This window comes from Roseovarius sp. MBR-6, from assembly GCF_040547525.1.
Lineage (GTDB): Bacteria > Pseudomonadota > Alphaproteobacteria > Rhodobacterales > Rhodobacteraceae > Roseovarius.
The window spans coordinates 162741-217411 of the sequence record NZ_JBEPPW010000004.1; the positions used below are offsets into that span (position 1 = coordinate 162741).

56 protein-coding genes and 1 riboswitch (2 of these 57 cut by a window edge) are annotated in these 54671 nt (G+C 66.7%); of the genes, 25 read left to right on the forward strand and 31 right to left on the reverse strand.

The window, feature by feature from the left end; all coding sequences use genetic code 11:
* Together ABIE57_RS07375 and pdeM are read left to right on the forward strand one after the other, a co-directional pair.
* Window positions 1-789, forward strand: partial view of an ABC transporter substrate-binding protein gene (locus ABIE57_RS07375; protein ID WP_354538359.1) — the 3' end only. It extends 867 nt beyond the left edge of the window; the window shows 789 of its 1656 coding nt (coding positions 868-1656); its start codon lies off the left edge, out of view; the stop codon is at window positions 787-789.
* Window positions 790-1147: 358 nt separating this feature from the next.
* Window positions 1148-1816, forward strand: a complete 669-nt coding sequence (gene pdeM, locus ABIE57_RS07380; RefSeq protein WP_354538360.1) for a ligase-associated DNA damage response endonuclease PdeM — start codon at window positions 1148-1150, stop codon at window positions 1814-1816.
* 7 nt (window positions 1817-1823) lie between these two features.
* Here the strand turns inward: pdeM and ABIE57_RS07385 are convergent, their stop codons facing one another.
* The 8 genes from ABIE57_RS07385 to ABIE57_RS07420 all read right to left on the reverse strand — a co-directional run bounded on the left by ABIE57_RS07385 (window position 1824) and on the right by ABIE57_RS07420 (window position 10556).
* Entirely contained in the window at window positions 1824-2234 is a 411-nt protein-coding gene (locus ABIE57_RS07385; RefSeq protein ID WP_354538361.1) for a Na+/H+ antiporter subunit G, read from the reverse strand.
* Between the two features lie 9 nt (window positions 2235-2243).
* The gene (locus tag ABIE57_RS07390) at window positions 2244-2513 is read right to left on the reverse strand and encodes a K+/H+ antiporter subunit F (RefSeq protein WP_354538362.1); all 270 of its coding nucleotides are present in this window, start codon (window positions 2511-2513) and stop codon (window positions 2244-2246) included.
* Entirely contained in the window at window positions 2510-3001 is a 492-nt protein-coding gene (locus ABIE57_RS07395; RefSeq protein WP_354538363.1) for a Na+/H+ antiporter subunit E, read from the reverse strand. Before ABIE57_RS07395 ends, ABIE57_RS07390 begins: the two co-directional genes overlap by 4 nt.
* Before the next feature lie 12 nt (window positions 3002-3013).
* Window positions 3014-4534 carry a monovalent cation/H+ antiporter subunit D gene (locus ABIE57_RS07400; protein ID WP_354538364.1) on the reverse strand — a complete coding sequence of 507 codons (1521 nt, stop codon included), beginning with the start codon at window positions 4532-4534 and terminating at the stop codon, window positions 3014-3016.
* Complete coding sequence (locus tag ABIE57_RS07405) at window positions 4531-4884, reverse strand: Na+/H+ antiporter subunit C (protein WP_354538365.1); 354 nt, start codon at window positions 4882-4884, stop codon at window positions 4531-4533. Before ABIE57_RS07405 ends, ABIE57_RS07400 begins: the two co-directional genes overlap by 4 nt.
* Before the next feature lies 1 nt (window position 4885).
* Window positions 4886-7750 carry a monovalent cation/H+ antiporter subunit A gene (locus ABIE57_RS07410; RefSeq protein WP_354538475.1) on the reverse strand — a complete coding sequence of 955 codons (2865 nt, stop codon included), beginning with the start codon at window positions 7748-7750 and terminating at the stop codon, window positions 4886-4888.
* A 145-nt stretch (window positions 7751-7895) separates the two neighbouring features.
* Window positions 7896-8981, reverse strand: coding sequence for a Hint domain-containing protein (locus ABIE57_RS07415; protein WP_354538366.1), 1086 nt, complete (start codon window positions 8979-8981; stop codon window positions 7896-7898).
* Entirely contained in the window at window positions 8982-10556 is a 1575-nt protein-coding gene (locus ABIE57_RS07420; protein ID WP_354538367.1) for a Hint domain-containing protein, read from the reverse strand.
* 296 nt (window positions 10557-10852) lie between these two features.
* On the opposite strand from ABIE57_RS07420, the gene dapE reads away from it, so the two are divergent.
* Both dapE and ABIE57_RS07430 read left to right on the forward strand, forming a co-directional pair.
* Window positions 10853-12004, forward strand: coding sequence for a succinyl-diaminopimelate desuccinylase (dapE, locus tag ABIE57_RS07425; RefSeq protein ID WP_354538368.1), 1152 nt, complete (start codon window positions 10853-10855; stop codon window positions 12002-12004).
* On the forward strand, window positions 12001-12606 hold the full coding sequence (locus tag ABIE57_RS07430) for a TIGR04282 family arsenosugar biosynthesis glycosyltransferase (protein ID WP_354538369.1): 606 nt from the start codon (window positions 12001-12003) through the stop codon (window positions 12604-12606). Before dapE ends, ABIE57_RS07430 begins: the two co-directional genes overlap by 4 nt.
* Before the next feature lie 63 nt (window positions 12607-12669).
* Here ABIE57_RS07430 and ABIE57_RS07435 read toward each other — a convergent pair whose 3' ends face one another.
* The 10 genes from ABIE57_RS07435 to ABIE57_RS07480 form a co-directional block, all read right to left on the reverse strand.
* Entirely contained in the window at window positions 12670-14037 is a 1368-nt protein-coding gene (locus ABIE57_RS07435) for a sigma-54-dependent transcriptional regulator (protein ID WP_354538370.1), read from the reverse strand.
* Window positions 14037-14171 (reverse strand): hypothetical protein, encoded by a 135-nt coding sequence (locus ABIE57_RS07440; RefSeq protein WP_354538371.1) that lies wholly within the window; start codon window positions 14169-14171, stop codon window positions 14037-14039. The genes ABIE57_RS07435 and ABIE57_RS07440 overlap by 1 nt, the downstream gene beginning before the upstream one ends.
* 18 nt (window positions 14172-14189) lie before the next feature.
* On the reverse strand, window positions 14190-15476 hold the full coding sequence (locus ABIE57_RS07445) for a c-type cytochrome (RefSeq protein WP_354538372.1): 1287 nt from the start codon (window positions 15474-15476) through the stop codon (window positions 14190-14192).
* 4 nt (window positions 15477-15480) lie between these two features.
* Window positions 15481-16689 (reverse strand): formate dehydrogenase subunit gamma, encoded by a 1209-nt coding sequence (locus tag ABIE57_RS07450; protein ID WP_354538373.1) that lies wholly within the window; start codon window positions 16687-16689, stop codon window positions 15481-15483.
* A 131-nt stretch (window positions 16690-16820) separates the two neighbouring features.
* Window positions 16821-17417, reverse strand: a complete 597-nt coding sequence (gene fdh3B / locus ABIE57_RS07455) for a formate dehydrogenase FDH3 subunit beta (RefSeq protein WP_210878764.1) — start codon at window positions 17415-17417, stop codon at window positions 16821-16823.
* 12 nt (window positions 17418-17429) lie between these two features.
* Entirely contained in the window at window positions 17430-20315 is a 2886-nt protein-coding gene (locus ABIE57_RS07460) for a formate dehydrogenase subunit alpha (RefSeq protein ID WP_354538374.1), read from the reverse strand.
* Between the two features lie 105 nt (window positions 20316-20420).
* On the reverse strand, window positions 20421-20612 hold the full coding sequence (locus tag ABIE57_RS07465) for a twin-arginine translocation signal domain-containing protein (RefSeq protein WP_354538375.1): 192 nt from the start codon (window positions 20610-20612) through the stop codon (window positions 20421-20423).
* On the reverse strand, window positions 20609-21298 hold the full coding sequence (locus ABIE57_RS07470) for a TorD/DmsD family molecular chaperone (protein WP_354538376.1): 690 nt from the start codon (window positions 21296-21298) through the stop codon (window positions 20609-20611). The genes ABIE57_RS07465 and ABIE57_RS07470 overlap by 4 nt, the downstream gene beginning before the upstream one ends.
* Window positions 21295-21951, reverse strand: a complete 657-nt coding sequence (locus tag ABIE57_RS07475; RefSeq protein WP_354538377.1) for a DUF3306 domain-containing protein — start codon at window positions 21949-21951, stop codon at window positions 21295-21297. The genes ABIE57_RS07470 and ABIE57_RS07475 overlap by 4 nt, the downstream gene beginning before the upstream one ends.
* Window positions 21948-22529: a DUF3305 domain-containing protein gene (locus ABIE57_RS07480; protein WP_354538378.1), complete on the reverse strand. Its 582-nt coding sequence runs from the start codon at window positions 22527-22529 to the stop codon at window positions 21948-21950. Before ABIE57_RS07480 ends, ABIE57_RS07475 begins: the two co-directional genes overlap by 4 nt.
* Window positions 22530-22901: 372 nt before the next feature.
* Between ABIE57_RS07480 and ABIE57_RS07485 the strand changes: the two genes are divergently transcribed.
* Window positions 22902-24857, forward strand: coding sequence for a 4Fe-4S binding protein (locus ABIE57_RS07485; protein ID WP_354538379.1), 1956 nt, complete (start codon window positions 22902-22904; stop codon window positions 24855-24857).
* Here ABIE57_RS07485 and ABIE57_RS07490 read toward each other — a convergent pair.
* The gene (locus tag ABIE57_RS07490; protein ID WP_354538380.1) at window positions 24851-25618 is read right to left on the reverse strand and encodes a c-type cytochrome; all 768 of its coding nucleotides are present in this window, start codon (window positions 25616-25618) and stop codon (window positions 24851-24853) included. The two genes, ABIE57_RS07485 and ABIE57_RS07490, sit on opposite strands and share 7 nt — an antisense overlap.
* Before the next feature lie 63 nt (window positions 25619-25681).
* On the opposite strand from ABIE57_RS07490, the gene ABIE57_RS07495 reads away from it, so the two are divergent.
* Genes ABIE57_RS07495 through ABIE57_RS07510 form a run of 4 tightly spaced genes read left to right on the forward strand, consistent with a single transcriptional unit; the run spans window position 25682 to window position 28131 of the window.
* Window positions 25682-25876, forward strand: a complete 195-nt coding sequence (locus ABIE57_RS07495) for a DUF6494 family protein (protein ID WP_354538381.1) — start codon at window positions 25682-25684, stop codon at window positions 25874-25876.
* A gap of 1 nt (window position 25877) precedes the next feature.
* The gene (gene apbC, locus ABIE57_RS07500) at window positions 25878-26939 is read left to right on the forward strand and encodes an iron-sulfur cluster carrier protein ApbC (RefSeq protein WP_354538382.1); all 1062 of its coding nucleotides are present in this window, start codon (window positions 25878-25880) and stop codon (window positions 26937-26939) included.
* On the forward strand, window positions 26936-27655 hold the full coding sequence (locus ABIE57_RS07505; protein WP_354538383.1) for a biotin/lipoate--protein ligase family protein: 720 nt from the start codon (window positions 26936-26938) through the stop codon (window positions 27653-27655). The genes apbC and ABIE57_RS07505 overlap by 4 nt, the downstream gene beginning before the upstream one ends.
* Window positions 27652-28131: a DUF6505 family protein gene (locus ABIE57_RS07510; protein WP_354538384.1), complete on the forward strand. Its 480-nt coding sequence runs from the start codon at window positions 27652-27654 to the stop codon at window positions 28129-28131. The genes ABIE57_RS07505 and ABIE57_RS07510 overlap by 4 nt, the downstream gene beginning before the upstream one ends.
* 9 nt (window positions 28132-28140) lie before the next feature.
* Here the strand turns inward: ABIE57_RS07510 and tspO are convergent, their stop codons facing one another.
* The 3 genes from tspO to ABIE57_RS07525 are packed head-to-tail and all read right to left on the reverse strand — an operon-like array spanning window position 28141 to window position 31192.
* A complete protein-coding gene (gene tspO, locus ABIE57_RS07515; RefSeq protein WP_354538385.1) occupies window positions 28141-28602 on the reverse strand; it encodes a tryptophan-rich sensory protein TspO in 462 nt (153 codons plus the stop codon).
* Window positions 28599-29648: a 15-cis-phytoene synthase gene (gene crtB, locus ABIE57_RS07520; RefSeq protein WP_354538386.1), complete on the reverse strand. Its 1050-nt coding sequence runs from the start codon at window positions 29646-29648 to the stop codon at window positions 28599-28601. Before crtB ends, tspO begins: the two co-directional genes overlap by 4 nt.
* Window positions 29645-31192, reverse strand: a complete 1548-nt coding sequence (locus tag ABIE57_RS07525; RefSeq protein WP_354538387.1) for a phytoene desaturase — start codon at window positions 31190-31192, stop codon at window positions 29645-29647. Before ABIE57_RS07525 ends, crtB begins: the two co-directional genes overlap by 4 nt.
* A gap of 70 nt (window positions 31193-31262) precedes the next feature.
* Here ABIE57_RS07525 and crtA point away from each other — a divergent pair, with 70 nt between their 5' ends.
* From crtA to bchO, 4 genes are read left to right on the forward strand one after another with little or no spacing between them, the layout of a single operon-like run.
* Window positions 31263-32012, forward strand: a complete 750-nt coding sequence (crtA, locus tag ABIE57_RS07530; protein WP_354538388.1) for a spheroidene monooxygenase — start codon at window positions 31263-31265, stop codon at window positions 32010-32012.
* Window positions 32009-33013 carry a magnesium chelatase ATPase subunit I gene (gene bchI, locus ABIE57_RS07535; RefSeq protein ID WP_354538389.1) on the forward strand — a complete coding sequence of 335 codons (1005 nt, stop codon included), beginning with the start codon at window positions 32009-32011 and terminating at the stop codon, window positions 33011-33013. Before crtA ends, bchI begins: the two co-directional genes overlap by 4 nt.
* Window positions 33010-34674, forward strand: a complete 1665-nt coding sequence (locus ABIE57_RS07540) for a magnesium chelatase subunit D (protein WP_354538390.1) — start codon at window positions 33010-33012, stop codon at window positions 34672-34674. Before bchI ends, ABIE57_RS07540 begins: the two co-directional genes overlap by 4 nt.
* Before the next feature lie 2 nt (window positions 34675-34676).
* A complete protein-coding gene (gene bchO / locus ABIE57_RS07545; RefSeq protein WP_354538391.1) occupies window positions 34677-35537 on the forward strand; it encodes an alpha/beta fold hydrolase BchO in 861 nt (286 codons plus the stop codon).
* A 51-nt stretch (window positions 35538-35588) separates the two neighbouring features.
* On the opposite strand, the gene ABIE57_RS07550 is transcribed toward bchO, so the two are convergent.
* From ABIE57_RS07550 to betI, 5 genes are all read right to left on the reverse strand, one after another.
* Window positions 35589-35825: an HP1242/YdcH family protein gene (locus ABIE57_RS07550; RefSeq protein WP_354538392.1), complete on the reverse strand. Its 237-nt coding sequence runs from the start codon at window positions 35823-35825 to the stop codon at window positions 35589-35591.
* Between the two features lie 108 nt (window positions 35826-35933).
* Entirely contained in the window at window positions 35934-36599 is a 666-nt protein-coding gene (locus tag ABIE57_RS07555; protein ID WP_502950131.1) for a thermonuclease family protein, read from the reverse strand.
* A gap of 84 nt (window positions 36600-36683) precedes the next feature.
* Window positions 36684-38339, reverse strand: coding sequence for a choline dehydrogenase (gene betA, locus ABIE57_RS07560; protein WP_354538394.1), 1656 nt, complete (start codon window positions 38337-38339; stop codon window positions 36684-36686).
* Between the two features lie 58 nt (window positions 38340-38397).
* Complete coding sequence (gene betC, locus ABIE57_RS07565; RefSeq protein WP_354538395.1) at window positions 38398-39906, reverse strand: choline-sulfatase; 1509 nt, start codon at window positions 39904-39906, stop codon at window positions 38398-38400.
* Window positions 39903-40487, reverse strand: coding sequence for a transcriptional regulator BetI (gene betI / locus ABIE57_RS07570; RefSeq protein WP_354538396.1), 585 nt, complete (start codon window positions 40485-40487; stop codon window positions 39903-39905). The genes betC and betI overlap by 4 nt, the downstream gene beginning before the upstream one ends.
* Before the next feature lie 203 nt (window positions 40488-40690).
* On the opposite strand from betI, the gene ABIE57_RS07575 reads away from it, so the two are divergent.
* From ABIE57_RS07575 to choV, 4 genes are all read left to right on the forward strand, one after another.
* The gene (locus tag ABIE57_RS07575; protein ID WP_354538397.1) at window positions 40691-42244 is read left to right on the forward strand and encodes an ABC transporter substrate-binding protein; all 1554 of its coding nucleotides are present in this window, start codon (window positions 40691-40693) and stop codon (window positions 42242-42244) included.
* Between the two features lie 89 nt (window positions 42245-42333).
* Window positions 42334-43260, forward strand: a complete 927-nt coding sequence (choX, locus tag ABIE57_RS07580) for a choline ABC transporter substrate-binding protein (RefSeq protein WP_354538476.1) — start codon at window positions 42334-42336, stop codon at window positions 43258-43260.
* Between the two features lie 55 nt (window positions 43261-43315).
* Window positions 43316-44152 carry a choline ABC transporter permease subunit gene (gene choW / locus ABIE57_RS07585; protein WP_354538398.1) on the forward strand — a complete coding sequence of 279 codons (837 nt, stop codon included), beginning with the start codon at window positions 43316-43318 and terminating at the stop codon, window positions 44150-44152.
* The gene (choV, locus tag ABIE57_RS07590) at window positions 44149-45189 is read left to right on the forward strand and encodes a choline ABC transporter ATP-binding protein (protein WP_354538399.1); all 1041 of its coding nucleotides are present in this window, start codon (window positions 44149-44151) and stop codon (window positions 45187-45189) included. The genes choW and choV overlap by 4 nt, the downstream gene beginning before the upstream one ends.
* Window positions 45190-45203: 14 nt before the next feature.
* On the opposite strand, the gene metZ is transcribed toward choV, so the two are convergent.
* The gene (gene metZ / locus ABIE57_RS07595) at window positions 45204-46376 is read right to left on the reverse strand and encodes an O-succinylhomoserine sulfhydrylase (protein WP_354538400.1); all 1173 of its coding nucleotides are present in this window, start codon (window positions 46374-46376) and stop codon (window positions 45204-45206) included.
* A 58-nt stretch (window positions 46377-46434) separates the two neighbouring features.
* Window positions 46435-46512: riboswitch (SAM riboswitch) on the reverse strand.
* 116 nt (window positions 46513-46628) lie between these two features.
* Between metZ and ABIE57_RS07600 the strand changes: the two genes are divergently transcribed.
* The 5 genes from ABIE57_RS07600 to ABIE57_RS07620 all read left to right on the forward strand — a co-directional run bounded on the left by ABIE57_RS07600 (window position 46629) and on the right by ABIE57_RS07620 (window position 51396).
* Entirely contained in the window at window positions 46629-47522 is an 894-nt protein-coding gene (locus ABIE57_RS07600) for an alpha/beta hydrolase (protein ID WP_354538401.1), read from the forward strand.
* Between the two features lie 27 nt (window positions 47523-47549).
* On the forward strand, window positions 47550-48212 hold the full coding sequence (locus ABIE57_RS07605; RefSeq protein ID WP_354538402.1) for a glutathione S-transferase N-terminal domain-containing protein: 663 nt from the start codon (window positions 47550-47552) through the stop codon (window positions 48210-48212).
* Between the two features lie 76 nt (window positions 48213-48288).
* Window positions 48289-49398 carry a Ppx/GppA phosphatase family protein gene (locus ABIE57_RS07610; protein ID WP_354538403.1) on the forward strand — a complete coding sequence of 370 codons (1110 nt, stop codon included), beginning with the start codon at window positions 48289-48291 and terminating at the stop codon, window positions 49396-49398.
* Window positions 49398-50114 carry an RlmE family RNA methyltransferase gene (locus ABIE57_RS07615; RefSeq protein ID WP_354538404.1) on the forward strand — a complete coding sequence of 239 codons (717 nt, stop codon included), beginning with the start codon at window positions 49398-49400 and terminating at the stop codon, window positions 50112-50114. Before ABIE57_RS07610 ends, ABIE57_RS07615 begins: the two co-directional genes overlap by 1 nt.
* Window positions 50115-50187: 73 nt before the next feature.
* Window positions 50188-51396, forward strand: a complete 1209-nt coding sequence (locus ABIE57_RS07620; RefSeq protein WP_354538405.1) for a pyridoxal-phosphate-dependent aminotransferase family protein — start codon at window positions 50188-50190, stop codon at window positions 51394-51396.
* Here ABIE57_RS07620 and ABIE57_RS07625 read toward each other — a convergent pair.
* Both ABIE57_RS07625 and ABIE57_RS07630 read right to left on the reverse strand, forming a co-directional pair.
* Window positions 51383-51787: a hypothetical protein gene (locus tag ABIE57_RS07625; RefSeq protein WP_354538406.1), complete on the reverse strand. Its 405-nt coding sequence runs from the start codon at window positions 51785-51787 to the stop codon at window positions 51383-51385. The two genes, ABIE57_RS07620 and ABIE57_RS07625, sit on opposite strands and share 14 nt — an antisense overlap.
* A gap of 9 nt (window positions 51788-51796) precedes the next feature.
* The gene (locus ABIE57_RS07630) at window positions 51797-52999 is read right to left on the reverse strand and encodes a pyridoxal phosphate-dependent aminotransferase (RefSeq protein ID WP_354538407.1); all 1203 of its coding nucleotides are present in this window, start codon (window positions 52997-52999) and stop codon (window positions 51797-51799) included.
* 86 nt (window positions 53000-53085) lie between these two features.
* Between ABIE57_RS07630 and ABIE57_RS07635 the strand changes: the two genes are divergently transcribed.
* The 3 genes from ABIE57_RS07635 to ABIE57_RS07645 all read left to right on the forward strand — a co-directional run bounded on the left by ABIE57_RS07635 (window position 53086) and on the right by ABIE57_RS07645 (window position 54335).
* On the forward strand, window positions 53086-53484 hold the full coding sequence (locus ABIE57_RS07635; RefSeq protein ID WP_354538408.1) for a helix-turn-helix domain-containing protein: 399 nt from the start codon (window positions 53086-53088) through the stop codon (window positions 53482-53484).
* Between the two features lie 34 nt (window positions 53485-53518).
* Window positions 53519-53743: a succinate dehydrogenase assembly factor 2 gene (locus ABIE57_RS07640; RefSeq protein ID WP_354538477.1), complete on the forward strand. Its 225-nt coding sequence runs from the start codon at window positions 53519-53521 to the stop codon at window positions 53741-53743.
* A 91-nt stretch (window positions 53744-53834) separates the two neighbouring features.
* On the forward strand, window positions 53835-54335 hold the full coding sequence (locus tag ABIE57_RS07645) for a MarR family winged helix-turn-helix transcriptional regulator (RefSeq protein WP_354538409.1): 501 nt from the start codon (window positions 53835-53837) through the stop codon (window positions 54333-54335).
* A gap of 62 nt (window positions 54336-54397) precedes the next feature.
* On the opposite strand, the gene ABIE57_RS07650 is transcribed toward ABIE57_RS07645, so the two are convergent.
* Window positions 54398-54671, reverse strand: partial view of a hypothetical protein gene (locus tag ABIE57_RS07650; protein ID WP_354538410.1) — the 3' portion only. It continues 227 nt past the right edge of the window; 274 of the gene's 501 nt are visible here — the last part of the coding sequence; the start codon falls outside the window, past its right edge; its stop codon occupies window positions 54398-54400.

Below are 54671 nucleotides of genomic sequence, written 5' to 3' on the forward strand. Positions count from 1 at the left end.
GAGAGCGTCGGCGCCTTCGTTCCGGCGATGGACGCGATCGGCTGGCAGGCGACCGAGACGCCGAGTGCGGCCACCATCGTGTTTCGCGGCATGCAGGGTGACCGGATGGTGGGCACCAACCCCTATGCCCGCCGCAACGTCCGCCGCGCGCTGGCGCTGGCCGTCGACAATACCATCTGTCTGGAACTGGGCCATGACGGGCGCGGCACGGTGGCCGAAAACGACCATGTCAGCCCCCTGCACCCCGCCCATGCCGATCTTGGCCCGTCGCCCTACGACCCCACCGAGGCGCGCCGCCTTGTCACGGAGGCCGGGCTTCTGGGCTTTCGCCACGAGCTTGTCACCGTCGATGACGAATGGCAGCGCAACACCGGCGACGCGGTGGCGGCGCAGTTGCGCGACGCGGGGCTGCGGGTGCAGCGGCGCATCGTGCCGGGGGCCAGTTTCTGGGCCAACTGGCGCGCCTACCCGTTCTCGGGCACGCAATGGAACCACCGACCGCTGGACGTTCAGGCGCTTGGCCTTGCCTATCGCACGGGGGCTGCGTGGAACGAGACCGGCTTCAGCGATGCGGAATTCGACGCGCTTCTGGATCAGGCCACGGGGCTTGTGGACACGGTCGCGCGGCGCGCGGTCATGGCGCGGCTTCAGACCATCCTGCGCGAGGAAGGCGTGATCATCCAGCCCTATTGGCGGGCGCTCTTCAACCATCACAATGGGCGGGTTCTCAACGCCGAGAAGCATCCGGCGCATGAAATCCACCTGCACCGGATCGGATTTGCACCCTAGTGTCCGGTACCCGACACGAGGTGCCCGGTACCGTGGCGAGTGGCCGTTCTTGGCCTGAAGGGGACGTTGGGGGAGCCGCGCATCGGCGGGCCGCGGTGCGGCGATCCAACGTTCGTTTGGCAGCACTTTATCGTGCCAAATCCGAAAAACCTCATGGCATGGCGCTGGTTGCAGCCAAATCGCCGTGCCGGGGGGCGGCCCGGCGATGCGCGGCGGCGCGCCAAGGCGCGCCTCGATTCCGCGCAAGGGGGCTTTGCCGTCAACGTCCCCTTCAGGCCAGTTGCGATCCGCCCCCCCATAACCCCGGCATCATGAGCCGCCTCTTGCCAATCGCCCCGTGACGGGCCACGAAAGGGCCATGGACGGCCATGCATTCACCCTTGCGGGCGCCACGCTCACGGCCCTGCCCTCGGGCGCGCTCTATTGGGAGGCGCGCAATCTTCTATGCGTCTCGGACCTGCATCTCGGCAAGGCGCTGCGCCGCGCGCGCGCCGGAGAGCCGCCCCTGCCCCCCTACGAGACGCGCGACACGCTGACCCGGTTCGAATTTGACCTGCGCCGGACCGGGGCCGCCACGGTGATCTGCCTCGGCGACAGTTTCGACGACACGCAAGCCGCCCGCTCCCTGCCCGAGGCCGAACGGCTCTGGATCGCGAAATTGCAGGCGGGCCGCCGCTGGGTCTGGATCGAGGGCAATCACGATCCCGGCCCGGTGGCCCTTGGCGGCGCGCATCTGGCCGAACTGCCCGAACCGCCGCTGACGTTTCGCCACATCGCAAGGCCGGGGCAATCGGGAGAGATATCCGGGCATTACCACCCCAAGATGCGGCTTGCGCTGCGCGGCCAGTCGATCAGCCGCCCGGCCTTTCTGATCGACAGCGACCGGGTGATCCTGCCCGCCTATGGCACCTATACCGGCGGGCTGAGTTGCGAGGATGCTGCCCTGACCGGCCTCATGCGCGCAGAGGCGCTTGCCGTGCTCACCGGCCACAAGACCCACGTCCTGCCGATGCGCGCGCGCCGTTGAGCGTGGGTCATTCGCCCTTGCGGGCGACCTCGTTCACCGCCGATTCGGGCGTTTCGACAGCGGCGCGCGCGGCGTCACTCTCATAGCTGGCCCAGGGCCGGTCAGAGCCGGTGGGCGGCAGGTCTTCGGGCTTGTGCCCCAGATGCAGATGCACCTTTGCAATGAAATGCCCGGTGATCGGCGCGGTCAGGAACAGAAACAGCGTGATCATCAACTCGTGAAACGAAAACCGCCCCAGCACGAATTCGAAATAGAGCATCGAGGCGATGAGCGCGCCCCCCACCCCCAGCGTCGTCGCCTTGGTCGGCGCATGCAGGCGCATCATCGGATCGGGCAGCTTGATGATCCCGATGGAACCCACGAGACCGAAGATGCCGCTGATCACGAGGCTGGCCGAGATGAGGATATCAACGATCATGGCACGCCCCTATTCGATGATGTCGCCGCGCAGCAGATAGCGCGTGTAGGAGACAGTGGAGATGAAACCGGTCATGGCAATGAGCATCGACGCCTCGAAATAGACCGCCGTCCCCTCAAGGATGCCGAACAGAGCCAGAAGTGCGATGGCGTTGATCACCATCGTATCGAGCGCGAGGATACGGTCGCCCACGGTGGGCGCGTTCACGATCCGGTAGATATTGAGCAAAAGCGCCAGACCGAAACAACCGAAAGCAAAGGTGAGGGCGTATCCGATCATTCGAAAATCTCCATCAGCCGACGCTCGTAGCGCGCCTTGATCTCGTCGCGCACCGCCTCGGGGTCCGGCGCATCGAGGCAATGCACCAGAAGGCTGCGCCCGTCCGCCGACAGATCGCTCGACACCGTGCCCGGTGTCATGGTGATCGTGCCCGCAAGCACGGTGATCGCCTCGGGCGTTTTCAGGTCCAGCGGGATCGTCACCCATGCCGGGCGCGTGTTTGCATTGGCCTTGAAGAGGATGATCATGGCCACCTGCACATTGGCCACGCAGATATCCCACAGCACCAGCAGCACGTATTCCACGATCCGAGGGATCGAGCGCAGGCGCGGCGTGTTGGGCCAGTAAGGTGCCGTAACCAGCGGGATGAGCACGCCCAGGATCGTCCCGAGCAGCAGGTTGCCGGGTGTCACCTTGTTGACCAGCATCTGCCAGACCACGATCAGCAAGAGCGTGAGATAGGGATGGGGCAGGATCTTGTGCATCATCTCGGTTCCTCCCTAGCCCTGACCCAGAACGGCGGCGATATAGACGGCGGGCGCATGAAGCTGCGCCGCCGTCGCGTCCAGATACCGCATCACCGGCCCCGCCAGCGCCGACAGCGCCACGATCCCGCCCAGAAGCGTGAAACAGGCCACCAGCGGCAGGGCGGGCTGCGGCGCGGGGGCCTCGGCACCCTCGACGCTCTCGGTGCTCTCGGTGGTTTTCCAGAACACCACGCTGCCCGCCTGCGCCATCCCGAGGATCGCCACCAGCGAGGTGCCAAGGATCATCGCCCAGATCAGCCAGACCCCGGCCATGTCGCGCGTGGCGTCAAGCACCAGAAGCTTGCCGATGAAGCCCGAGAGCGGCGGCATCCCGGCGGTGGCGATGGCCGCCCCGAACCAGAGCGCGGTGACAATGCCATGCTGCGCCAGACGCGGCCCCGGCACCAGCGCACCCGCCGTGGCCCCGCGCCGCTCGCGCACCAGATCGACCACGAGAAAGAGAAGCGCGCCCGCCAGCGTCGAATGGATGGCGTAATAGAGCGCCGCCGCCGTCGATGCCTCGGTAAAGCCCGAGATGGCGATGAGGAGCGTCCCCATGGAGCCGATGGCGGCAAAGGCCGCCAGCCGCCCCAGCCGCCGCGCGCCCAAGACCCCGATCATCCCCACGGCCAGCGTCATGAGCGCGCCGTAAAGCAGGATCTTGTCGATCAGCGCCGCCGTCGCGTCGAGGTCAGGGCCGAAGATCAGCGTGTAGAAGCGCAGGATCGCATAGGCCCCCACCTTGGTCATGATGGCAAAGAGGGCCGCCACCGGTGCCGGGGCCTCGGCATAGGTGTTGGGCAGCCAGAAATGCAGCGGCAACAGCGCGGCCTTGATCGCAAAGACCAGAAACAGCAGCATCGCGCCCACGCGCAAGAGCGCGCTGTCATCGGTGGGTATTTCCGCCGCACGCTCGGCCAGGTCGGCCATGTTGAGCGTGCCCGTGACCGCATATATCGTGCCGAGCGCGAACAGGAACAGGGTCGAGCCGAGCAGGTTGTAGATCACGTATTGCACGCCCGCCTTGAGCCTGCGCGCCCCGCCCGCATGGATCATCAGCCCGTAGGAGGCAATCAGCAGCACCTCGAAGAACACGAAGAGGTTGAAGGCGTCGCCGGTGAGAAACGCACCGCAAATGCCCATGAGCTGAAACTGCCAGAGCGGGTGAAAATTGCGCCCGCGCGCATCCCAGCCGGTGCCGATGGCGTAAAGCAGCACGACAAGCGCCAGCGCCGCCGTCAGCGCCACCATCACCGCCGACAGCCGGTCGAGCACCAGCACGATGCCGAAGGGCGCGGGCCAGTTGCCAAGCTCGTAAACCTCGACCGCGCCGGTCCCGGCATGGATCAGCAGGCCAAGCGCCACGGCCAGCAACGCAACGCACCCCGCCACCGAAAAGACGCGCTGCAACCCGATATGATGGCGCATCGCCAGCGTCAGCACCGCCGCCAGCAAGGCAGGCAGCACGACAGGCACGATGATCCAGTGGCTCATGCCCGGCCCTCCCGGCTGTCATCATCCTCGGGCGGCAGGCTTACCCCGTCCTCGCGCGACGACAGATAGGCACCCAGCGCCATCATCACCACCACCGCCGTCATGCCGAACGAGATCACGATCGCCGTCAGCACCAGCGCCTGCGGCAGCGGATCGGTATAGCTCTCGACCCCTTTGCTCAGAACGGGTGGCGCATTGACCACCAGCCGCCCCGTGGAAAAGAGAAACAGGTTGACGGCATAGGTCAGCAGCGACAGCCCGATGATCACCGGGAAGGTCCGCAGCCGCAGCACCAGATAAAGCCCCGCCGCCGTCATCAGCCCGACCGCGCTTGCCATCAGAAGTTCCATGTCACTGACCCTCCGCTGCGTCACGGGCCGGGTCTATATCCATCGGCTCCACGTTCACGGTCTCGCCCGCCCGCCGCGCCATGCTCGACAAGCTGTTGAGCGCCAGCATCACCGCCCCCAGCACGGTCAGGAACACGCCCACGTCAAACGCCATCGCCGTGGCCCATTCAAACTCTTCGATCGGCGGGAAATGCAGATAGCCGTAATCCGAGGTCAGGAAGGGCCGCCCCGCGAGCCAGGCACCGATCCCCGTCACCGTGGCGATCAGCACGCCGACGCCGATGGTGGCGTGATAGGTCACGCGCTGCCGCGCTTCGGCCCAGGCAAAGCCCGAGGCCATGTATTGCATGAGGAACGCAATCGCCACGACCAGGCCGGCGATGAACCCGCCCCCCGGCTCGTTGTGCCCGCGCAGAAAGATATAGGCCCCCACCATCAGCGAAATCGGCATCATCACCCGCGTCGCCACCACCATCATCAGCGGGTGGCGGTCACCCGCCTCGGGCAGCGCCGGTTGATCCCAGTTGGCAAGCCACCGCCCGCCGGCACCGCGCAGCACCGCCTCGGTCAGCGCGAAGATCACCAGCGCGGCAATGCCCAGCACGATGATCTCGCCATAGGTATCAAAGCCCCGGAAATCCACAAGGATCACGTTGACCACATTGGTGCCGCCGCCGCCCTTGTAGGAATTGGCGAGGTGAAAGGCCGAAATGCTCTCGGCGGCGAAATCGCGCACCAGAATGGCATAGGTCAGCCCCGTCACGGCGCCCCCCCCAGCGAGTGCGATCACCGCATCGCGCGCGCGCCGCCCCGGCGTGCTCTCCACCGGCGTCTCGCGCGGCAGGAAGTTGAGCGCCAGAAGCAGCAGGATGACCGTCACCACCTCGACCGAGATCTGCGTCAGTGCCAGATCGGGGGCCGAGAAATAGACGAATGCCAGCGACACCATCAGCCCCACGACGCCAATCAGCACCAGCGCGGTGAAGCGCGCGCGGTGATAGATCACCAGCAACCCGGTCGCCACGACCAGCAGCAGCCAGCCGATCGCCGGGACCGGCGTGATCGGGATCATCTCGCGCGTCGGCGGCCGCAATCCACCGCCCTGCCACGCCAGCCAGCCCGCCGCCAGCACCGCCACGCTGAACACCGCCGCGTTGCGCATCAGCGCGCCGTTGTGCAGCCCGTCCGTCAGCGCGGTCGAGAGCGCGGTCGCCCCCCGCGTCACCGCGTCGAACATCACCTTGGCCTCGGGGCGCGGCACGGCGTTCCACATCCGCATCGAGGGGCCATGCAGCGCCAGCAGCAAAAGCCCGCCCAGAACCGCGACCACCGACATCCAGAAGGCGGGCACCAGCCCGTGCCAGTGATATATTTTCACGTAAGGCTCCGCCCCGGTCACCGCCGCAGCCGCCACCCGCACCAGATCACCGGCGAAGGTCATCGGCATCAGCCCGATCAGCACCACCAGCACGGTCAAAAACGCAGGCGCGGCCCACATGCCGAAACCCGGATCATGCGGCTTGGCGGGGTAATCGGTCCGCTTCGGGCCAAGGAACACATGAGCGATATAGCGCAGCGAATAGGCCACCGAGAAAAGCGCGCCGAGCGTGGCCACCGCCCCCATCAGCCAATGCGGCCCGAACCACTGCGTATGCGCCACCTCCTCCAGCATCATTTCCTTGGACAGGAACCCGTTGAGCGGCGGGATCCCCGCCATCGACAGCGCCGCCACCGTGGCGATGGTAAAGGTGATCGGCATCAGGTGCCGCAGCCCCCCCAACCGCTTGATATCACGGGTATGCGCTTCGTGATCCACAATACCGGCGGTCATGAAGAGCGCCGCCTTGAACGTGGCATGGTTGATGATGTGAAACACCGCCACCATCGCCGCCGCCTTGGTGCCAAGGCCCAGAAGCATGGTGATAAGGCCCAGATGCGAGACCGTCGAAAACGCCAGAAGCGCCTTGAGATCGTCCTTGAAGAGCGCGATCTTGGCCCCGATCACCATTGTAATCAGGCCCGTCGTCGCCACGATCCAGAACCATTCCGGCGTCCCCGCCAGCACCGGCCACATCCGCGCCATCAGGAACAGCCCCGCCTTCACCATCGTGGCCGAATGGAGATAAGCCGAGACCGGCGTGGGCGCGGCCATGGCGTGCGGAAGCCAGAAGTGGAACGGGAACTGCGCCGATTTGGTGAAACAGCCCAGAAGGATCAGGATAAGCGCGGGCAGATACATCGGGCTGGCCTGAATGGCGTCCTTCTGCGTCAGGATCACGCTCAGGTCATAGCTTCCGGCGATGTTGCCCAGGATCAGCATCCCCGCGATCATCGCAAGGCCGCCCATGCCCGTGACCGTCAACGCCATCCGCGCGCCCTGACGGCCCTCGGGCAGATGTTTCCAGTAGCCGATGAGCAGGAAGGACGAGAGCGATGTCAGCTCCCAGAACACCAGCAAAAGCAGGATGTTGTCCGAAAGGACAATCCCCACCATCGCCCCCTGGAACAAGAGCAGATAGGTATAGAACTGACCCATCGGATCCTCGCGCGACAGATAAAACCGCGCATAGAGAATGATCAGCAGGCCGATGCCAAGGATCATGCCCGCAAACAGAAGCCCCAGCCCGTCGAGCATGAAATTGACGTTGAGCCCCAGCGAGGGCAGCCACTCGATGCCAAAGGTCAGCACCTCGCCGCGCATCACCGAGGGCGCACAGATGAGCAGGAAGATCAGCGCAAGGATCGTCGGCAAGGCGGTAAAGGCGGCACAGGTATTGCGCCCCGCCTGAATCATCAGCCCTGGCAGGAGCGCGCCCAGAAACGGCAATGCCGCGATGATCGGCAACAACCCTGCGACGGTCTCCATCACGCCCTGCCCCCTGTCGTGTTCTCCGGGTCCGCTCGCGCATCGCGTGGCGGCCCTTTCCTCTTGTTGTCGGTAATATATGGACAGGTGCCGGGGCAACAAGCCGATTCCGACCGTTTTTCCGGGTATTCCGCGTGGCCTGCGTTCAGGCCGCCCGCGCCATCGCCAGCGTGATCGCCTCGAAATGCCGCAGCACCGGCCAGACAGGCCGGGAATGTTCGGGCAGGCGCGCGCGGTCGAAGCCCGCGAGAAGCGTCCGCGCCACCACCTCCGGCTTGCGCCGCATCCGTCCCAGATAGAGGCTTTCGGTGATCGTGCCCGCAACCTCGATCTCGTCATGTTCGGGCAGGATCAACCCGTGATAGCACACCAGCGGCCCGCCCTCGGCGCGCACCGCCGAAAAGCCGTTGACCAGATGCCGCGCGGGCACCAGAACCGCCTCCTGACCGAACAGATATTCCACGTCAGACCCCCGGATCACCAGTCGCTGATGCGGGGCCACGATGATATCCGCGCGCAACCCGAAATAGGGCGCGCGCAGCCGCACCGGGGCAAAGCTGCCCAGCGCGGGCACGGTGCAGGCCAGGGATTGGAGCACCGGCACCGCCGCGCTGCCCGCCCCGCGCACAAGATCCCCGCGCCGCAGTTTTCCGACATGGACATAGCCGTATGGCACCCGCACCGGCACCAGCCCGCCCAGCCCCGGCATCGGCCCGACCGGCTCGACCGCGTCGGAGAGCGCGGCAAAGATCACCTGCCCGTCCATCTGCCGCTGACGCGGATCGGTAAAGACGGTGCGCAGATCGGCAAGCGGCATCGGATGCGGCGGCGCCAGCGTGACCGAGGTCATCCCCAGCACATCGGGCCGCTCCAGCGTGAGCCGCCCCCAGCGCGCGGGCGCGTCCCAGCTATAGGTGATGCGCAGGCTCTCGCTGCGGTCATCGGGGCGAAACGGCAAGGTGGCATGGCGCAGATCGCCCGCCTGATTTTCCACCAGCACGATCCCCCCAGACGGCAAAAGCTGAAGCGAGAAACTGCCCGCCCAGGGATGCGTGCGCCCGAAGGCCAGAAGCGTTAGCGGTTGCCGCTCGATCGCAGGGCGCGTCTCGATCATCAGCGTGCCGCGCGGCAGGAGCGCGTCGGGTCCGGGCAGCGGACCGGGGTCGACCGACCCGAGCCCGGCGGCGTTGAACTGCCCCCCCTCTCGCGTGCTGAGCGCGATCCAGCCCATTCAGGCCGCCCGTCCCGCCAGAAGCCGTGCCTCGAAGGGGCGCAACATGCGCCGCGCGGCGGGGCTGTAGCCTGCGCCGGTCGCGGGGTCGATCTCGGGGAACAGCGCGCAGATCTCGGCCACGATCCCGGCCTCGAAGCTGCGCGCGGTCTGTGGCCCCGGCAGAAAGCTTTCGGTCAGAAGACCCTCGGACCAGATCAGTTGATGCCGGTCGAAGAGCAGATGCACATAGTCGACCTCGCCCCCCTCGATCCGTCGCACCGAGCGGTCATTCACCAGATCGCGCGCCGCGACCAGAACCTCGCCCTCACCGAACAGAAGTTCGGCAAGGCTGTCGCGGATCAGAACCCGGTGCAGCGGCGAGAGCCGCAGCGCACCGTGCCGCCCGAATGTATCGGGCGCTATGGCGATGGGGGCAAAGGCCCCCGTCGCCGCCACCCGCCGCGTGCCGATCCAGCGCAGCGGTTGCGCGCCCTCGTCCTTGGTCAGCACCAGATCGCCGGGACGAAGCGCCTCTACCGCCACCTCGCCATGGGGCGTGCGGATGCGCGTTCCGGCCACGAAACAGGGCACCGAATCCACGGTGACAAAGCCGACATCGCTCACGCCCGTGCTGCTTGCGACCCCGTAGGTGAAGCTGAACACTTCGGTATCACCATCACCGACCACCGTCACCGTGCCATCGGCATTGAGCTGAAGCTGTTGACCCGAGTTGAGCGTGACGATATCGCCCGCCGCCACCGCCTGCCCGTTGAGATGGGTGATGGTCAGCGTGCCCGCAGTGTTGTTGATGTCATTGCCCAGCAGGTCCAGCACGCGCGAGCCATCGGGAAACAGCGTCGTGCTGTCATCCGTCGCCACCAGCGTGGTCTGCACGCTGTCGGCGGCAATGAGCACGGTCGAATCGTAATTCGCATCGGTCACGTCGGCGATGCCGATACGGATGGAATTCACCTCGCCGGAATTGACCGGAATGGTCAGCGTCAGCGTGAGCGTAAAGCCGTCCATCTCGGTGTTGAACTGATCGCCGGTATTGTCCTGAAAGAGGTTGGGGGCCGATCCGGCGTTCAGATTGTTGGGATCGATATCGCCGTCCCCGATCGAGAGCGGCACCTGCGTGCCATTGATCCAGACGCCGAAGAAATCCTGGAACGCGCCGACGGCGAATTCGGGAAACTCCTCCGAGGCAAAGACGAACTGCATCGTCATGACATCGCCCGTGGGGATGAAATCCACGTCGAGATAGGCCGCGTCGAAGGTGGGCGCCCCGGCGGCGGCGTTGAAATCGGCCACGCCGTTCGGGCCGTTGGAATCGGTCGTGGTGCTGGTGCTCAGGTTCGACTGGAAGAAGTTGTTGTTGGTAAAGCCCCGAAGATCGCCGGTCGAGAACATCACGCCCGTGTCGCCCGGCACCACGCCGGGTGAAATCGCATTGCCGTTCGTATAAATCCCCGAAGAGTCGCGGTCACCCGTGTAGGAGGCGTCGATGACCTGCACACCGTCGCCGAATATCGTCTCGGCCATCTGCATGGCCGATGCGTTTCGGCTGATCGGAATCTCTACGCCTGCAACCATGCCTGCCCACCTCGTCTACGTGAGGCAGCGCCGCAGGCAGCCCTTGGGCCATGACGGAAAGGTGCATTTCGCACGGGTTGTCCCGCGTGCCTGCCGCTCTGTTCCTTGGGCCATCGCGTCCGGTTTTCCGGATCACGTCGGCCCGCCTGCGATTGCTCTTGCCCTGCCTCGGGTTTGTTATTCCTGCCATGATAGCAAACCCTTCCAGCGCTGTTAAGGTTTATTCGCAACCCCGCCGCATTTGCACCCGCCCGCGATCCGCGCTAGCCAATGCGCATCAGATGAAAGGTTGCCCCATGCCCGCCGCCCCGCTCGATCCTGTGCGCCTCACCGTCGATCTTATCCGTTGCCCCTCGGTCACGCCCGAGGAGGGCGGCGCGCTGCGGCTGCTGGAGGGGGTTCTGTCGGAGGCGGGCTTTGCCTGCACCCGCGTGGACCGGGGCGGCATCGCCAATCTCTTTGCCCGCTGGGGCGACAAGGGCGCGGCGCGCAGCTTCGGCTTCAACGGTCATACCGATGTGGTCCCGGTGGGGGATGCGGGCGCCTGGTCCGTGCCCCCTTTCGGCGGGGTCGAGCGTGACGGCGTGCTCTACGGGCGCGGGGCCACCGACATGAAATCCGGCGTTGCCGCCTTTGCCGCCGCAGCGGTGGATTTCGTCCGGCAGACGCCCCCCGACGGCGCGGTGATCCTCGCCATCACCGGCGATGAGGAGGGCGACGCCACCGACGGCACCACCGCCCTGCTCGACTGGATGGACGCGCAAGGCGAGCGCATGACTGCCTGCCTTGTCGGAGAACCCACCTGCCCCGCACGCATGGGCGAGATGATCAAGATCGGGCGGCGCGGCTCGCTCTCGGCCTTTTTCACGCTGACCGGGGTGCAAGGCCATTCCGCCTATCCGCATCGCGCCTGCAACCCGTTGCCCGCCATGGCGCGGCTGATGGACCGGCTGGCCTCGCATCCCCTTGATGAGGGCACCGCGCATTTCGACCCTTCGACGCTTGCCATCGTCACCATCGACACCGGCAACCCCGCCACCAACGTGATCCCGGCGCAGACCCGCGCCACCGTCAATATCCGCTTCAACGACGCCCATGACAGCGGGTCGCTCATCGCCTGGATGCAGGGCGAGCTTGACCGCGTGAACGCCGACTTCGGCACCACCGGCGACTTGACGGTCAAGGTCTCGGGCGAGAGCTTCCTCACCCCCCCCGGCGCGCTCTCGGATCTCGTCGCCCGCGCGGTCGAGGCCGAAACCGGCGTTGCGCCGGTGCTCTCAACCACGGGGGGCACGTCGGACGCGCGCTTTGTCAAGGATCACTGCCCGGTGGTGGAGTTCGGCCTTGTCGGCCAGACCATGCACCAGGTGGATGAGCGCGTGGACGTGGCGCAGATACACCAGTTGAAGGCCATTTATGCCCGCATCCTGCGCGACTTCTTTGCATGAGGCGCGCCACCCTTGTCGTGATGGTGAAAGAGCCGCGACCGGGCCGCGTCAAGACGCGGCTGGGGCGTGATCTGGGCATGACCGCCGCGGCGTGGTGGTTCCGTCACCAGGTCGCGCGCCTCTTGCGCCGGATCGAGGATCCGCGCTGGCGGCTGATCCTTGCCGTCAGCCCCGACCGCGCCGGGCTGACAAGCCGTGTCTGGCCCGCCCATCTGCCCCGCGTGCCGCAGGGCGCGGGCGATCTGGGCGACCGGATGGGGCGCCTGTTCCGCAGCCTGCCGCCGGGTCCGGTCTGCATCATCGGGGCCGATATTCCGGGCATCGAGCGCCATCATATCGCCCGCGCCTTCGCCTCCCTCGGGCGCCATGACGCGGTGATCGGCCCCGCACCCGATGGCGGCTACTGGCTCATCGGGCTGAGGCGAACCGCCGCCGTGCCCGCCCGCCTCTTCGAGGGCGTGCGCTGGTCGGGGCCCCATGCCCGGACCGACACCCTGCGCAGTCTCGGCCCGGCCCGCGTCGCGCTGACCGATACGCTCCGCGATGTGGATGAGGCGCGCGATCTGCGACCGATGACGCGCGGCCCGCAACCGGGGGGATGAACGGGCCGCTTCCGTGACGGCATGACCGACCCGATGGCCCGGGCAAGGGTCACGCCCTCCGGCTCAGATCCCCCAGGCGGCGCATTTGCGATCCACCGTCTTGCGCGCGACCCCAAGGCGGCGTGCGGCCTCGGCCCGGTTGCCGCCGCAGGCATCGAGCACGGCCATGATGTGGCGCTGCTCCACCAGTTCCAGCGTCTCGATGGCCTCAACCCCGGTCACGCGCCCCTCGCCCGCGAAATCCGGTGGAAAACCCCCAAGGATGACCGAGCGCTCGATCAGATTGCGCAATTCGCGCACATTGCCGGGCCAGTCGTAGCGGCTCAGCTTCAACAGGACCTGCTCGTTGAGCTCCAGCGCGGGCATCCCCAGAACCTTGGCGAATTCGCTCATGAAGAACGCGGCCAGTTCCCCGATATCCTCCTTGCGATCCTTGAGGGCGGGCATCGCCACGTTGACCACGTTGATGCGGTGATAGAGATCGGCGCGGAACCGGCCCGCGCGCACCGCCGCCTCCAGATCGGCGTTGGTGGCGAAGAGAAAGCGCAGGTCGAGCGGCATCTCGCGCTCTGAGCCCAGCGGACGGATGCGCCGGTCCTCCAACACGCGCAGAAGTGCCGCCTGCACCGTCTCGGGCAGTTGCGCCACCTCGTCGAGCAAAAGCGTGCCCCCCTCGGCATGGAACAGCAACCCATCCTTGCGCCGCCGACCGTCCTCGATCACGCCGAACAACTCTTCGGCAATATGGTCGCCCGAGATCGCCGCGCAGTTCACCGCCACAAAGGGCTTGTCCGCCCGCTTGGAAAGCGCGTGCAGCGTGCGCGCGGCCACTTCCTTGCCGGTGCCGCTTGCGCCCGTGAACAGCACCGAGGTCGGCATCGGCGCGAGGCGCGCCAGTATCTCGCGCACCTGCCGGAGCGCCGGGGAGTGCCCCAGCAGCCGACCGCGCGCCGTGCCACCGCCGCCCGACAACTCGTGGCGCAGCAGGTAATTGTCGCGCGCCAGATATTTGCGGTCGAGCGCGCGCGCCACCGCGTTCAGGATCTGGTTGGCGCGAAACGGCTTGAGCACGAAATCCGTGACCCCCGCCCTCAACGCCTTGATCGCCGTTTCCAGATCGGCATAGGCGGTCATCAGGATCGTCTCGGCGAACAGCCCCACCCGGCGCTGGTCCTCCAGCCAGTCAAGTCCGGTCCTGTCGGGCATGATGTTGTCGAGAATGAGCAGATCAAAATGCGCCTGATCGAGGATTTCGCCCGCCTCGCGGCACGAACGCGCCTGTTCCACATGGCGACAGCGCGGCCCCAGCGTCTTGATCAGGAAATTGCGCATCCCCGGTTCGTCGTCGATGATGAGGACGGCGGCGCGCGCAAGGTTTTCACCGTAATCGTCGCGCGGCGTATCGGCCTTGGCGATGGCGCGGGGCGTCATTACCGTCCGTCACCAAGGCGAACGGCATCGCTCGCGCGGGTTGCCTCGACCGTATAGCCCAGTTCGCGCAACGCCCAAGGAGCGGCGGCGGCGATCACGGCACAGGCCACGAAGGCGGCAAGCATGGCTTTCATTGTCGTGTCTCTCCTGTTTCATCGGGTGGCGCGGCGCAGATAGGCGATGAGGTCCTCACGGTCCTGCGCCCCGGTAATGCGTTGCATCGGCATCTTGGAGCCGGGGATGTAGTGGTCCGGACCCAGATCGAAGAGCGCGTCGATGCTCTGATCGTTCCAGACAATATCGGAATTGGCAAGGATGGGCGAGTAGGGATAATTCGGCACCGTCCCCGCCGCGCGCCCGAAAAGGCCGTGAAGGCTCGGCCCCGCCTTGCGCGAGGGCGGCGGCGTGAGCGCGTGGCAGATCGAGCATTTGCGCATGAATTGCCGCTCGCCATTCTCCATCTCCCCGGGCGGGCGCAGGAAGCTGTGCTCGGCCTCGCCCGCCGGGTCGAAACCGTCGAGCAGCGCCACGGGCCAGCCATAGACCACCTCCGGCAGCCCTCCGGCATAGAGCATCGCCCCGTCGGGCGAGAACGCCAGCGCCCAGACCGGCCCCCGCTCCATGGCCTTGAAATCACGGGTGATGGTCCATGCGCGCGTGTCGATCACCATGATATAGCCATGCCCGTCCCCGGCGGCGAGTTGGCCCGACCCCTCGTGATGCACCAGCGCCAGCACGGGCCGCCGGTCGAGCGTGAAATCGGCGATCTCGGCCCCGGTCTCGGGGTTGACCACCCGCGTTGCGCCATCGACCGCGCCGAAAGCGATCCACGCATCCCCCGGCCCCACGACCAGTTCGTTGATGCCAAAGCCCTGATCGACAAGCACGCGGGAAACCGCCTCGTCCTCTTGCCAGGGCCACACCCGCAACGTGCCATCGGCGGAGGTGGAAAAGAGCCGCGTCCCGTCGCGGGCAAACCCCACATCTGTCACCGGGGCGTCATGGCCCTTGAGAAAGCGCGGCGCACCGCCCTGCGCGGGCCACAGACCGATCGAGCCATCCCAGCTTGCCGAGGCGATCCACGCCCTGTCAGACGAGACGGCAACCGAGGCCACCTTGCCCTGATGCCCCTCGAGCCGCGTTGCCGCGCCGCTTTCGCGGTCCCAGAGGAGCACGTCGAAATCGTCGCCGCCCGAGACGAACCGGCCCTCGTCCAGAGGTGCCACCGCGATGGCCGCCGCCGCGTGCCCCTCGAACCAGCGCGGCACGCGCCCCTGCCAAAGACCCACGGAATTGTCGAAGCTGGCCGAGATCACCGCCCCGCCCGGCAGCATGGCCAGCCCCATCACAGGCCCGCCATGCCCCTTGAGCGTGGTGAAGTCCTGCGCCGCGGCCGGGACCGCCGCGAGGCACCAGAGCGCCGCTATCCATCCGCGCATGATTTCACTCGGCGGGATGCGCGGCCTTGCCGTGATCCGGCGCATGGCCTTTTTGCTGCAATTCCTCGAGCCAGAGCCCGTGATGCTCGCGCGCCCATTGTTCCTCGACCTCGCCCGAACCCATGGCGTCATAGGCCCCCTCCATGCCGACCGATCCGATATAGATATGGGCGAGGATGATGGCGATGAGGATGAAGGCCACGATCGTATGCCAGAGCGTCGCAAGCTGCATTTCCTCATGCGGCGCAAGCATCTCGGGCAGGGGTCCAAGGCCCACGATCTGCGGCAGGCCCATGTTGTTGAGGATGACGAAGGTCTTGGCGAACATCGGCAACTCAAACGGGAAGAGCAGCGACAGGCCCGAGGCCGAAATCGACGCGCCAAAAAGGATCACCGACCAGAAGATCATCTTTTGACCCGCGTTGAATTTCCTCGCCGGCGGATGCACGCCCTTGGTGAATATCCCTCCGCCCACGGCCAGCCATTTGAGGTCGGTCCGGTTGGGGATGTTGTGCATCACCCACAAGAAGAACACCATCACGAGGCCGAGCATGAAGGCCCAGGATATATTGTTGTGGACCCATTTGGAGCCGACCGCGATGGTCGAGAAGGCTTCGTGTCCCAAGAGCGGGATGATCGCCATGCGCCCGAACAGCACCAGAAGCCCGGTGATCGCCAGCACCACGAAAGAGCCCGCCATCAGCCAATGGGCAAACCGCTCCACCGCCTGAAAGCGGGTGACGGTGCGCCCGGTCTTTTCGCCATCGATGCGGATCTTGCCTCGAACGAGGTAGAAAAGCGCCAGCAGTGCCAGCGTCCCACCGAGCAGATAGGCGCCATAGGTGGCAAGCGGCCCCTTGCGGAATTCGAGCCATTTCATGCCGCCATCCTGGATCAGCACGCGCGCCTCCGGGCCGCCTGCCGACACTTTCACATCCTCGAGCCCATAGCGCAGCGCGCGCCAGACCTCTGCATCGGACGCGCCGCCAAGCGTGCCCAACTGCCCGGCCATACCGGCCGCATCGTCGCCGCCGGTGGCGTTGCGACGAAACGAATCGTCGATCTTTTCGCCGCGCTGACGGGCAAGGATGTCGTCGAGCGTCTGGGCACCACCGGTGGCCGAGCGATCAGGCCCGGACGCCTCCGGTCGGTCCTGCGCCATGGCAGGAAGCGCGAGCAGGAAACACAAGGCCAGGCTGAGAATTGCGCGCATGATGTCCTCGATCCAGATCAGGTAGACCCGATTTCTTCAAAAGAAATCGGATCGGAAACTTTTGAAGTTTCCGATTTCCATCGCGCCGATGCCGACGGTCGTGGCGACCTCCGGCATCGGCTAGGGGGCGATCAGCCGCCGCTTTGCTGTCCGTAGGCGCTGCCCCAGCCCCAGGCGCCCGAGCCGAAGCCACGGGCCACCACGCGCTCGCGGTAGATGGCCGAGACCACATCGCCGTCACCGGCCAGAAGCGCCTTGGTCGAGCACATCTCGGCGCAGATGGGCAGCTTGCCCTCGGCGATCCGGTTGCGCCCATACTTCTGGAACTCGGCCTGGGAGTGGTTCTCCTCGGGGCCGCCCTTGCAGAAGGTGCACTTGTCCATCTTGCCGCGGGACCCGAAATTGCCCGCCTGCGGGAATTGCGGCGCGCCGAACGGGCACGCGTAGAAGCAATAGCCGCAGCCGATGCACAGGTCCTTGGAGTGGAGCACCACACCTTCCTCGTCCTGGTAGAAGCAATCCACCGGACAGACCGCCATGCAGGGCGCATCCGAGCAGTGCATGCACGCCACCGAGATCGAGCGTTCACCCGGCTTGCCGTCGTTGATCGTCACCACCTTGCGGCGGTTGATCCCCCACGGCACCTCGTGCTCGTTCTTGCAGGCGGTGACGCAGGCGTTGCATTCGATGCAGCGTTCGGCGTCGCATAGAAACTTTGCTCTTGCCATGTCTCTTTCTCCTTACGCTGGCATGATCTTGCAGAGAGTGGCCTTGGTCTCCTGCATCTGGGTCACGCTGTCATAGCCATAGGTCTGGGCGGTGTTGGTCGATTCGCCCAGCACATAGGGATCGGCCCCGGCGGGATATTTGTCGCGCAGGTCCTTGCCCTCGAAATGGCCGCCAAAGTGGAAGGGCATGAAAACCACACCCGGCGCGACCCGTTCCGTGACCATCGCCATGACCTTGACCTTGGCACCTTCGGCACCCTCGACCCAGACCTGTGCGCCATCCCGCACACCAAGGTTGTTGGCGTCGCGCGGGTTGACTTCGACGAACATGTCCTGCTGCAGCTCGGCGAGCCACGGGTTGGACCGCGTCTCGTCGCCGCCGCCCTCGTATTCGACCAGACGGCCGGAGGTGAGGATGATCGGATACTCTTTCGAGAAGTCGTTCTGCTGGATCGAGGCATACATGGTCGGCAGGCGCCAGAACTTGCGGTCCTCGTAGGTCGGGTAATCCGCCACCAGGTCACGACGGTTCGTATAGAGCGGTTCGCGATGCAGCGGCACCGGGTCGGGGAAGTTCCAGACCACCGTGCGCGCCTTGGCATTGCCGAAGGGGGCGCATTCGTGCTTGATCGCCACCCGCTGGATCCCGCCCGAAAGGTCGGTCTTCCAGTTGGCTGCCGGGCCGCCCACGGCGTCTATTGCCGCGCGTTCCGCCTCGGTCAGCTCGGCATCCCAGCCCAGATCCATCAGCATCTGCATGGTGAATTCCGGGTATCCGTCCTGGATATCGGAATTCGCCGAGTAGACACCTTCGGCCAGCAGGTTGTCGCCGTCACGCTCCACGCCAAAGCGGGCGCGGAAGGTAAGACCGCCCTCGGAGACCGGTTTGGACATGTCATAAAGCACATGCGTGCCGGGATGGTTCATCTCCGGCGTGCCCCAGCAGGGCCATGGCAGACCGTAGGTGTCGCCATCGGCCGGGCCACCCACCGCGCGCAACGTGGTCTTGTCGAACGTGTGCTGGTTGGCCATGTGAAGCTTGAGCCGTTCGGGGCTCTGGCCGGTATAGCCGATGGTCCACATGCCGCGGTTGAACTCGCGGGTCACGTCCTCGATGTTCGGCTCGCCGTTCTCCTCGATGGCAATGTTGCGGAACATCCGGTCATGGAAGCCGAATTTCTCGGCAAAGAGCGCGATGATCTCGTGATCCACCTTGGACTCGAACAAGGGTTCCATCACCTTGTCGCGCCATTGCAGCGACCGGTTCGAGGCGGTGACGGAACCGCGCGTCTCGAATTGCGTCGTCGCAGGCAGCAGATAAACACCATCGGTGCGGTCGTTCATGACGGCGGAAACCGTCGGGAACGGATCGACCACGACCAGCATGTCCAGCTTTTCCATCGCGGTCTTCATTTCCTTGCCGCGTGTCTGGCTGTTGGGCGCATGACCCCAGAGCACCATGGCCCGCACATTGTTGGGCTGGTCCATGTTCTCCTTGTCCTCAAGCACGCCGTCGATCCAGCGCGACACGGGGATACCCGTGAGGTTCATCATCTTCGTGTCGCCATAGGCCGCGTCGTCGAACCGGGCCGTGAGCCAGTCCAGATCCTCTTCCCAGACGCGCGCCCAATGGGCCCAGGCCCCTGCCGACAGACCGTAATAGCCCGGCAGCGTGTCGGCCAGAACGCCAAGATCGGTCGCGCCCTGCACGTTGTCATGGCCGCGGAAGATGTTGGTGCCGCCGCCTTCCACACCCATGTTGCCAAGGGCCAATTGCAGGATGCAATAGGCGCGGGTGTTGTTGTTGCCGTTGGTGTGCTGGGTCCCCCCCATGCACCAGATCAGGGTGCCGGGCCGGTTGTTGGCCAGCGTCCGCGCCACCCGGCGCAACTGGCTTCCGGGCGCACCGGTCACGCGCTCGACCTCTTCGGGCGTCCACTTCTTCACTTCGTCCTTGATCTGCTCCATCCCCCAGACACGGGTGCGGATGAACTCCTTGTCCTCCCAGCCGTTCTCGAAGATGTGCCACAGGATGCCCCAGATCAGCGCCACGTCCGAGCCCGGACGGAAGCGGACAAATTCATCGGCATGGGCCGCCGTGCGGGTGAAGCGCGGATCGCAGACGATGAGCGGCGCGTTGTTCTCTTCCTTGGCCTTCAGGACGTGCAGCAAGCTGACGGGATGCGCCTCGGCGGGGTTGCCACCGATGATGAAGATCGCCTTGGAATTATGGATGTCGTTGTAGCTGTTGGTCATGGCGCCGTAGCCCCATGTGTTGGCCACGCCCGCCACGGTGGTGGAGTGACAGATGCGCGCCTGATGGTCCACGTTGTTCGTGCCCCAATAGGCCGCGAACTTTCGGAAAAGGTAGGACTGTTCGTTATTGTGCTTGGCCGAGCCGAGCCAGTAGACGGAATCCGGGCCGCTTTCTTCGCGGATCTTCATCATGCCGTCGCCGATCTCGTTGATCGCCTGTTCCCAGCTGATGCGCTTCCACTCGCCGCCCTCTTTCTTCATCGGATACTTGAGGCGGCGCTCGCCATGGGCGTGCTCGCGGACCGCGGCACCCTTGGCGCAATGCGAGCCGAGGTTGAACGGGCTGTCCCAGCCGGGTTCCTGCCCCGTCCAGACGCCGTTCTGCACCTCGGCGATGACGGTGCAGCCGACCGAGCAATGCGTGCAGACGGATTTCACGGTCTTGACCGCCTCGTTTGCCGCGCTCTGCGCGTTCGCACGGGTGACGGTGCCCCCCATGGCCCCCATCGCGGCAAGGCCACCGATCGCCAGACCACTGCCGCGCAGGAACGCGCGGCGGTCAACGGACCGGCCACCGATGTCGGACAGGATACTTGTCCGCTGGGGGCGTCGCGCAACCCCGTTGGTCTTTTTCCTAAGCATGTTTCTCTCTCCTCCCTTGGCCGCTCAAAGGCCGGGCATTATGACGAACCACAGACGGTCGGGCATCACGCAACCGGTCGTCAGCGGGTATGACCTCGTCCGGGTTCAGAACCGGGCGCTGTCGAAATAGGCGCGCGTGTGCGCGGTGTCCTGCATCCGGTCGGATGCAAGGTCAGGCTCGGCGGCCTCGGCACTCTGGCCGGAGACGGCCACGGCCACGGCGGCCATGGGCGCACCGGTCGCGGCGAGCCGAAGGAAATCGCGGCGGCTGCTGCCGTCCTCGGGTTTCCTGGTCATGGGGTCCTCCCCTCCTCTGGTTGTGGCGGCCTCGCACCGCCGGTTGTTGCGTGGCCCGAGGCCCCGCTCATCCGAAAGCCCTCGGCCTCGATTTCCATGAACACCCGGCCGACCGCGCCGACCGAGGCATAGAGAACCGACGACTGAGCCGCCTCCAAATCCGTGAAAAAATGCCCCGCCCAAGGGGCAATATGCTTGCCGAAAAAGGTTTTCTGATCGTCGAGGCTAGCCGGAGTGCCGAAACGGCCCCGGATCAGGCCCGCCATCATCTCCAGCAGAGAGGCGATATTGTCCTCCGGCTCATAGACATTGTCCGCCCGCCGCATCCCGCGCGCGGCCATGTCTCGGCGCAGCGCCGCCAGAGGCTTTTCGTTGAGAAAACCGGTCAGATAATAACTCGCATAGGGCAAAAGCTCGCCCCGCCCGAGGCCGATGAAGAGCGCGTTGAACTCGCGCTCCACGGCGCGCGGCGTGCTCACCGAGGCGACGCGCGCAAGCGCGCTGATGGCCTGCCCCATATCGGTCTCGTCGCCGGTGAGGGCGGCGCTCTTGCCCAAGAGCCCGGCATCGGCGGGCCGCGCCAGAAGGGCGGCCAGAAAATCGTAGAGATCGGCGCGCAGACGGTCCTCCTCGGCAATCGCGGGCGCGGCGGTCTGCTGGTCCATGAGGCTCTCCTGATTGGTCATGCCGTGGCTCCGGCGCTGTGGTCAAAGGCAAACCGCATCCGGCGGCGTGCCGACAGGGGGGTCTCCTCAGCCATTTCGGGGGCCTCGTCAGGGGCCTCGTCTGCGGGCGTTTCCCCGGAGGGCGGCGCATCGACGGCTTCCAGATCGGTCTCGGTCTCGGTCATGGCCACCGGCACAGGCGCTTCGCCTGCCTCTTCCACAGGCGCTTCGCCTGCCTCTTCGCGCGCGGCGTCTGTCACTTCGGCCTCGGCCTGCCGCGCCATCTCCTCGACATGGGCAAGCATCCCCTTGCCCACCTGATAGGTGGTTTTCATGTCCGCCACCACCATCGCGCTGTCGGTGTAATCGTCGGCGTAATCGACCAGCCCGTCGAGATTGGCCAGCGTCGGATTGCTGGTCCAGAGCCGCCGCAGCGCGCGGCGGCGCAACCGATCGGGGACCGTCTTGGCCATGAAGGCGCGGAAATCATCGCCAAGGCCGAGCGTGTCGGGATCGGGCAGGCCCAGTTCCTCGCACAGGTCCTCGTCGGTTTTCTCGGCCAGCGCCGCGTCGCGCGCGACCAGTTCCGCCGCCTCTGCGGCGCGCTGTTCGGCCTGCGTCTCCGCCTCGACGCGCGCCTTGCGGCGCGACCAGAAATCGCCCTGCCGGCTCATTGGAGGCGCACCTTGCGGGCGCGCGCCGGGGCGCGGTAGACATCCGCCACCTGCGGGATGCGCGCATCGCCAATGCCGTCCTGCGACTCGCCGAGGTCCACGCGGTCGCGCTGACGCTTCTTGAACACTTCTGCGGAATGATGCGCGGCGACGAAATCGCGGATCAACGCCGCCAACCCCTCGGGCATGGGCACCTTCTCCATGATTTCCTCGCTCGCGTCGCAATATTCCTGCGCCTCGAAGGGCGAGGCGGTCACAAGCGTGATCTCGTAGGGCATTTCGTCCGCGCCACGGGGCGCGGGCCGCATGAGGACATAGACCGAAGGCACCTGCGCATTCAGCCCCTCAAGATAGGCCTCGGTCTGGGTGTGATGCAGATCGAGCATGACGGTCGCGGCGTGATACTCCACCACCTCGCCCTCGCGGCGCAGTTCGCGCCACGCCGCCGGCCCCGCGCCGGGCAGAACCGCAACCGGACGCCAGCACCAGGCCTGCCAGCGCGTCACGCCGGGCGTCTTGCGCACGACAACCCCGATGGGCAGCAGAACCTGCTTGTCGGGTTGCTTGTCACTCGGCATGTCTTTCACGGCTGGCTTTTTCCCCTTGCTGGCCTTGGGCAGAGATTGGTTCAGATTCCTGACCACGCAAAGTCATTTCTGTGTGCAATGGTCGACACGGCCCGATTGACGGACATTTTGAACCATCTCACCCGACGCGCCGGCCCCTTCCGGACAAATTGACCGCGAACGCCTCGGGATGCTGCGCCGCAGCACTCCAAATACCTGAAAACAAACAGAATCAATCAGGCTCTTGCGGGACGCCGCCCCGCCCCCGATCCCGCGCAACCGCGTTTCGAAATCCGGTTTACGGGCGCTGACAATTGTGTCTAAGGTTCGGCGCAAGCAACCCGAGCCGCGCCCTTCCCGATACCGAAACAACCCGAGGGAACCATGCCCAAGCAGCTGATTTTATGTGATTGTTCCGGCTCACAGAGCCTTGACGCCAAGGTCCTCTCGGAGGCGACGGGCCTTGCGTGCTCGCGGATGCATTCGGCGCTCTGCACCACCGAGGCTGGGTCTGCGGCCAAGGCGATCGAAGCGGGCGAGGCAATTATATGCTGCGCGCAGGAGCAACGGACATTCGAGGAAATCGCGGCCGATCTGGGGGTGGATGCCCCCGCCTTTCTCGACCTGCGCGACCGGGCCGGATGGTCGGACGACCCGGCCCCCAAACTGCCCAAACTGTCCGCGCTCGTGGCCGAGGCGACGCTGGCCTCGCGCCCCGACAAGACCCTCGACGTGATCTCCGAGGGGCTTTGCCTCATTATCGGAACAGCCGACAAGGCCCTTCCGGCGGTAGAGAAACTCAGCCCCATTCTCGGCGTTACTGTCCTTCTGACCGATGAGACAGTCCCGCCCGACACCCGTGATTTCGACACGATCCGCGGCCGCATCGTGCAGGCGACGGGCGCGCTCGGCGGCTTTGCGCTGGAAATCGACGCGCTGCAGGAGGTCAATCCGGGCGGGCGCGGCGCGCTGTCATGGACGGCGCCGCGCGACGGCGGACAGACGGGGTGCGATATCATCCTTGATCTGTCGGGCCGCACGCCGCTCTTTCCCGCGCCCGAAAAGCGCGAGGGCTATCTGCGCGCCGACCCGGGCAGTATCGGGGCGGTGGCGGATGCCGTGCTTGCGGCCTCGCACCTCGTCGGCACCTTCGAGAAACCGCTTTACGTGGCGCTCGAGCCGCTGCTGTGCGCGCACTCCCGCGCCGGGCAGACCGGGTGCAGCAAATGCCTTGATATCTGCCCCACGGGCGCGATCACGCCTGCGGGCGATCATGTCAGCATCGACCCGATGATCTGCGCGGGCTGCGGCGCTTGTGCCGCGCGCTGCCCCTCCGGCGCGATCAGCTATGACGCGCCGCCGCCCGACATGATCTTTCGCCGCATCCAGACGCTGGCCTCGGCCTATCGCCGCGCGGGCGGGGCCGCGCCGCGCCTTCTGGTGCATGATGCAGGCTTCGGGGCCGAGATGATCCGGCTGGCGGCGCGCCACGGGCGCGGCCTGCCCGCCGATGTGATCCCGCTGGAGGTGTCGGCGCTGGCGGGTTTCGGCCATGCGGAAATCCTCGCCGCGCTTGCCTCGGGCTTTGCGGATGTCTCGGTGCTCCTGTCGCCCACCACGGAACGCGACGCGCCCGATCAGGAACTTCCGCTGGCAGGGGCGCTGGCGGGCGGGCACCCGGTGCGCCTTCTGGACCTCGACGACCCGGATGCGCTCTGCGATGCGCTTTACAACCAGAGCCCGCCGCCGCCCCTCTCCGAGCCGGTGCTGCCCATGGGCAGCCGCCGTCAGGTCGCGCGGCTGGCCGCGCGCGCGCTCAATCCGGGGACCGAGGTGCTCGACCTGCCCGCCGCCGCCCCCTATGGCGCGGTGCTGGTCAATACCGATGCCTGCACGCTCTGCCTCTCCTGCGTCTCGCTCTGCCCCTCGGGCGCGCTGATGGATAACGAGGACAAGCCGCAATTGCGCTTTCAGGAGGATGCCTGCCTGCAATGCGGGATCTGCGCCACGATCTGCCCCGAAAAGGCGATCACGCTCGTGCCGCGCATGAACCTTGGCGACAGCGCACTGACACAGGTCGTGCTCAACGAGGAAGAGCCCTTTGCCTGCGTCGAATGCGGCGTGCTCTTCGGGTCGAAATCGACGATTGAAAAGATCACCGAGAAACTCGCCGGCAAACACGCGCTTTTCGCCACATCAGAGGCCGCGCGCATGATCCAGATGTGCGAAAACTGCCGCATCAACGCGCAATTCAATGCCGCCGACAACCCCTTTGCCATGGGCGAGCGTCCGCGCGTGCGCACGACCGAGGATTACCTGAGCAAGCGCAAGGATCACTGAACTTGGATCGGCGCGCCCAGATCGGCGGGGGCAAGTCCCGCGACATAGGCAAGGATCGCCTCGATCTCGTCGGGGGTGACCTCTATGGGCACGATGGCGGGCGGCAGATGTGTGGCGAAGGGGGCGGTGACGCCGGTGATCTGGGTAAAGGCCGGGTGCGGCTTGAGGGCATAAAAGCTCTGGAACCGCGCCTCCCAATCGCTGAGCGTCCGCAGCACCGGAAAGGACGGGGTGGAGCCGATGCCGCCGCGCCCCTCGGGGGCGATGACATGACAGCGCCCGCACTGCGCCTGCGCCACGCGCTGACCCTCGGCCGCATCGCCGTCGTGGACCGGGCCGGTCTCCGGGGTGTCTTCGGTCTCGGGCAGGGTGAAGGGGGCCACGCCCGCGACCTCGAAGCCGGTGATCGTGCGCTGTCCGATCTCGGAGCCGAGCCAGTCGGCAAAGCGCGCGGCACCGGGATGATCAGCCATGAGGCGCAACCGCCACGTCGCGCCCTTCCCGACAAAAACCGCGCGGCCCCGTTCCGGCCCGAGCGCCGCCTCGGCCGCGTCCTCCTCGGGCACGATCTCGATGCGCACCCCGGTCTTGAGCGAGAAGCGCGGCAGGATATATCCCATAAGCCCGCTGTCTTGCAGTGCCTCGGGGGCGGCCAGACGAAAGCGTTTGTCTTCGGCCTGCGCCCCCCCCGGCCAGAGCGCCAGAAGGACAAGCGCAAGCCACTGGCATATCCGGGCAGGAGTTGGGATAAGGCGATCCATGCCCAAGGTTAGAAACAGCCCCGCAGCTGCGTCAAGCACGGGTTACACGAAAGGGAGAAAGTGATGAGCGACGATTTCAACATGTCGATGCGCAAGTTCCTCAAGCAGGTGGGCGTCACCTCGCAGCAGGCCATCGAAGAGGGGTTGCGCGCCAAGGGGGCGAGCGCGGGCCAGGAATTCAAGGCCAGGGTGGTGCTGACCGTCGAGGGGCTCGACATCGAACACACCGTGACCGGCACGATCAAGGGGCAGGACTGACGTGGCCACGACACGCGAAAGCGTCCTCGAGGCGCTGAAATCCATCACCGACCCGGTCAGCGGCAGCGATATCGTCTCGGCGGGGATCGTGCGCGCGCTCAATGTCGAGGGCGAGAGTGTGCGCTTCGTGCTCGAGATCGACCCGGCAAAGGCCGAAACCTATGGCCCGGTGCGCGACGCGGCCGAGGCGGCGGCACGGGCGGTGGGGGCAAGCACCGTCTCGGCGGTGCTGACGGCGCATTCGGCCAAGGCCCCGCCCGACCTCAAGCCCGCCCGCAAGGCCGAGCCCAAGGGGCCGCAACAGGTGCCCGGCGTGGACCGGATCATCGCCATCGCAAGCGGCAAGGGCGGCGTGGGCAAGTCAACGGTTTCGTCAAACCTTGCCTGTGCGCTGGCCGCCGAAGGCCGCCGCGTGGGGCTTCTGGATGCAGATGTCTACGGGCCGTCACAGCCCCGGATGCTGGGCGTCTCGGGCCGGCCTGCCAGCCCCGACGGCAAGACCATCCTGCCCCTGCGCAATCACGGCGTCACGATGATGTCCATCGGCCTCATGGTGAACGAGGGTCAGGCCGTGGTCTGGCGCGGCCCGATGCTGATGGGGGCGTTGCAACAGATGCTGATGCAGGTGCAATGGGGCGCGCTCGACGTGCTGATCGTCGACCTGCCGCCGGGCACGGGGGATGTGCAGATGACATTGGCGCAAAAGGCCCATGTCGATGGCGCGATCGTGGTCTCCACCCCGCAGGACGTCGCCCTTCTGGATGCGCGCAAGGGGATCGACATGTTCCAGCAACTCAAGGTGCCGGTGCTGGGGCTGATCGAGAACATGAGCACGCATATCTGCTCGAACTGCGGCCATGAGGAACACATCTTCGGCCATGGCGGCGTGAAGGCCGAGGCCGAGAAGCTGGGGGTGCCGCTTCTGGCGGAAATCCCGCTGCATCTCGATATCCGCCTCGCCTCTGACGGCGGCGCGCCCATCGTGGTGAGCAAGCCCGACAGCGCGCAGGCGCAGGCGTTCCGGCACATCGCGCGCGACCTCATCGAAAAAGGGCTGGCATGACCGGCGCCGCGACCGGACCCAGTTTTCCGCCGCTCCTCTCGGGGCGGGCGCTGACCGGTCCGGTCGAGCCCTTCGACGAGGCGCGCGCCATGGCAGAACTTGGCTGCGATGCGGGGGTGGTGGTGCACAACATAAACGCCGACCGCCTTGCCGCCGCGCTTGTCCTTGCGCCCGAGGTGCCGCTTGCCCGCGCCATCGCCATGCTGCCCACCTGTGGCGTGGGGTTCCAGAACGCGCTCGGGGCCCTCGCCCCGCCCGAAGTGGCGGTGCATCTCGACTGGGCGGGGGGCATCCGCGTCAACGGCGCGCAGTGCGGACGCCTGCGCGTGGCGGCGGACACGACCGATCCCGCCGCGATCCCCGACTGGATGGTGATCGGGCTCGAAGTGCCGCTTCTGCTGCTCAGCGAGCAACCCGGCGCAACCCCCGACCGGACCGCCCTTTACGAGGAAGGGTGCGCCGAGGTGGGGGCGGACGCGCTGCTGGAGGCCTGGGCGCGCCACAGCCTTGTCTGGATCAACCGCTGGGAGGACGAGGGCACGCGCGCGCTCCATTCCGAGTGGAAAGGTCTGGCCTGGGGCATGGGCAAGCAGGTCGCCCAGGGCGATCTGACCGGCACATGGCTCGGCGTGGACGAGGATTTCGGGATGCTTCTGCGCGACGCTGACACCACCCATCTCATCCCCCTTACCACCGTTCTGGAGGCCAGCCGATGAAACTCGCCCGTGCGATCCACTTCGATGAAAGCGACATGCGCGTTTTTCACAGCCCGGCGCGCACCGGGGAATGGTGCCTCTCGGGCGGGTTCGAATTCTCCAACTGGACCGAGGCGGACCTGACCGGCAAATCCCGGCAGGCCTTCGCCAACGGATGGCTGGGGCTGGAGACCTTCGGCCGCGTCACGTTTGTCGCCGTCACGCAGGTGGAACCGGGCGAGGCCGAGGCGCTGACGCAGGCGCTGGCCGCGCATTTCGTGGATTTTTACGGCGCGCCCGATCTGGCCGCCGCCCTGCCCGTTGCGCGCGACGAGATCGCGCAGATGGCCGAGCTATGCGAGGATCACGCGCCCAACACGCTGCTGACCGTGCTGCGCGAGCTTACAGAGGCCGGCGTGCGCGAAAGCTTTGGCGCCATCGAGCCGCAGGACGCCGAGCTTGATCTTGTGGCCGTGCACGGCGCGCTTGACGAGTAAGCCGCAGGCTCAGCCCGCGTCCTGCGGGTTGAGCCGGATCACAGCGAGGTTGAGCGCGCCCGCCACGCTGACCCAGACGAGGTAGGGCACGAACAAAAGCCCGGCCCACATATCCACCTGCCACAGCGCCACCAGCGTCGCCGCCACCGAGAGCCACAGCGCCCCCAGCACCATGAGACCCAGCCGCATCCGCCGCAGCCCGAAAAACACCGGTGTCCACAACCCGTTGAGCGCGATCTGCAAGGCCCAGAACGCCATGGCAAGGCTGTTGCCCTCGCTCACCGCCGCCCGCGCCCCGGCCGCCGCGATACAGACGTAAAGCGTGGTCCAGGCCACCGGAAAGAGCCAGTCGGGCGGCGTCCAGCGTGGCTTGTTCAGGCGCGCATACCACTCGCCGGGCGGAAACAGCCCTCCGGTCGATCCGGCGGCGAAACAGGCGGTCAGGAAAATGGCGAAGAGGACATATATCATTCCGCTGCCATAGCGGGTGACGCGTCGCGAAGCAACGCGTCACGACGCGCAGCATCGCGCGCCTTCAGCCCCGCCAGCGTGGCATGGAGCGTATCGGACCAGTCGCGCGAGGGCACCGCATCCGCCGCCGCCGCCTCGACCAGAAAGGTGATTTCCGGCAAGGGCCGCGCATAATAGAGCGCCGATTGCGGCATCACCAGACTGCCGCCAGCCCGCAGCCCCGCCAGCATCAGCCAGCCCAGTTTCTGCCGCCCGCTGGTATGCGCGCGCGCCCGGATCGGATCATGTCCGCCCCGCCGCAGCGCGCCGCCGATCCCGGCATAGATCAGCCGCGCGGCATAAATGCCGGGGCGGCAATCGAGGGGAAGTGCGGCAATCCCCGCCTCGGCGCGCAGGTATAGCCCGTCCGCCTCGCGCAGGAGCCGCGCCACCAGCCTGCCCAGTTCCGGCGACATCGCAGGCGCATGAAGGAACCGCGCGGGATCGAGCCGCGCCTCGCTCATCCAGTCGAGCGGCAGGTAAAGCCGCCCCTCGCGCGCATCCTCGCCCACATCGCGCGCAATGTTGGTCAGTTGCATCGCCACGCCCAGATCGCAGGCCCGCGCCAGCGCCTCGCGCCGCCGTTCGCGCATGAGCACGCACATCATCGCGCCAACCGCCGCCGCCACCCGCGCCGAATAGGCCCGAAGGCCCGACAGATCCTCGTAGCGCCGCCCTTCGGCATCCCAGGCCAGCCCTTCAAGCAGCGCCTCGGGCAGCGCACGGGGCATCTCGAATTCTTCGATCACGGCGGCAAAGGCCCGGTCGGCGGGCGCATTGCGCGGCCGCCCAAGGTAGGCCAGGTCAAGCCGCTCGTGCAGGCGCAGCACCGCCGCCGCCTTCTCCTGCTGCAAATCCACCGCGTCATCCGCCAGCCGGCAGAAGGCATAAAGCGCCAGCGCCGGATCGCGCAGCCGCCGGGGCAAAAGCTTTGACGCCGCATGAAACGAGCGCGAGCCGTGTTTGATCGCCGCCACGCAATGCGCCATGTCGTTTGGATGGATCATCGCACCCCCACCGGATCGGGCACCAGTTGCGCCAGCACCTCCGCGCTTGCGATCACCCCCGGCAGCCCCGCGCCGGGATGCGTGCCCGCGCCGACAAGAAAGAGGCCGCGCGCCTCCTCGCTCACGTTATGGGGCCGGAACCAGGCGCTTTGCAGGATGCGCGGCTCGATCGAGAAGCCCGACCCGTGCGGGCTGAGATAGCGGTCGCGGAAGGTCTCGGGCGTGAACACCTCGGACGGGCCAAGATGCGCGCCAAGACCCGGCAGTAACTGATCCTCCAGCACCGCCTGCACCTTCGCGCAGTAAGGCTCGGCCATGGCCTGCCAGTCGACCGGGTCAGCATGGCCAAGGTGCGGCACCGGGCTCAGCGCATAGAATGTGTCATCCCCCTCGGGCGCGACCGAAGGATCGGTCACCGAGGGGCGATGCACATAAAGGCTCATGTCCTCCGCCAGTCGCCCCTTGAGGAAAATGTCGCGCACTAGGCCCTTGTAGCGCGGCCCGTTGAGGATCGTGTGATGGCCCGCATCGGGCCACATGCCCGCCGTTCCCTTGGTCCCGAAATACCACACGAAAAGCCCCATCGACCAGCGCGAGCGCCGCAGCCGCGCGGGCGTCCAGCGCCGCCTCGGATGGTTGCGCATCAGATGGTCATAGGTATGGCCCGCATCGGCATTGGACACCACGATATCGGCATGGACCACCTCGCCACCCGTCAGCCGCAGCCCGACCGCGCGGCCGTCGCGCATCACGATCTCATCGACCTCGGTGCCTTGCCGCACAAGCCCGCCCTGCCCGGCCACGACCCGCGCCATCGCCTCTGCTATCGCCGCCACACCCCCCATGGCGTAATGCACGCCGAATTCCTTTTCCAGGTGGCTGACCAGCGCATACATCGAGGTGACATGAAACGGATCGCCCCCGATAAAGAGCGGATGAAACGACAGCGCCATGCGCAGCCGCTCATCCTTTACCCGCCGCGCGGCATGGGCCGCGACCGAGCGATCGGCACGCAGCCAGGCGAATTTCGGCAGCACCTTGATCAGGTCCACCAGCCGGTGCATCGACCGCCGCCCCAGATCCTCGAACCCGAACCAGTAACGCGCCTCGCTGTCGCGGACGAACTTGTCATAGCCCGCCAGATCGCCGGGCGAGAGCCGCGCCACCTCGGCGCGCGTTCCTGCCGGGTCGCGGCGCGCGGCAAAGCGGCTGCCATCGGGCCAGCGAATCTCGTAGAACGGATCCAGCGCGCGCAGGTCCACATCGGCGTCGAAATCGCGCCCGCAAGCGGCCCAGAGATCGCGCAGCCCCTGCGGCACGGTGACGATGGTCGGGCCAAGGTCAAAACGGTGCCCGTCGCGCATCAGGCTCGATCCGCGCCCGCCGGGGCTGTCCAGGCGGTCAAAGACCGTCACGCGGTAACCCTTGGCCCCCAGCCGCATCGCCGCCGCCAGACCGCCCAGCCCCGCGCCTATGACTGCCGCATGGGGCGCGACCGGTTGGGCCGTATCGGGGGTGAGGGCGGGATCAAGGCGTGTCAACATGACCCGAGCCTACACCTGTCAACTCAAGTTGACAATCTGTCATTACCGGCGTTTCATTGCCCCGTGATCCATGGCAGGTTACACCAAGGCCCAACACGCGAGGAGCCGCGCCATTCAGACCGTCAGCCTCAGCTTCTTTCGATTCGCTCCCGGCGCGGCGCGGCTCTGGGCCTTTTCCATGATGGGGCTGGCGAGGCGCAGCCTTGCCGCCACCCCCGGCATCGGCTTCTGGAAGCTGTGCGGCTCGGGCACCGGCGAGGGGTTCACGCCCCGGCCCAATCTGGGCGTCTACGCCATTCTCGCCACATGGGACCGACGCGACACCGCCGAGACACAGACGCAGGACAGCCCCGCCTTCGCGCGCTACCACGCCCGCGCCGCCGAATGCTGGACGGTGTTCCTCTCCCCGGTCTCGGCGCGCGGCACCTGGTCCGGGCAGGAGCCTTTCGCGGCGTCGCCAGCCCCCCTGACCGGCCCCGTCGCCGCCCTCACCCGCGCCACGTTGCGCCCGCGCGCGGCGCTGCGCTTCTGGGACCGGGTGCCGGGGATCAGCGCCGCCATCGGTTCCGACCCGAATGTGACCTTCAAGATCGGCATCGGCGAGGTGCCGCTCTTGCATCAGGTGACCTTTTCCATCTGGCCCTCCACCGCCGCCATGGCGCAATTCGCCCGCGCCGACGGCCCACATGCCCGCGCCATCCGCGCCGTGCGCGACGGCAACTGGTTTTCCGAAGAGCTTTACGCCCGCTTCGCCCTCACCGGCACGCGCGGCACCTGGCTCGGCACCAACCCACTCGACTATCTGAAAGAAACTGCATGACCCCTGCCTTTCCCTTCTCCGCCATCGTCGGTCAGAACGACATGAAACGCGCCATGATCCTGACCGCGATCGACCCCGGCCTTGGCGGCGTGCTTGTCTTCGGCGACCGGGGCACGGGCAAATCCACCGCCGTGCGCGCGCTCGCCGCCCTCCTGCCGCCCATCCGTCAGGTCGCGGCCTGCCCGGTCAATTCCGAACGCCCCGAGGAGTGCCCCGACTGGGCGGGTGTCACCGACCCCACGCTGGCCGAACGCCCCACCCCGGTGATCGACCTTCCCTTGGGCGTGACCGAGGACCGCGTCACCGGTGCGCTCGACATCGAGCGGGCGCTGACGCGCGGCGAAAAGGCGTTCGAGCCGGGGCTGCTCGCGCGGGCCAATCGTGGCTATCTCTACGTGGACGAGGTCAACCTGCTGGAGGATCACATCGTCGATCTGCTGCTCGATGTGGCGCAAAGCGGCGTCAATATCGTCGAGCGCGAGGGCCTCTCGATCCGCCATGCGGCGCGCTTCGTGCTGGTGGGCTCGGGCAATCCAGAAGAGGGCGAGTTGCGGCCGCAGCTTCTGGACCGCTTTGGCCTGTCGGTCGAGGTGCGCTCGCCCTCGGATATCGAGGAGCGGGTCGAGGTGATCCGCCGCCGCAACGCTTTCGAGACCGACACGGATGCCTTCATGGCCCATTGGGGGGCCGAGGATGCCAGCTTGCGCGCGGCCATCCTCGCCGCCCGCGCCCGCCTGCCGCAGACCGCCACGCCCGACGCCACGCTCACCGATTGCGCGCGGCTCAGCGTGGCGCTTGGCACCGACGGGCTGCGCGGCGAGTTGACCCTTCTGCGCGCAGCCCGCGCGCAGGCGGCCTTTGAGGGCGCGCCCGAAACCGGGCCTGCGCATCTGCGCGCCACGGCCCCGCTCGCGCTCAGCCACCGGCTGCGCCGCGACCCGCTCGACGAGGCCGGCTCGGCGGCCCGCGTCGCGCGCGCCGTGGCCGAGGTTCTGGGGTGACGCGCGGCGCGGATCCGGGCCGCGCGCTTGCCGCGCTGGCCGTCGATCCCGCAGGGCTTGGCGGGCTGGTGCTGCGTGCGCGCCCCGGCCCCGCCCGCGACGCGGTCGAGGCCGCGCTTGCGCGCCTGCCGGGGCCGTCGCGCCGCCTGCATCCCGCCACGCCGGACGAGGCGCTTTTCGGCGGTCTCGACCTCACGGCGTCGCTCGGTGCGGGCCGCGCGATCCGCACGACGGGCCTCGCCACGACGCCGCAGCGCCTGATCCTGCCCATGGCCGAGCGCACGCCCCCCGGCCTTGCCGCACGGCTCGCGCAGGTCCTCGATCTGGGGCTTGGCCATTGCCTCATCGCGCTCGACGAGGGGGCCGAGCCGGAAGAGGCCGCCCCACCCGCGCTGGCCGACCGGCTCGCCTTTCACATCGACCTCACCGAGGCCCGCGCCGAGGCGGTGGCCCTGCCCGCGCCTGTCGATCTCGACGCCGCACGCGCGCGCCTTGCGCGCATCACCCTGCCCGAGGGGGCCATCGCCACCCTCACCGTGCTCGCCGCGCGTTTCGGCATCGACAGCCTGCGCGCGCCGCATCTGGCACTCCGCGCCGCGCGCGCGCTGGCCGCGCTCGACGGCGCGAAAATCGCCACCGACGACCATATCCGCGAGGCGGCGGAATTCGTTTACCCCTCTCGCGCGACGCAGGTCCCCGCGCCCGAGGCCCCGCCCGATGAGAGCGACACACCCGAGCCTGAGCAACCCGAGGCGGGCGGAGAGGAGAGCGCCGCCCTGCCCGAGGAGATCCTCGTCGCGGCCATCGCCGCGCGCCTGCCCGCGGGCCTCCTCGACCCCAACCGCGGCACCGGCCCCCGCCGCGCCCCCAGCCCCGGCAGCGGCGCGGGCGCGCGCCAGAAGGGCGCGCGCCGGGGCCGTCCCCTGCCCGCCCGCGCAGGCCGCCCCGACGGGCGCGCGCGCATCGACGCGGTGGCCACCCTGCGCGCCGCCGCGCCGTGGCAGGCGTTGCGCCGCGCCCATGCGCCTGACCCGGCCAGGAACCTTCACCTGCGCCCCGACGACCTGCGCTTTCGCCGCTTTGAGTCGCGCCGCGACCGGCTCCTGATCTTTGTCGTGGACGCCTCCGGCTCGGCGGCCGTGGCGCGGCTGGCCGAGGCCAAGGGCGCGGTCGAGCTGCTTCTGGCCGAGGCCTATGCGCGCCGCGATCAGGTTGCGCTCATCGCCTTTCGCGGTGCCGGGGCCGAGGCGCTCTTGCCGCCCACCCGCGCGCTGGTTCAGGCCAAGCGGCGGCTGGCCGCGCTGCCCGGCGGCGGCGGCACGCCGCTGGCGGGGGGGCTTCTCGCGGCCGGAGAGATGGCCGCGCAGGCGCGCCGCCACGGGCTGAGCCCGCTTCTGGCGCTGCTCACCGACGGGCGCGCCAATCTCGCGCTTGATGGCACGGCGGGGCGCGCCACGGCGATGGCGGATGCCCGCCGCGTCGCCCGCAGCCTCGCCGCCACCGCCCTGCCCGCGCTGGTGATCGACACCTCCGCCCGCCCCGGCCCCGAGGCGGTCGAGGTGGCGCAAAGCCTCGGCGCGCGCTACCTTGCGCTGCCGCGCGCCGATGCCCGCCGCCTCAGCGCCGCCATCGGCACCGCGCGCGACGATCTGGCAACCTGAGCATGGACTGGTCGCGCGATCTGCCCGGCTGGCCGCTCAGCCATCTGTCGCGCCGCGTGGCGTCGCGCCCGCATCGCTGGCATGTGCAGGAGGCAGGGACCGGCCCGACGCTGCTGCTGCTGCACGGGGCCGGGGCCTCGACCCACAGCTTTCGCGCCCTCATTCCGGCGCTGGCCGAGGATCACCACGTTGTCGCGCTCGACCTGCCCGGCCACGGTTTTACCGCGCTCGGCACGCGCGCACGCTCGGGCCTGCCCGCCATGGCCGAGGATATCGCCGTGCTCTGCCGCTCGGAGGGCTGGCAGCCCGATACCGTCATCGGCCATTCCGCCGGGGCGGCCATCGCGCTGCAAATGGCGCGAATGTCTCAGTCCCCCCCGCCCCGCATCATCGGGCTGAACGCGGCTCTCAACCGGTTCGAGGGGGTGGCGGGCTGGCTCTTTCCGGTTCTGGCCAAATTTCTTGCACTCAATCCCCTGACATCACTGGCTTTTTCGGCGGGCGGCAACCGCATGGCCCGCGCGCGGCGGCTCATTGAGAGCACCGGCTCGCATCTCGACGAGGCGGGACTTGCCCTCTATGCCCGCCTGATCGGCGACCGCACCCATGTCGAGGGGGCCCTGCAGATGATGGCGCGATGGGATGTGTCGGGGCTTGACGCGGCGCTGCCGGAAATCGCCACGCCCTGCCTGCTGATCACCGGAGAGAACGACCGCGCCGTGCCCCCCGACGTATCTGACCGCGCCTCCGCGCGCCTTCCCGATGCTCGTCACCGGACGCTTGCGGGTCTCGGGCACCTCGCCCATGAAGAATCCCCCGCAGCGATCCTGGAGCTTATCCGCCCGTTCTGCGCCGAGCGCTGAAGAGCCGCGCGGAGCGGCAGACGTGAACGACCAGCCTGCCCAAGGACCAGGTCAGGCGCTCAGCAGGTGATAAAGTTCGTCCTTGAGACGCGCGCGCGTCTTGCGCAACTCCATCTCGGCAAGGTCATCCATCGGCTCGACCAGCGATTCGGCACGATGCACCTGGCGATTGACCTCGTGATACTCCTCCGCAAGACGGGCAAAATGGCTGTCCGTCTGTTTGAATTCGCTGATTTTCTCTGCGAATTGCGGGAATTCCTCGTGCAGTTCATGCGGCGTGTGCGACATGGAGCGTCTCCTTTGATGGCTTCCCGGCAAGCCTATGCGCCCGTGCGCCGCAGCGCCTTGACGCGGATCAAACCGGGCGATCCTGGCAGGGACCGGTGCCGGGCAAGATCAGCGCTGCGCCCGCCGCCAGCCCGCCGCGCGCGCCTCGACCTCGGAGCAGAACCAGCGTTCGCCCTGATCGGGGCGGATGGTGGTGCGGGCGTAATCGGCCTGACCCGGCATGTGATAGATGCGGGCACCGCCCGACCGGCTGATATTGCCCTTGATGGTGCAGCCGGGGTCAGCGGCTTGCGACCGGCCCGATGCGCCGCCCGCCTGCTCGGCACGCACGGCGCGGCGATGATCCTCGGGGCGGGCAAAGCGATGCGCATGGAGGCCACGCCCTGCGACAACCGCGCCCTTTTCGTCAAGGTCATAGGCCATCGAATACCGGCGAAAGGCGAGCGCCAGCCCTTCGCTCACAAGCATCTGTCCCACATCCTGCCCCGCCAGCGCACAACGCGCGACGGTCCGGCCATACCGATCCTGCGTCACCGTCTCACATGTCACCTCGCGCTGTCCGATCCGGGCGCGCACCTGATCGGCGGCCCAGGTGCCACAATCCCACTGCACCCCGTCGCCATTGGTGCAGGTCTGCCCGATCTCGGGCGCGTCGACCCCGTGCAGCCGCACGCGCACCGTGCCCAGATCCGTGCCGACATCGAACGTGTCGCCGTCGATCACGCGCACGACCCCGCCAAAGCCCTGCGCGATCCCTGCGACAGGCATCACCATAAGAACGATAAGTGAACAAATCCTTAACATGCCCCCTTATGCCGGGGACAAGCCGCTCAACGCAATCAAAACGTTAACAGAAGGTTAACGCTGCCGGGTTTGCCAGTCGGGATGCAGCCACGGTTCGGCATTTTCCGGCGGCAGGGACCGGCCCAGCACCGCATCGGCGATCTTTTCGCCCGCCATGATCGAAGGCGCGTTGAGATTGCCGTTGGTGATGCGGGGAAAAATGCTCGAATCAGCCACGCGCAAGCCGTCCACCCCGATCACCCGGCCTTTGGGGTCGACCACCGCCAAGGGATCATCCGCGCGCCCCATCTTGCAGGTGCCACAGGGGTGATAGGCGCTCTCGGCATGGTCGCGGATGAACTCATCGAGCGCGTCGTCGCTCTGCACCGCCGCGCCGGGCTGGATCTCATGCTTGGCGTAGGGCGCAAAGGCGTCCTGCGCGAAAATCTCGCGCGTCAGCCGGATAGAGCGGCGGAAATCGACCCAGTCGCTCTCTTCGCTCATGTAGTTGAAGCGGATCACCGGATCGGCGGCGGGATCCTTGCTGCGCAAGGTCACCGCGCCCCGCGACAAGCTGCGCATCGGCCCGACATGGGCCTGAAAGCCGTGCCCTTCGGCGGCGGCGCGGCCGTCATAGCGCACGGCAATGGGCAGGAAATGGAACTGGATATCGGGGTAATCGACGCCCGCGTTTGACCGGATGAAACCGCAGCTTTCAAACTGGTTGCTGGCCCCCGGCCCGCGCTTGCCCAGGAGCCAGCGCAAGCCCACCCAGCCCTTGCCGAAGAGGTTCCAGTATTTGTAGAGGCTGACTGGCTGGCTGGCGGCCATCTGGATATAAAGCTCCAGATGATCCTGAAGGTTCTGCCCCACGCCGGGGCGGTCGGCCCGCACCTCGATGCCATGTTCGGCCAGATGCGCCGCCGGGCCAATCCCGGACAGCATCAGAAGCTTGGGAGAGTTGATCGACGACGCGGCAAGGATCACCTCGGCGCGGGCGCGCACGACCTCGGTCTGCCCGCCGCGCAGCACCTCGACGCCGGTCGCGCGGCCCTCCTCGATGACCACCCGTTGCACCAGCCCGCGCAGCAGCTCGCAATTCGGGCGTTTGAGTGCGGGGCGCAGATAGGCATTGGCCGCCGACCAGCGCCGACCCTTGTAGACCGTCATCTCGAAGGGGCCGAACCCCTCTTGCTGCGCGCCGTTATAGTCGCTGGTCGCCGGATAGCCCGCCTGCACCCCCGCCGCGATGAACGCCCGCGTGAGCGGATTGGCCATCGCGCCCCGCGTGACATGGAGCGGGCCATCCTTGCCGCGCCAGTCGGCATCGCCGCCATGGCCGCCGTCGTCCCAGGCCTCCATGCGCTTGAAATACGGCAGCACATCCGCATAGCCCCAGCCGTCGCAGCCCTGATCGCGCCAGTGGTCATAGTCGCGCGCGTGGCCGCGCACATAGACCATGCCGTTGATCGACGACGACCCGCCGATCACCTTGCCGCGCGGACAGGCCAGACGGCGCCCGCCCAGATGCGGCTCGGGCTCGGTGCGGTAGCCCCAGTCATAGCGGCGCATGTTCATCGGATAGCTCAGCGCACCGGGCATCTGGATGAAGGGGCCCGCATCGGTGCCGCCATGTTCGATCACCAGCACGGATTTGCCCGCCTCCGAAAGGCGATAGGCCATGGCGCAGCCCGCGCTTCCGGCACCCACGATGACGTAATCGGCCTCCATCAGTGGCCCCGCCCGTGGCCGATGTCGTGAATTGGATATTTACGGCAAGATGAAGCCATCATTCGCCCCTCGGGAAGCGCTGGTTTTCCTCCAGCACGTTGAGATCCATGTGGTTGCGCATGTAGCGCTCGGAGGCCTTTTGCAGCGGCTGGTAATCCCAGGGGTAATAGCCGCCCTGACGAAGCGCCTCGTAGACCACCCAACGCCGCGCCTGGCTTTCGCGGACCTGCGCGTCAAAGGCATCGAGATCCCATCGCGCGGCCGCCTTGGCGCGCAATTGTGCCAGCGTGCCCGCATGGGCGGGGTCATCCGCGAGGTTGGTCAGCTCATGGGGGTCGGCGTGAAGATCGAACAACTGATCGGGATCGAGCGTGCAGCGGTTGTATTTCCACTTGCCATAGCGCAGCGACACGAGCGGGGCATAAGACGCCTCGGCGGCGTATTCCATCGCCACGGGGGCCTCGCGCCTGCCGCCCTGCCCGAGATAGACCAGCGATTGCCCCTCGGTCCAGGGCATGATTTCGGACATGTCCGCGCCTGCCAGATCACACAGCGTCGGGCAGACGTCGATGGTGCTGACCGGATCGCTCACAAGGCCGGGGGCCATGCCGGGGGCCGAGATCATCATCGGCACGCGGGCGGACCCCTCGTAAAAGGACATCTTGTACCACAGGCCCCGCTCGCCCAGCATGTCACCATGGTCCGAGACGAAAAGGATGATCGCCTCCTGCCGCGTCGTCTCCAGGGCGGCCATCACCTCGCCGATCTTGTCATCGAGATAGGAGATATTGGCAAAATAGGCGCGGCGGGCGCGGGCGACCTGATCCTCGGTGATGGTGTAGCTGCGCCAGTCGTTGGCGTCGAAAATACGTTTGGAATGCGCGTCGTGATCCTCGTAGGCCATCGCCGGAACCTGCGGCAGCAGGTGCTCGCATCCCTCGTAGAGGTCCCAGTATTTGCGCCGCGCCACGTAAGGATCGTGCGGATGGGTGAAGCTGACCGTCAGGCACCAGGGCCGCGCATCATGCCCGCGCGCGAGGTCATAGACCTTGCGGGTGGCATTGTAGGCGACCTCGTCGTCATATTCCATCTGGTTGGAAATCTCGGCCACGCCCGCGCCCGTGACCGAGCCCATGTTGTGATACCACCAGTCGATCCGCTCGCCCGGTTTGCGGTAATCGGGCGTCCAGCCGAAATCGGCGGGGTAGATATCGGTGGTCAGGCGTTCCTCGAACCCGTGCAGCTGATCGGGGCCGACGAAATGCATCTTGCCCGAAAGACAGGTTTGATAGCCCGCGCGGCGCAGGTGATGGGCATAGGTGGGAATGTCGGCGGCGAACTCGGCGGCGTTGTCGTAGACGCGGGAGCGCGAGGGCAGAAGCCCCGACATGAAGCTTGCCCGCCCCGGCGCGCACAACGGCGAGGCGGTATAGGCATTGGCAAAGCGTGTGGAGCGCACCGCCAGCCGCTTGAGATTGGGCGCGTGAAGCCAATCGGCGGGGCCATCGGGAAAGAGCGTGCCGTTGAGCTGATCGACCATGAAAATGAGGATGTTGGGTTTGGTCATCGCGTTGCCTCCGGGAGGGATGTGTCAAGGTAATGCAGCAGCACGGCAATCGCAGTCTCGGGCGCGATGCCGCCCTCGCCGAGCGCCTGACGCAGGTAAAGCCCGTCGATCATGGCCGCGAGCCCGCGCGTCAGCGTGCGCGCGTGACCGGGCGCGATCTGGCGAAAGGCATGGTGCAGGTTCGAGCGCAGCCGCCGCTGATAGACATGCAAGAGCCTGCGCGCCTCGGCCGAGCGCTGCGCCTGCACGTAGAAATTGAGCCAGGCCGCGACCATCTCGGGGCGGAACTGCGCGGGCGTGAAACTGGCGCGGATGATCGCCTCGAGCCGCGCGCGCGGGGTCTTTGCCATGAGAAGCGCGCCACGCACCTCGGCGCCGTAAAGCGTGAGCACATGGCGCATGGCGGCGGCGAACATCGCCTCCTTGGAGCCGAAATAATGGTGCGCGAGCGCGCTTGACATGCCCGCGCGCCGCGCGATCTGCGCCACCGTCACATCAAGCGCGCCATGCGCGCCGATCTCATGGATCGTCGCCTCGACCAGCGCGCCGCGCCGGATGGGCTCCATTCCCAGCTTGGGCATGACCGCTCTCCAAATTCTTGCCAGACGGGGGTAAGCGTGTTTAATTGACTCGTCAATCAATAAACCGGGAGGACGATACCGGGCACCGTCATCACCAAAACGGCGTTGTGTTTCACGCCAACGTCATATTAGCCTTAGCAGATAAGAACCGGCCGCCCGCCGCAAGCAGAGGCAGGCCGGATGAAACCACGGGAGAAATGAACATGACACGGATTTTCAACGGCGGGATGAACCGTCGCGGATTCATGGCCGGAACCGCCGGTGTGGCGCTCGCCGCGTCCATGCCCCGCGCGGCCCAGGCCGCGCCCAAGCGTGGCGGCCATCTGCGCGTGGCCATCGGCCATGGCCAGACCACCGACACGCTCAACCCCGGCACCTATTCCAACAGCTTCATGACCTCGGTCAGCTTTCCGGTGCATGGCCGCCTGACCGAAGTGACAGCCGAGGGCGCGCTCATCCCCGAAGTGGCCGAAAGCTGGGAGGCCTCGGCCGATGCCTCGGTCTGGCGCTTCAAGGTCCGCTCGGGCGTGACCTTTCATTCCGGCAAGGCGGTGACCGCCACGGACGTGGCCAATTCGATCAACTTTCACCGGGGCGAAAACTCCACCTCCGCCGCCGGCCCGCTGGTCGCGCCGATCACCGATATCGCCACCGAGGGCGACGACATGGTGATCTTTACCCTCGATGGCGGCAATGCCGACTTTCCCTTCATCCTGTCGGATTATCACCTGACGATCTGCCCCGCCAATGGCGACAGCATCGACTGGCAGTCGGGCGACGGCTGCGGCAGCTATGTGCTCAGGAACTTCAACCCCGGCGTCTCTTGCGAGATGGAGCGCAACCCGAACCACTGGCGCGATGACGTGGCCTGGTTCGACAGCGCCGAGATCATCGCCATCGTCGATCAGAACGCGCGCACCACGGCGCTGGTGTCCGGCGATGTGGATGTGGCCGACCGGCTCGACCTCAAGACCGTGGGCCTTCTGGCACGCAACCCCAATATCCAGATCAACTCGGTCGCGGGGACGCAGCACTACACCTTCGCCATGGACACCCGCGCCGATCCGTTCAGCAACAACCACGTGCGCCTTGCCCTCAAATACGCGGTGGACCGGCAGCAATTGGTGGACAAGATCCTGTTCGGCTATGGCTCGGTCGGCAATGACCACCCCATCGGGCCTGGCCAGCGCTTTTTCAACAGCGATCTGGAACAGCGCAGTTTCGATCCCGACAAGGCGAAATGGCACCTTCAGCAGGCCGGGATCGACAAGCTCGAGGTCAAGCTTTCGGCGGCGGATGCAGCCTTTGTCGGGGCCGTGGATGCAGCCGTGCTCTCACAGGATTCCGCCGCCCAGGCCGGTATTTCGCTCACCCCGGTGCGCGAGCCCAATGACGGCTACTGGTCGGATGTCTGGATGAAGAAGCCCTTCGCTGCCGTCTACTGGTCGGGCCGCTCGGTCGAGGATCAGATGTTCTCGACCGCCTATCAGTGCGGGGCTGCGTGGAATGACAGCTTCTGGTGCAATGACCGTTTCGAGGACCTGTTGATCAAGGCGCGCTCGGAGCTTGACGAGGACAAGCGCCGCGCGATGTATCACGAGATGCAGGCCATCGTGTCGAACGATGGCGGCGTGGTGATCCCGATGTTCGCCAACTATGTCTTCGGCAATTCCACCAAGGTCGCCCATTCCGACACGCTCGGCTCCAACTGGGACGTGGACGGGATGCGCTTCATCGAGCGTTGGTGGATGGCCTGAAGCCAGCCCGCGCGATTGCACGGGGCCCGGTGGCGTTTCGTCGCCGGGCCCGACGCCAACGAAAATCCGACATCGGGAGAGACATGACCATGACCCCCAAGCTGACCCTTTCCGCCCTTGCGCTCACGCTCGCCGCCGGCCCTGCGCTGGCCAATTGCGAGCGCGTGACCTTCTCCGATGTGGGCTGGACCGACATCACCGCCACCACCGCCGCCACCACCGTGGTGCTGGAGGCTTTGGGATACGAGACCGACATCAAGGTGCTTTCGGTGCCCGTGACCTACACCTCGCTCGCCAAGGGCGATATCGACGTTTTCCTGGGCAACTGGATGCCAACGATGGAGGCCGATATCGCCCCCTACCGCGAGGCCGGGACCGTGGACACCGTGCGCACCAACCTTGTCGGGGCCAAGTATACGCTGGCCACGAACGCCGCCGGGGCCGCGCTCGGGATCACCTCGTTCGAGGCCATCGCAGGGCAGGCCGAGGCGCTGGAGGCGACCATCTACGGCATCGAGCCGGGCAATGACGGCAACCGTCTGATCCTCGACATGATCGAGGCCGATGCGTTCGGCCTTGGCGGGTTCAAGCTGCGCGAAAGCTCCGAACAGGGGATGCTCGCGCAGGTCGCGCGCGCCGACCGCCGGGATGAGCCGGTCGTGTTCCTCGGCTGGGAGCCGCACCCGATGAACGCCAATTTCGAGCTGACCTATCTGGAGGGCGGCGACGACTGGTTCGGCCCCGATCTGGGCGGCGCGGTGGTTGCCACCAACACCCGCGCGGGTTTTGTGGCGGAGTGTCCGAACGTAGGTAAGCTATTGCAAAACCTCGAATTTACCCTCGCCATGGAAAACGAGATCATGGGCGCGATCCTTGACGATGGAGCCAAGCCCGAGGTCGCGGCAAGCGCCTGGCTCAAGGAAAATCCCGGCGTTCTGGACGGCTGGCTCGACGGCGTGACCACGCAGGACGGCGGCGACGCGATGGCGGCGGTCACATCCGCGCTCGGGCTTTGAGAGCGAACGGGGCGGCCCGCGCCGCCCCTTTCGCCCCGCGTGAAAGGAGTGCCCCATGGACTGGCTGACCGAGCACAAGATCCCCGTGGGCCGGTGGGCCGAGGATTTCTTCCTCTGGCTTCAGGACCATGGCGCGGCCTTCTTCGACGGGATGGCAGCGGTGATGGAGGGGCTGATCGACGCCCTTCTCTGGCTGCTCCAGACGCCCCACCCCATTGTGATCATTGCGATTTTCGTGGGCCTCACCTGGGCCTTGCAACGCAACTGGAAGACCTGCCTTTTCGTCTTCCTTGGCTTTCTCTTCATCCTCAACCAGGGCTACTGGATCGAGACCACCGAGAGCCTGACGCTGGTGCTGACCTCCTGCCTTGTCTGCATGGCGATCGGGGTTCCCATCGGCATCGCGGCGGCACACCGCCCGCGCCTTTATGACGGGATGCGCCCCGTGCTCGATCTCATGCAGACCCTGCCCGCATTTGTCTATCTCATTCCGGCGATCGTGTTTTTCGGCATCGGCATGGTGCCGGGCCTCATTGCCACGGTGATCTTCGTGGTCCCGGCCCCCATTCGCCTCACGCATCTTGGCGTGGCCTCGACGCCTCAGCCGCTTCTGGAGGCGGCGCAGGCGTTCGGGGCGACGGGCCGGCAGACGCTGTGGAAGGTGGAACTGCCCTATGCGCTGCCGCAGATCATGGCGGGGCTCAATCAGACCATCATGCTGTCGCTCTCCATGGTGGTGATCGGGGCACTTGTCGGCGCGGACGGGCTTGGCGTGCCGGTGCTCAGGGCGATCAACACGGTGAATATCGCGCTTGGCTTCGAGGCGGGGCTGATGATCGTGGTGGTGGCCATCGTGCTTGACCGGATGCTGCGGATGGAGGGGCGGAAATGAGCGCCCCGGCCGTCCGTTTCGACCGCGTGTCCATCGTCTTTGGCGATACGCCCGCGCGCGCCCTGCCGCTGATGGACGACGGGCAGTCACGCACGGAGATCCAGCAGGCCACCGGCCAGGTCCTCGGCGTGCATGACTGCGACCTGAGCGTGGCCCCCGGCGAAATCCTCGTGCTCATGGGGCTTTCCGGCTCTGGCAAGTCCACGCTCCTGCGCGCGGTCAACGGGCTCAACCCGGTGGTGCGCGGCAAGGTCGAGATCAACGACGGCAACGGCATGGTCGATGTCACCCATGCCGACGCGGCCACGCTGCGCCGCCTGCGCCAGCATCATGTGGCGATGGTGTTTCAGCAATTCGGCCTGCTGCCCTGGCGGACGGTGGCCGAAAACGTGGGGCTTGGCCTTGAGCTGGCGGGCGTGCCGCAGGCGGAGCGGGCTGATCGGGTCACGCGCCAGTTGGCGCTCGTGAACCTTTCGGACTGGGCCACGCGCAAGGTGGGCGAGTTGTCGGGCGGCATGCAGCAGCGCGTCGGCCTTGCCCGCGCCTTCGCCACCGAGGCGCCGATCCTGCTGATGGACGAGCCGTTTTCCGCGCTCGATCCGCTGATCCGCACCCATCTTCAGGACGAACTCATCGACCTGCAAAAGAAACTCGGGCGCACCATCATCTTTGTCAGCCACGACCTTGACGAGGCGTTCAAGCTGGGCCAGCGCATCGCCATCATGGAGGGCGGGCGCATCGTGCAATGCGGCACCCCGCAGGAGATTTTCACCAATCCCGCCACCGGATACGTCGCTGATTTCGTGGCCCACATGAACCCTTTGGGCGTCCTGGTCGCGCGCGACATGATGGAGCCGGTGAGCGGCCCGCCCGCCGCCGCCCCAGACCGCACCGTCCCGCCCGAGGCCACGATCCGGCAGGTGATGGCGGCCGCCCAGGACCATGACGCCCCGGTGGGGGTGGTCGAGAATGGCCGGCTTCTCGGCCAGATCACCCGCAACCGCATCCTGTCCAAGCTGCTCGACCCGCGCACCTGAGCCGTGGGCGGGCGCTACCCCGCTGCCGCCGCCAGCGCGCGCTGCAGGTCCTCGAGCAGGTCCTGCGGGTCCTCCAGCCCGACGCTGAGCCGCACCAGCCCCGGCGTGATTCCAAGGGCTGCCTTTTGCTCGGCGGGCAGGCGCTGATGCGTGGTCGTGGCCGGGTGCGTCACGATGGATTTCGCGTCGCCCAGGTTGTTGGAAATCAGCACGATTTCCAGCGCGTTGAGAAACCGGAACGCCGCCGCCTGCCCGCCCTTGATGTCGAGCGCGATCACCGTGCCGCCCTGCCCCATCTGCCGCAGCGCCAGCGCGTGCTGCGGATGATCGGCCAGCCCCGGATAGATCACCCGCAGCCGTGCATCCCCCGAGAGCGCCTCGGCGATGGTCTGGGCGCTCGCGGACTGCGCGCGCACGCGCAGATCAATCGTCTCCAGCCCCTTGAGCATCACCCACGCGTTGAAGGGCGAGAGCGCGCCGCCGGTATGCTTCATGTAGGGCTCAAGGGTCTTGCGGATATACTCACGCCGTCCCAGAACCACCCCGCCAAGGCACCGCCCCTGCCCGTCGATATGTTTGGTCGCCGAATAGACCACCACATCGGCGCCCTGAGCGATGGCATCCGAATAAACCGGCGTGGCAAAGACATTGTCCACCACCACCAGCGCCCCGGCGGCATGGGCCAGAGCGGCCACCGCCGCGATGTCGATCACCTCGAGCGTCGGGTTGGCGACGGTCTCGAAAAACACGGCCCTGGTGCCCGGCCGGATCGCGGCGCGCCATTGGTCAAGATCGGTGCCATCGACGAAGGTCACCTCGACGCCAAAGCGCGTCAGCACCTCTTCCAGCACGTAAAGGCACGACCCGAACAGCGCCCGCGCCGACACCACGTGATCGCCCGCCCGCAGCATCGAGGTCAGCGCGCCCGACACCGCCGCCATGCCGCTTGCCGTGGCAAAGGCGTCCTCGGCCCCTTCAAGCGCCGCAATACGCTCCTCGAACATGGCCACGGTGGGATTGCCGTAACGGGCATAGATGAACTCGTCCGGGCCCGCCTGAATGAACCGCGCCTCGGCCGCCTCGGCGCTCTCGTAGACAAAGCCCTGGGTGAGGAAAATCGCCTCGCTCACCTCGTTATACTGGCTGCGCCGCGTGCCGCCATGGACCAGTTTGGTGCGTGTCTTCATGTCCGTCCTCCGGGCGCATGGCCCAACTGAAAAAGCCCCCGACGCGGTCAAGCGAAAGGGGGCTTTCATCCTGACCTCTTTAGCGGGATGTTTAACGTGGCCCGCAATCCGGTAACAAATCGCCACGCGTTGCGCTTTAGCCGCAGGTTCAGCCTGCGTCAACTCTGTCACCGGAATTTAACCAAAGCGTCGCGGCACCGACATATGGCGCGCCTAATGCCTTGCCACAAGATGTTGTGGGGGTTGGGGACCATGCCGCTCATTCACCTGAACGCCGGGGACGACCTGCCCGAAACGATCCCCGATACCGGCTCCGGCCCTGTCATCGTGATGGTTCACGGGTTCAAATACGCCCCCGGCCATGCCACCGAATGCCCGCATCACCACATCTTCTCGCTTTCGCCCGAGCGGGAGTGTTTCAAGGTTGTCAGTTGGCCGCGTGGCCTTGGTTTCGACGGCATCCGCCCCGGCGAGGGGCTGGCCGTGGGCTTTGGCTGGCACGCGCGCGGCTCGCTCTGGCAGGCCTACCGAGAGGCGGCGCGCGCGGGCGCCGCACTCGCCACGACGATCAAGACCCTGCGCGCCCGCGCGCCGCACCGCCCCATCCACGCCATCGCGCATTCCTTTGGCGCGCGGGTGGTGCTCTCGGCGCTGACCCATCTTGAGCCGGGCGCGCTCGACCGCGTGATCCTGCTCGCGGGGGCCGAGTTCGGCCATAACGCCGCGCAGGCGCTCGCCTCGCCTGCGGGCCGGTCGGCGGAGGTGATCAACGTCACCACGCGCGAGAACGATCTTTACGATTTTATGCTGGAATGCCTGATTTCGGCACCCGCGCGCGGCGACCGCAGCCTTGGCCTCTCGCTGCCCACGGGCGCCAATGTCCTGACGCTGCAACTCGATGATCCCGCCACGCTTGAGCTTCTGGCGCGCGCGGGGTTCGACGTCGCGCCCCCCGCCGCGCGCATCTGCCACTGGTCGCCCTATACCCGCCCCGGGGCGCTGCCGTTCTACGGCGCGCTTCTGCGGGCACCGGAACGGTTGTCGCTGGCACAACTTCGCGCCGCGCTGCCCGAGCGCGCGGCACCGCGCTGGTCGCGGATCATGGCCGAAATTCCCTTGCCAATGGGCCGCAAAGCGTCATTCTGACCGGGCACCGCCGGACGGAGAGACGCCATGCAAGATCCGATTGACCTCTATTACTGGCCCACACCGAACGGCTGGAAGGTCTCCATCGCGCTCGAGGAAATGGGCCTGCCCTATCGCTGTCACCTGATCGACATCGGCGCTGGCGATCAACATGCGCCTGCCTTCCTCGCCGTCTCGCCCAATAACCGCATTCCCGCGATCACCGATCCTGAAGGGCCTGACGGCGCGCCGATCCATATCTTCGAATCGGGCGCGATCCTGCTCTATCTCGCGCGCAAGACCGGGCGCTTTCTGGGCGAAACCGAGCGCGAGCGCATCGCGGTCGAGCAATGGCTCATGTGGCAGATGGGTGGCGTCGGGCCGATGGCCGGTCAGGCGCATCACTTCCTCAAGTTCGCGGCCGAGGACATCCCCTACGCCAAGGACCGTTACCGCAGCGAGGTCGCGCGCCTTTACGGCGTGCTCGACCGACAACTGGCGGATAATCATTATGTCGCGGGCGATTTCTATTCCATCGCCGACATGGCGCTCTGGGGCTGGTGCTCGCTCTGGGAGGGGCAACAGCAGACGCTGGAGGACAAGCCGCATTTCGCCCGCTGGCTGGCTGAGGTGGCCTCGCGCGACGGCGTGCGTCGCGGGCGCGCGCTGCATGCGGACCGGCGCCGCGACCCCACCGCCAAACCGGCCTGAGGCGCGCGCTCGGCCCTTGCGCGGGAGGCCGGTTCGCTCTACGCTAGCGGTAACTTGTAATGGAGGGCGTGACGTCATGACGCCCAAGCGTCCGATTGGTGCGGGCGCTTCCCCGAAGCCGGTCGAGAGCCCCGCGCCGAGCCTCCCGGATCGCCCGCCGCTTTACGCGGCGCTCGATCTTGGAACAAATAGCTGCCGCATGTTGATTGCCCGTCCCGAGGGCAGTCAGTTTCATGTCGTGGACAGTTTCTCGAAGTCGGTTCAGCTTGGCAACGGGCTGGAAAGCTCGGGACGTTTGTCGCGTGCCGCCATCTACCGCACCATTCAGGCGCTGCGCGTGTGTCATCAGAAACTGCGCCGCCACCGCGTGACGCGGATGCGCCTTGTCGCCACCGAGGCCTGTCGTCGTGCCACCAACGGGCGCGAATTCATGAGCCGGGTCGAGCGCGAGACCGGGCTCAGGCTCGACATCATCGCGCCCGAGGAAGAGGCGCGGCTTGCCGTCGTGTCCTGCGCGCCGCTGGTCAGCCCCACCACCGAACAGCTTCTGGTGGTGGATATCGGCGGCGGCTCGACCGAGCTTGTCTGGATCGACCTGCGCGAATTGCCCCCGTCCGAGCGCCGCCGCGCCATCATGCAAATGCATCTCGGCTTTCACAATCCCGCCCCCGGCCCCGCCGCGCGGGTGGTGGACTGGATCAGCGTGCCGCTTGGGGTGGCCACGCTGCGCGAACAGTTCCGCGATGTCGAGGACGACGCCGCGCGCTTTGCCCTGATGAGCTGGTATTTCGAGGAAAACCTTGCCGAGTTTGCCCCCTACAAGGACGAGCCGTCGCGCGACGGCTTTCAGATCGTCGGCACCTCGGGCACGGTCACAACCGTCGCGGCCAGCCATCTCGGCCTGCGGCGCTATGACCGCAACAAGGTTGACGGGATGACCATGACCAGCGACGAGATCGACCGCGTGATCCGGGGCTATCTGACCCTTGGACCGGCGGGACGCAGGCGCGACCCGCGCATCGGACAGGACCGGCAGACCCTGATCATGTCGGGCGCGGCGATCCTTCAGGCGCTCTTGCGGTGCTGGCCCACGGACCGGCTCTCGGTTGCCGATCGCGGGCTGCGCGAGGGGATGCTCTATGCGCAGATGGCCGCCGATGGTGTGCTCGACGAAGGAGAGACGTGATGGCCAAGGGACCGGATGGCAAGAACACCTCGGGGCGCGGGCTGCGCGACCTGACGGTCAAGGTCAAGACGGCGCGCGGGCGGCGCGCCTCCTCGACACGCTGGCTGCAACGGCAGTTGAACGACCCTTACGTGCAACGCGCGCAGGCCGAGGGCTATCGCGGGCGGGCGGCCTACAAGATCATGGAACTGGACGACAAATACGGCTTTCTTGTGCCCGGCGCGCGGGTGGTCGATCTGGGCTGCGCGCCCGGCGGCTGGTTGCAGGTGGCGGTGCCGCGCGTCAACGCGCTCGGGGACCAGTCCGGCAAGCGGCAGGGCTTGGTTCTCGGCATCGACCTGCAAGAGGTCGAGCCGGTGGCCGGGGCCGAGATCCATCAGCTCGATTTCATGGCAGACGATGCCGACGCGACGGTGAAGGCATGGCTCGGGGGCCGCGCCGATGTGGTCATGTCCGACATGGCCGCCGCCTCTTCCGGGCACAAGCAGACCGACCATCTGCGCATCATCGCGCTCTGCGAGGCGGCGGCCTATTTCGCCTTCGACGTGCTGGCCGAGGGGGGCACATTCGTCTCCAAGGTGCTCGCGGGCGGGGCCGAGGGCGAGTTGCAGAAGCTGCTGAAACAGCGCTTCGACAAGGTCGCCAACGTCAAACCCCCCGCCTCGCGCGCCGACAGTTCCGAGAAATTCGTGGTCGCCACAGGCTTTCGCGGCTGAGCGGCGCGCCCCCGTTGACGCCGCCCGAAACCGGCGTAAGGTCGCGCCCGACACCCCCTCCGGAGACGTCCCCATGAGCCTTGCCAACGGTCGCGCCTATCTTGCCATCCCCGGCCCCTCGGTCATGCCCGAGGAGGTGCTGCGCGCCATGCACCGCTCGTCGCCGAATATCTACGAGGGTGCCCTGATCGAGATGACGGCGGGCCTCATCCCCGACCTGCGCGCCGTGGCGCGCACGGCGGGCCGCGTGGCCATCTATATCTGCAATGGCCACGGCACATGGGAGGCGGCGCTGGCCAACACGGTCGCCCCCGGCGAGCGGGTTCTGGTGCCTGCCACGGGCCGTTTCGGCCATGGCTGGGCCGATGTGGCGCGCGGTCAGGGGATCGAGGTGGAGATGCTCGATTTCGGCAAGCGCGCCGCCATGGACCTTGGCCGCGTCGAGGCGGCGCTGCGCGCCGATAAGGGCCACACAATCCGCGCCGTGCTGGCCACCCATGTGGATACCTCCACCTCGGTTCGAAACGATATCAAGGCGTTGCGAGACGTTCTTGACGCAACGGGCCACCCGGCACTCTTGATGGCCGATTGCATCGCCTCGCTGGCCTGCGACCGGTTCGAGATGGACGCCTGGGGCGTCGATGTGATGATCGCGGCCAGCCAGAAGGGCCTGATGGTGCCCCCCGGCCTTGGCTTCGTGTGGTTCTCCGACAAGGCGGCGGAGGCGCGCAGGCGCATCGGTTCCGTGACGCGCTACTGGGACTGGACGCATCGCGCCGACCCGGAAATGTTCTATCAGTATTTCGGCGGCACGGCCCCCACTCATCACCTCTACGGGCTGCGCGCCGCACTCGACCTGATCAACGCCGAGGGGATCGAGGCGATCTGGGACCGCCACGAAACCCTCGCCCGCGCCATCTGGGCGGCCTGCGAGGCATGGGGGACCACCGGCCCGCTGGAGATGAACGTGGCCGACCGGGCCTTGCGCAGTCACGCCGTCACGGCACTGAGGATCGGCGCGCCGCATGGATCAAACCTGCGGCAATGGGTGCAGGACCAGACGGGCGTGACCCTTGGGATCGGGCTGGGAATGGCCGAGCCGGGCGATCCGGCCTGGCACGGGTTTTTCCGCATCGGCCATATGGGGCACGTGAACGCGCATATGGTCCTGGGCGCGCTCGGGGCCATCGAGGCGGGGCTGGTGGCGCTTGATATTCCGCATGGTGAGGGGGGCCTCACGCGCGCCGCCGAGGTGATCGCGCGCGGCGTCAGCCGTCCTTGAGCAGGCGGTCAGCCTTCTTGCGCACCAGAACCGTGCGCAGATCGTGCATGGCCAGCAAGAGCGCGTCGGTCACCTGCTCAAGCTGGGCGTCGGTCGCTTTCGATTGCACCCAATGCGTCGTGGTGTTGAGGTAATCGACCGCCCGCAGGATATCGTCGATATCGCGGTGTTCGAGGAGCCTGAGCCGCTCGGCCATCCAGCTTTCGATCGCGGCCATATCCTCGGGCGTCAGCTCCCGCTCGCCATGCGGCTTGACTTCGAGCTTGCGGATGTTGACGCTGGCAATCTGCTCCATGTCGATGCGTCGCTGGCGGTTCTCGGTATCGACCCGGAACACGAAAGCGCCGTTCTCGCGGACGCGGAAATAATAGTCCGGCAGATCGCCCGCCATATGCCCCTCTTACCGCAACCCCGCGCAGAACCTCTCGATCCGCGCGCAGGCCTCGGTCAATGCCTCGTCGGATGTAGCGTAGCTGATGCGGAAATGCGGCGAAAGCCCGAAGGCCGCGCCAAAGACAACCGCGACGCCGGTCTCTTCCAGAAGCGCCGTGGCGAAATCCTCATCCGTTTCGATCCGCGCGCCGCCCGCACTCACCTTGCCGATCAGCCCCGCGATGGAGGGATAGACATAAAAGGCGCCCTCGGGACGCGGACAGTCGATGCCGGGAATGGCATTGAGCCGCTCCACCACCAGATTGCGCCGCCGCACGAAGGCCGCGTTGTTCGCGGCGATGAAGTCATGGCTGCCGTTGAGCGCCTCGACCGCCGCCCATTGGCTGATGGTGCAGGGGTTCGAGGTGCTTTGGCTCTGGATCTTGCGCATCGCGGCAATCAGGTCCTTGGGCCCCGCTGCATAGCCGATCCGCCAGCCGGTCATGCAATAGGCTTTGCTCACCCCGTTGCAGGTCAAGGTTCGATCATAGAGACCCGGCTCGACCTCTGCGGGCGTGCAAAACCCGAAATCGTCATAGGCCAGATGCTCATACATGTCGTCGGTCATCACCATGACATGGGGATGACGCATGAGAACATCCGTGAGCGACCTCAACTCGGCGCGCGAATAGCCCGCACCCGTTGGGTTCGACGGCGAGTTGAAGATGAACCACCGCGTTTTCGGCGTGATCGCCGCCTCGAGCGCCTGCGCGCTCAGCTTGAACGCCGTCTCGATCCCTGCGGGCACGATCACCGGCTCGCCGCCCGCGAGCAGCACCATGTCCGGGTAGCTTACCCAATAGGGTGCCGGAATGATCACCTCGTCACCGGGATTGAGCGTCGCCATCAGCGCGTTATAGAGGATCTGCTTGCCGCCCGAGGCCACGCTGACCTGAGAAGGTTCATAGTCCAACCCGTTGTCGCGCTTGAATTTCGCGCAGATCGCCGCCTTGAGTTCGGGGATACCATCGACGGCGGTGTATTTGGTGCGGCCCTCTTCAATCGCGCGGATGCCCGCCGCACGGATATGCGGCGGGGTCGGGAAATCCGGCTCGCCTGCACCAAGCCCGATCACGTCGCGGCCCGCGGCCTTCAACTCCTGCGCCTTGGTGGTGACGGCTATGGTGGGCGACGGCTTGACGCGGTCAAGCGTCGCGGAAAGGCGGATCATGGTCGGCTCCGGTTTGAATTTGTCTCCCAAACCTCTTAGGGTGCGCCAGAACCACGATCAAGGACGATCGCCGGAAAGGAAAAGCAATGACCGAGACCACAGAGCACTGGTTCGACCCCGACGCCACCACCTTTGGTGACCGCATCGCCGGCGCGCGCGAGCGTTCGGGCATGAGCCAGAGCGATCTTGCCAAGCGCCTCGGCGTCAAGCTCAAGACGCTCAAGGGCTGGGAGGACGACCTCTCGGAGCCACGCGCCAACAAGCTGTCGATGATGGCCGGGCTTCTCAACGTCTCCCTGCTCTGGCTCTTGTCGGGCGAGGGCGAAGGCCCCGATTCGCCCGCCATGGGCGAGCTCTCCCCTGATATCTCGGGCCTGCTGACCGAGATCCGCGACATCCGCACGCAGCTTGTCTATTCCACCGACCGTCTGGCGCGTCTGGAAAAAATCCTGCGCGCCAAGCTGATGGAGGAAGCCGGTGAGTGAGGAAAGCCCGGAGCACCGCATTCGCCGCCTGACGATGCGCGCGAACCGGCGTGGAATCAAGGAGATGGATATCATCCTCGGCCACTATGCCGAGGCGCGGCTTGGCGCGATGGACGCCCCCACGCTTGATCTTTTCGACGCGTTCCTGTCCGAGAACGATCAGGACCTTTACCAATGGGTGACCGGTCAGGGGGCGGTGCCCGATCGCTTTGCGCCACTCATCGACGACATTGCGCGCCACGCCTTTTCGCGGAAATAGCGCGCATTTTAGGCATAAGGCATCCAGTTTAACCGATTATTGGCGGTTTTACCGCAACGTCCCTCGCGAACCCATCGCAAGGGAGAATTGGATGAGCTTTCAAAAGCCCCTCGGCGCGCCCCCCTCGCGCGCCGCCTATGTCACCGGCTATCTTGAAGCCCTCGCGCTGGTCGAACGGCTGCACCGGCTGCTTCTTGACGTGATCAAGGACGAGTTCGAGCGCGTCGGCGTCATCGAGATCAACGCCGTGCAGGCGCTCTTGCTGTTCAACATCGGCGAAAACGAGGTGACGGCGGGTGAGTTGAAATCGCGCGGCTACTATCAGGGCAGCAACGTGAGCTACAACCTCAAGAAACTGGTCGAGACAGGCTATATGCACCATCAGCGCTGTGAGGTGGATCGCCGCGCCGTGCGTGTGCGCCTGACCGAGAAGGGCCGCGGCATCCGTGATGTGGTGGCCGCCCTCTTCGAGCGCCACGCCGAGGGGCTTGAAGGGCGCGGCGTGCTCGGACCGGACGGGCTCGATCAGGTCACCACCGCGCTGCGCCGGGTGGAACGCTACTGGAGCGATCAGATCCGGTATATCTATTAGCGCCGGGTCGATTGGAACGGACGCGACAGTGCCATTCACACGTCCGGCGCGGGCGGGCAATATCAGAGATGCGCGCCGGGGCCGTCCTGCCTGAATCGCACGATCATCACCCCGCCCTCGTCGCTATCCACATAGACGGTCTGGCCGGGAATGCGCACCACCGGGCGGCGCGCCTCATCGCCCGCGCGCCACGGGCGCGAGGTGGTCATGCAGCGCGCCTCATGTCCGCCGTAATCCACCGTCGGACTCACCTCGGGCATGAACGTGAGGCCCCGCACCAGCGCCTCGCCATCGAGAAACACGGCACCCGACCCAAGCAGACGATGCTCGACCCCC

Bases quoted from the DNA above. Each gene is read 5' to 3' on its own strand.
- ABIE57_RS07505 (WP_354538383.1), top strand. From the start codon at position 26,936: ATGACCGGCGCCGCGACCGGACCCAGTTTTCCGCCGCTCCTCTCGGGG.
- ABIE57_RS07610 (WP_354538403.1), top strand. From the start codon at position 48,289: ATGACGCCCAAGCGTCCGATTGGTGCGGGCGCTTCCCCGAAGCCGGTC.
- ABIE57_RS07630 (WP_354538407.1), bottom strand. From the start codon at position 52,999: ATGATCCGCCTTTCCGCGACGCTTGACCGCGTCAAGCCGTCGCCCACC.
- ABIE57_RS07615 (WP_354538404.1), top strand. From the start codon at position 49,398: ATGGCCAAGGGACCGGATGGCAAGAACACCTCGGGGCGCGGGCTGCGC.
- bchI (WP_354538389.1), top strand. From the start codon at position 32,009: ATGACCCCTGCCTTTCCCTTCTCCGCCATCGTCGGTCAGAACGACATG.
- ABIE57_RS07490 (WP_354538380.1), bottom strand. From the start codon at position 25,618: ATGGATCGCCTTATCCCAACTCCTGCCCGGATATGCCAGTGGCTTGCG.
- ABIE57_RS07575 (WP_354538397.1), top strand. From the start codon at position 40,691: ATGACACGGATTTTCAACGGCGGGATGAACCGTCGCGGATTCATGGCC.
- ABIE57_RS07555 (WP_502950131.1), bottom strand. From the start codon at position 36,599: ATGGTGATGCCTGTCGCAGGGATCGCGCAGGGCTTTGGCGGGGTCGTG.
- choX (WP_354538476.1), top strand. From the start codon at position 42,334: ATGACCCCCAAGCTGACCCTTTCCGCCCTTGCGCTCACGCTCGCCGCC.
- ABIE57_RS07645 (WP_354538409.1), top strand. From the start codon at position 53,835: ATGAGCTTTCAAAAGCCCCTCGGCGCGCCCCCCTCGCGCGCCGCCTAT.
- choV (WP_354538399.1), top strand. From the start codon at position 44,149: ATGAGCGCCCCGGCCGTCCGTTTCGACCGCGTGTCCATCGTCTTTGGC.
- ABIE57_RS07390 (WP_354538362.1), bottom strand. From the start codon at position 2,513: ATGATCGGATACGCCCTCACCTTTGCTTTCGGTTGTTTCGGTCTGGCG.
- ABIE57_RS07440 (WP_354538371.1), bottom strand. From the start codon at position 14,171: ATGAAAGCCATGCTTGCCGCCTTCGTGGCCTGTGCCGTGATCGCCGCC.
- ABIE57_RS07625 (WP_354538406.1), bottom strand. From the start codon at position 51,787: ATGGCGGGCGATCTGCCGGACTATTATTTCCGCGTCCGCGAGAACGGC.
- ABIE57_RS07550 (WP_354538392.1), bottom strand. From the start codon at position 35,825: ATGTCGCACACGCCGCATGAACTGCACGAGGAATTCCCGCAATTCGCA.
- pdeM (WP_354538360.1), top strand. From the start codon at position 1,148: ATGGACGGCCATGCATTCACCCTTGCGGGCGCCACGCTCACGGCCCTG.
- ABIE57_RS07405 (WP_354538365.1), bottom strand. From the start codon at position 4,884: ATGGAACTTCTGATGGCAAGCGCGGTCGGGCTGATGACGGCGGCGGGG.
- ABIE57_RS07410 (WP_354538475.1), bottom strand. From the start codon at position 7,750: ATGGAGACCGTCGCAGGGTTGTTGCCGATCATCGCGGCATTGCCGTTT.
- ABIE57_RS07495 (WP_354538381.1), top strand. From the start codon at position 25,682: ATGAGCGACGATTTCAACATGTCGATGCGCAAGTTCCTCAAGCAGGTG.
- ABIE57_RS07635 (WP_354538408.1), top strand. From the start codon at position 53,086: ATGACCGAGACCACAGAGCACTGGTTCGACCCCGACGCCACCACCTTT.
- betI (WP_354538396.1), bottom strand. From the start codon at position 40,487: ATGCCCAAGCTGGGAATGGAGCCCATCCGGCGCGGCGCGCTGGTCGAG.
- tspO (WP_354538385.1), bottom strand. From the start codon at position 28,602: ATGATATATGTCCTCTTCGCCATTTTCCTGACCGCCTGTTTCGCCGCC.
- ABIE57_RS07525 (WP_354538387.1), bottom strand. From the start codon at position 31,192: ATGTTGACACGCCTTGATCCCGCCCTCACCCCCGATACGGCCCAACCG.
- ABIE57_RS07460 (WP_354538374.1), bottom strand. From the start codon at position 20,315: ATGCTTAGGAAAAAGACCAACGGGGTTGCGCGACGCCCCCAGCGGACA.
- ABIE57_RS07605 (WP_354538402.1), top strand. From the start codon at position 47,550: ATGCAAGATCCGATTGACCTCTATTACTGGCCCACACCGAACGGCTGG.
- ABIE57_RS07450 (WP_354538373.1), bottom strand. From the start codon at position 16,689: ATGCGCGCAATTCTCAGCCTGGCCTTGTGTTTCCTGCTCGCGCTTCCT.
- fdh3B (WP_210878764.1), bottom strand. From the start codon at position 17,417: ATGGCAAGAGCAAAGTTTCTATGCGACGCCGAACGCTGCATCGAATGC.
- bchO (WP_354538391.1), top strand. From the start codon at position 34,677: ATGGACTGGTCGCGCGATCTGCCCGGCTGGCCGCTCAGCCATCTGTCG.
- ABIE57_RS07430 (WP_354538369.1), top strand. From the start codon at position 12,001: ATGAGGCGCGCCACCCTTGTCGTGATGGTGAAAGAGCCGCGACCGGGC.
- ABIE57_RS07420 (WP_354538367.1), bottom strand. From the start codon at position 10,556: ATGGTTGCAGGCGTAGAGATTCCGATCAGCCGAAACGCATCGGCCATG.
- ABIE57_RS07400 (WP_354538364.1), bottom strand. From the start codon at position 4,534: ATGAGCCACTGGATCATCGTGCCTGTCGTGCTGCCTGCCTTGCTGGCG.
- ABIE57_RS07620 (WP_354538405.1), top strand. From the start codon at position 50,188: ATGAGCCTTGCCAACGGTCGCGCCTATCTTGCCATCCCCGGCCCCTCG.
- betC (WP_354538395.1), bottom strand. From the start codon at position 39,906: ATGACCAAACCCAACATCCTCATTTTCATGGTCGATCAGCTCAACGGC.
- choW (WP_354538398.1), top strand. From the start codon at position 43,316: ATGGACTGGCTGACCGAGCACAAGATCCCCGTGGGCCGGTGGGCCGAG.
- ABIE57_RS07485 (WP_354538379.1), top strand. From the start codon at position 22,902: ATGCCCAAGCAGCTGATTTTATGTGATTGTTCCGGCTCACAGAGCCTT.
- dapE (WP_354538368.1), top strand. From the start codon at position 10,853: ATGCCCGCCGCCCCGCTCGATCCTGTGCGCCTCACCGTCGATCTTATC.
- betA (WP_354538394.1), bottom strand. From the start codon at position 38,339: ATGGAGGCCGATTACGTCATCGTGGGTGCCGGAAGCGCGGGCTGCGCC.
- ABIE57_RS07470 (WP_354538376.1), bottom strand. From the start codon at position 21,298: ATGACCAATCAGGAGAGCCTCATGGACCAGCAGACCGCCGCGCCCGCG.
- ABIE57_RS07435 (WP_354538370.1), bottom strand. From the start codon at position 14,037: ATGACGCCCCGCGCCATCGCCAAGGCCGATACGCCGCGCGACGATTAC.
- ABIE57_RS07445 (WP_354538372.1), bottom strand. From the start codon at position 15,476: ATGCGCGGATGGATAGCGGCGCTCTGGTGCCTCGCGGCGGTCCCGGCC.
- ABIE57_RS07415 (WP_354538366.1), bottom strand. From the start codon at position 8,981: ATGGGCTGGATCGCGCTCAGCACGCGAGAGGGGGGGCAGTTCAACGCC.
- ABIE57_RS07475 (WP_354538377.1), bottom strand. From the start codon at position 21,951: ATGAGCCGGCAGGGCGATTTCTGGTCGCGCCGCAAGGCGCGCGTCGAG.
- ABIE57_RS07510 (WP_354538384.1), top strand. From the start codon at position 27,652: ATGAAACTCGCCCGTGCGATCCACTTCGATGAAAGCGACATGCGCGTT.
- ABIE57_RS07465 (WP_354538375.1), bottom strand. From the start codon at position 20,612: ATGACCAGGAAACCCGAGGACGGCAGCAGCCGCCGCGATTTCCTTCGG.
- ABIE57_RS07395 (WP_354538363.1), bottom strand. From the start codon at position 3,001: ATGATGCACAAGATCCTGCCCCATCCCTATCTCACGCTCTTGCTGATC.
- ABIE57_RS07640 (WP_354538477.1), top strand. From the start codon at position 53,519: ATGCGCGCGAACCGGCGTGGAATCAAGGAGATGGATATCATCCTCGGC.
- ABIE57_RS07385 (WP_354538361.1), bottom strand. From the start codon at position 2,234: ATGATCGTTGATATCCTCATCTCGGCCAGCCTCGTGATCAGCGGCATC.
- ABIE57_RS07480 (WP_354538378.1), bottom strand. From the start codon at position 22,529: ATGCCGAGTGACAAGCAACCCGACAAGCAGGTTCTGCTGCCCATCGGG.
- metZ (WP_354538400.1), bottom strand. From the start codon at position 46,376: ATGAAGACACGCACCAAACTGGTCCATGGCGGCACGCGGCGCAGCCAG.
- crtA (WP_354538388.1), top strand. From the start codon at position 31,263: ATGGCAGGTTACACCAAGGCCCAACACGCGAGGAGCCGCGCCATTCAG.
- ABIE57_RS07600 (WP_354538401.1), top strand. From the start codon at position 46,629: ATGCCGCTCATTCACCTGAACGCCGGGGACGACCTGCCCGAAACGATC.
- crtB (WP_354538386.1), bottom strand. From the start codon at position 29,648: ATGATCCATCCAAACGACATGGCGCATTGCGTGGCGGCGATCAAACAC.